The sequence below is a fragment of the Inquilinus sp. 2KB_23 genome, from assembly GCF_052115705.1.
In the GTDB taxonomy this organism is placed as follows: Bacteria; Pseudomonadota; Alphaproteobacteria; order DSM-16000; family Inquilinaceae; genus Inquilinus; species Inquilinus ginsengisoli_A.
This window is the reverse complement of record NZ_JBFRHF010000017.1, coordinates 55,416-111,041: the sequence shown is the minus strand read 5'-3', so window position 1 is coordinate 111,041 and position 55,626 is coordinate 55,416. Positions and strand designations below refer to the sequence as shown.

The 55,626-nt window shown below is 70.3% G+C and carries 54 protein-coding genes and 1 riboswitch (1 of these 55 cut by a window edge); of the genes, 33 read left to right on the top strand and 21 right to left on the bottom strand.

The features are described from left to right. Nucleotides 1–315: 315 nt before the first annotated feature. Together AB4112_RS21710 and AB4112_RS21705 are read left to right on the top strand one after the other, a co-directional pair. Complete coding sequence (locus AB4112_RS21710; RefSeq protein WP_309801134.1) at nt 316–447, top strand: hypothetical protein; 132 nt, start codon at nt 316–318, stop codon at nt 445–447. Continuing rightward, nucleotides 444–638 (top strand): hypothetical protein, encoded by a 195-nt coding sequence (locus tag AB4112_RS21705; RefSeq protein ID WP_309801135.1) that lies wholly within the window; start codon nt 444–446, stop codon nt 636–638. The genes AB4112_RS21710 and AB4112_RS21705 overlap by 4 nt, the downstream gene beginning before the upstream one ends. A gap of 3 nt (nt 639–641) precedes the next feature. Here AB4112_RS21705 and AB4112_RS21700 read toward each other — a convergent pair whose 3' ends face one another. Together AB4112_RS21700 and ygfZ are read right to left on the bottom strand one after the other, a co-directional pair. Beyond that, the gene (locus AB4112_RS21700) at nt 642–1,472 is read right to left on the bottom strand and encodes a c-type cytochrome (RefSeq protein WP_441722974.1); all 831 of its coding nucleotides are present in this window, start codon (nt 1,470–1,472) and stop codon (nt 642–644) included. 89 nt (nt 1,473–1,561) lie between these two features. Further along, nucleotides 1,562–2,443, bottom strand: a complete 882-nt coding sequence (gene ygfZ, locus AB4112_RS21695; RefSeq protein WP_441722972.1) for a CAF17-like 4Fe-4S cluster assembly/insertion protein YgfZ — start codon at nt 2,441–2,443, stop codon at nt 1,562–1,564. A 226-nt stretch (nt 2,444–2,669) separates the two neighbouring features. Between ygfZ and AB4112_RS21690 the strand changes: the two genes are divergently transcribed. The 4 genes from AB4112_RS21690 to AB4112_RS21675 are packed head-to-tail and all read left to right on the top strand — an operon-like array spanning nt 2,670 to nt 4,487. Further along, nucleotides 2,670–3,083: an EF-hand domain-containing protein gene (locus AB4112_RS21690; protein WP_309801142.1), complete on the top strand. Its 414-nt coding sequence runs from the start codon at nt 2,670–2,672 to the stop codon at nt 3,081–3,083. A gap of 3 nt (nt 3,084–3,086) precedes the next feature. Continuing rightward, the gene (locus tag AB4112_RS21685; RefSeq protein WP_309801143.1) at nt 3,087–3,647 is read left to right on the top strand and encodes an RNA polymerase sigma factor; all 561 of its coding nucleotides are present in this window, start codon (nt 3,087–3,089) and stop codon (nt 3,645–3,647) included. A gap of 1 nt (nt 3,648) precedes the next feature. Beyond that, nucleotides 3,649–4,062 carry a hypothetical protein gene (locus tag AB4112_RS21680; protein ID WP_309801145.1) on the top strand — a complete coding sequence of 138 codons (414 nt, stop codon included), beginning with the start codon at nt 3,649–3,651 and terminating at the stop codon, nt 4,060–4,062. Continuing rightward, the gene (locus AB4112_RS21675; protein ID WP_309801148.1) at nt 4,059–4,487 is read left to right on the top strand and encodes a periplasmic heavy metal sensor; all 429 of its coding nucleotides are present in this window, start codon (nt 4,059–4,061) and stop codon (nt 4,485–4,487) included. The genes AB4112_RS21680 and AB4112_RS21675 overlap by 4 nt, the downstream gene beginning before the upstream one ends. Before the next feature lie 22 nt (nt 4,488–4,509). Here AB4112_RS21675 and AB4112_RS21670 read toward each other — a convergent pair whose 3' ends face one another. From AB4112_RS21670 to AB4112_RS21660, 3 genes are all read right to left on the bottom strand, one after another. Then, a complete protein-coding gene (locus AB4112_RS21670; protein ID WP_441722969.1) occupies nt 4,510–6,219 on the bottom strand; it encodes a DUF1176 domain-containing protein in 1,710 nt (569 codons plus the stop codon). Nucleotides 6,220–6,282: 63 nt separating this feature from the next. Further along, nucleotides 6,283–7,302: a DUF4424 domain-containing protein gene (locus AB4112_RS21665; protein WP_441722967.1), complete on the bottom strand. Its 1,020-nt coding sequence runs from the start codon at nt 7,300–7,302 to the stop codon at nt 6,283–6,285. Further along, complete coding sequence (locus AB4112_RS21660; RefSeq protein WP_309801157.1) at nt 7,299–8,261, bottom strand: LysR family transcriptional regulator; 963 nt, start codon at nt 8,259–8,261, stop codon at nt 7,299–7,301. Before AB4112_RS21660 ends, AB4112_RS21665 begins: the two co-directional genes overlap by 4 nt. Before the next feature lie 138 nt (nt 8,262–8,399). Between AB4112_RS21660 and AB4112_RS21655 the strand changes: the two genes are divergently transcribed. After that, nucleotides 8,400–9,857: an MFS transporter gene (locus tag AB4112_RS21655; RefSeq protein ID WP_309801159.1), complete on the top strand. Its 1,458-nt coding sequence runs from the start codon at nt 8,400–8,402 to the stop codon at nt 9,855–9,857. A 1-nt stretch (nt 9,858) separates the two neighbouring features. Here the strand turns inward: AB4112_RS21655 and AB4112_RS21650 are convergent, their stop codons facing one another. Both AB4112_RS21650 and AB4112_RS21645 read right to left on the bottom strand, forming a co-directional pair. After that, the gene (locus AB4112_RS21650; protein WP_309801162.1) at nt 9,859–11,814 is read right to left on the bottom strand and encodes a DUF5054 domain-containing protein; all 1,956 of its coding nucleotides are present in this window, start codon (nt 11,812–11,814) and stop codon (nt 9,859–9,861) included. Nucleotides 11,815–11,840: 26 nt separating this feature from the next. Beyond that, a complete protein-coding gene (locus AB4112_RS21645) occupies nt 11,841–12,890 on the bottom strand; it encodes a LacI family DNA-binding transcriptional regulator (protein WP_441722964.1) in 1,050 nt (349 codons plus the stop codon). 274 nt (nt 12,891–13,164) lie between these two features. Here AB4112_RS21645 and AB4112_RS21640 point away from each other — a divergent pair, with 274 nt between their 5' ends. From AB4112_RS21640 to AB4112_RS21620, 5 genes are all read left to right on the top strand, one after another. Next, on the top strand, nt 13,165–14,523 hold the full coding sequence (locus AB4112_RS21640; RefSeq protein ID WP_309801166.1) for an extracellular solute-binding protein: 1,359 nt from the start codon (nt 13,165–13,167) through the stop codon (nt 14,521–14,523). 139 nt (nt 14,524–14,662) lie between these two features. Next, nucleotides 14,663–15,577 carry a carbohydrate ABC transporter permease gene (locus tag AB4112_RS21635; protein WP_309801167.1) on the top strand — a complete coding sequence of 305 codons (915 nt, stop codon included), beginning with the start codon at nt 14,663–14,665 and terminating at the stop codon, nt 15,575–15,577. 1 nt (nt 15,578) lies between these two features. Then, complete coding sequence (locus AB4112_RS21630; RefSeq protein ID WP_309801169.1) at nt 15,579–16,403, top strand: carbohydrate ABC transporter permease; 825 nt, start codon at nt 15,579–15,581, stop codon at nt 16,401–16,403. Between the two features lie 16 nt (nt 16,404–16,419). Continuing rightward, on the top strand, nt 16,420–17,532 hold the full coding sequence (locus AB4112_RS21625) for an ABC transporter ATP-binding protein (protein ID WP_309801171.1): 1,113 nt from the start codon (nt 16,420–16,422) through the stop codon (nt 17,530–17,532). Beyond that, nucleotides 17,529–18,974 (top strand): CehA/McbA family metallohydrolase, encoded by a 1,446-nt coding sequence (locus tag AB4112_RS21620; protein WP_441722961.1) that lies wholly within the window; start codon nt 17,529–17,531, stop codon nt 18,972–18,974. The genes AB4112_RS21625 and AB4112_RS21620 overlap by 4 nt, the downstream gene beginning before the upstream one ends. A 24-nt stretch (nt 18,975–18,998) precedes the next feature. Here AB4112_RS21620 and AB4112_RS21615 read toward each other — a convergent pair whose 3' ends face one another. Further along, nucleotides 18,999–19,898, bottom strand: a complete 900-nt coding sequence (locus AB4112_RS21615; protein ID WP_441722959.1) for an AraC family transcriptional regulator N-terminal domain-containing protein — start codon at nt 19,896–19,898, stop codon at nt 18,999–19,001. A 154-nt stretch (nt 19,899–20,052) separates the two neighbouring features. On the opposite strand from AB4112_RS21615, the gene AB4112_RS21610 reads away from it, so the two are divergent. From AB4112_RS21610 to AB4112_RS21595, 4 genes are all read left to right on the top strand, one after another. Further along, on the top strand, nt 20,053–20,889 hold the full coding sequence (locus tag AB4112_RS21610) for an SDR family NAD(P)-dependent oxidoreductase (RefSeq protein ID WP_441722957.1): 837 nt from the start codon (nt 20,053–20,055) through the stop codon (nt 20,887–20,889). A gap of 80 nt (nt 20,890–20,969) precedes the next feature. Then, on the top strand, nt 20,970–22,052 hold the full coding sequence (locus AB4112_RS21605) for an aldo/keto reductase (protein ID WP_441722955.1): 1,083 nt from the start codon (nt 20,970–20,972) through the stop codon (nt 22,050–22,052). Nucleotides 22,053–22,649: 597 nt separating this feature from the next. After that, complete coding sequence (gene dksA / locus AB4112_RS21600; RefSeq protein WP_309801322.1) at nt 22,650–23,069, top strand: RNA polymerase-binding protein DksA; 420 nt, start codon at nt 22,650–22,652, stop codon at nt 23,067–23,069. A 214-nt stretch (nt 23,070–23,283) separates the two neighbouring features. Next, nucleotides 23,284–23,943 carry a hypothetical protein gene (locus AB4112_RS21595; protein ID WP_309801182.1) on the top strand — a complete coding sequence of 220 codons (660 nt, stop codon included), beginning with the start codon at nt 23,284–23,286 and terminating at the stop codon, nt 23,941–23,943. Between the two features lie 55 nt (nt 23,944–23,998). On the opposite strand, the gene AB4112_RS21590 is transcribed toward AB4112_RS21595, so the two are convergent. Further along, nucleotides 23,999–24,859 (bottom strand): AraC family transcriptional regulator, encoded by an 861-nt coding sequence (locus AB4112_RS21590; protein ID WP_441722953.1) that lies wholly within the window; start codon nt 24,857–24,859, stop codon nt 23,999–24,001. 168 nt (nt 24,860–25,027) lie between these two features. Between AB4112_RS21590 and recA the strand changes: the two genes are divergently transcribed. From recA to chrA, 8 genes are all read left to right on the top strand, one after another. Continuing rightward, nucleotides 25,028–26,104 carry a recombinase RecA gene (recA, locus tag AB4112_RS21585; RefSeq protein ID WP_441722951.1) on the top strand — a complete coding sequence of 359 codons (1,077 nt, stop codon included), beginning with the start codon at nt 25,028–25,030 and terminating at the stop codon, nt 26,102–26,104. A gap of 95 nt (nt 26,105–26,199) precedes the next feature. Further along, nucleotides 26,200–27,567: a glutamate--tRNA ligase gene (gene gltX / locus AB4112_RS21580; protein WP_441722949.1), complete on the top strand. Its 1,368-nt coding sequence runs from the start codon at nt 26,200–26,202 to the stop codon at nt 27,565–27,567. Nucleotides 27,568–27,637: 70 nt separating this feature from the next. Beyond that, complete coding sequence (locus tag AB4112_RS21575) at nt 27,638–28,471, top strand: NYN domain-containing protein (protein ID WP_441722947.1); 834 nt, start codon at nt 27,638–27,640, stop codon at nt 28,469–28,471. A gap of 109 nt (nt 28,472–28,580) precedes the next feature. Next, nucleotides 28,581–29,966, top strand: coding sequence for a cysteine--tRNA ligase (gene cysS, locus AB4112_RS21570; RefSeq protein WP_309801192.1), 1,386 nt, complete (start codon nt 28,581–28,583; stop codon nt 29,964–29,966). Between the two features lie 4 nt (nt 29,967–29,970). Then, nucleotides 29,971–31,563 (top strand): citramalate synthase, encoded by a 1,593-nt coding sequence (gene cimA, locus AB4112_RS21565; RefSeq protein ID WP_441722945.1) that lies wholly within the window; start codon nt 29,971–29,973, stop codon nt 31,561–31,563. Then, complete coding sequence (locus AB4112_RS21560) at nt 31,563–32,339, top strand: RNA methyltransferase (RefSeq protein WP_441722943.1); 777 nt, start codon at nt 31,563–31,565, stop codon at nt 32,337–32,339. Before cimA ends, AB4112_RS21560 begins: the two co-directional genes overlap by 1 nt. Nucleotides 32,340–32,415: 76 nt before the next feature. After that, nucleotides 32,416–33,288, top strand: a complete 873-nt coding sequence (locus tag AB4112_RS21555; RefSeq protein ID WP_441722941.1) for a chromate resistance protein ChrB domain-containing protein — start codon at nt 32,416–32,418, stop codon at nt 33,286–33,288. Between the two features lie 9 nt (nt 33,289–33,297). Further along, nucleotides 33,298–34,695, top strand: a complete 1,398-nt coding sequence (gene chrA / locus AB4112_RS21550; protein ID WP_441722939.1) for a chromate efflux transporter — start codon at nt 33,298–33,300, stop codon at nt 34,693–34,695. 8 nt (nt 34,696–34,703) lie between these two features. On the opposite strand, the gene AB4112_RS21545 is transcribed toward chrA, so the two are convergent. Genes AB4112_RS21545 through AB4112_RS21535 form a run of 3 tightly spaced genes read right to left on the bottom strand, consistent with a single transcriptional unit; the run spans nt 34,704 to nt 36,249 of the window. Next, the gene (locus AB4112_RS21545) at nt 34,704–35,075 is read right to left on the bottom strand and encodes a hypothetical protein (RefSeq protein ID WP_441722937.1); all 372 of its coding nucleotides are present in this window, start codon (nt 35,073–35,075) and stop codon (nt 34,704–34,706) included. A 48-nt stretch (nt 35,076–35,123) separates the two neighbouring features. Then, nucleotides 35,124–35,606, bottom strand: a complete 483-nt coding sequence (locus AB4112_RS21540; protein WP_441722935.1) for a Fur family transcriptional regulator — start codon at nt 35,604–35,606, stop codon at nt 35,124–35,126. Between the two features lie 10 nt (nt 35,607–35,616). Further along, complete coding sequence (locus tag AB4112_RS21535) at nt 35,617–36,249, bottom strand: PadR family transcriptional regulator (protein ID WP_441722933.1); 633 nt, start codon at nt 36,247–36,249, stop codon at nt 35,617–35,619. A 159-nt stretch (nt 36,250–36,408) separates the two neighbouring features. After that, a riboswitch (cobalamin riboswitch) is annotated at nt 36,409–36,641 on the top strand. 33 nt (nt 36,642–36,674) lie between these two features. Between AB4112_RS21535 and AB4112_RS21530 the strand changes: the two genes are divergently transcribed. The 4 genes from AB4112_RS21530 (at nt 36,675) to rpsD (ending at nt 40,305) form a co-directional block, all read left to right on the top strand. After that, entirely contained in the window at nt 36,675–37,724 is a 1,050-nt protein-coding gene (locus tag AB4112_RS21530; RefSeq protein ID WP_441722931.1) for an ABC transporter substrate-binding protein, read from the top strand. 7 nt (nt 37,725–37,731) lie between these two features. Then, entirely contained in the window at nt 37,732–38,772 is a 1,041-nt protein-coding gene (locus tag AB4112_RS21525; RefSeq protein ID WP_441722929.1) for a FecCD family ABC transporter permease, read from the top strand. Beyond that, the gene (locus AB4112_RS21520; protein ID WP_441722927.1) at nt 38,769–39,533 is read left to right on the top strand and encodes an ABC transporter ATP-binding protein; all 765 of its coding nucleotides are present in this window, start codon (nt 38,769–38,771) and stop codon (nt 39,531–39,533) included. Before AB4112_RS21525 ends, AB4112_RS21520 begins: the two co-directional genes overlap by 4 nt. A 157-nt stretch (nt 39,534–39,690) precedes the next feature. Continuing rightward, nucleotides 39,691–40,305 (top strand): 30S ribosomal protein S4, encoded by a 615-nt coding sequence (gene rpsD / locus AB4112_RS21515; protein WP_309801210.1) that lies wholly within the window; start codon nt 39,691–39,693, stop codon nt 40,303–40,305. 72 nt (nt 40,306–40,377) lie between these two features. On the opposite strand, the gene AB4112_RS21510 is transcribed toward rpsD, so the two are convergent. From AB4112_RS21510 to AB4112_RS21500, 3 genes are all read right to left on the bottom strand, one after another. Next, the gene (locus AB4112_RS21510) at nt 40,378–42,030 is read right to left on the bottom strand and encodes an L-lactate permease (RefSeq protein WP_441722925.1); all 1,653 of its coding nucleotides are present in this window, start codon (nt 42,028–42,030) and stop codon (nt 40,378–40,380) included. Between the two features lie 145 nt (nt 42,031–42,175). Beyond that, complete coding sequence (locus tag AB4112_RS21505; RefSeq protein ID WP_441722923.1) at nt 42,176–43,459, bottom strand: CynX/NimT family MFS transporter; 1,284 nt, start codon at nt 43,457–43,459, stop codon at nt 42,176–42,178. A gap of 165 nt (nt 43,460–43,624) precedes the next feature. Continuing rightward, on the bottom strand, nt 43,625–44,785 hold the full coding sequence (locus tag AB4112_RS21500) for a helix-turn-helix transcriptional regulator (protein WP_441722921.1): 1,161 nt from the start codon (nt 44,783–44,785) through the stop codon (nt 43,625–43,627). A gap of 128 nt (nt 44,786–44,913) precedes the next feature. Here AB4112_RS21500 and AB4112_RS21495 point away from each other — a divergent pair, with 128 nt between their 5' ends. From AB4112_RS21495 to AB4112_RS21485, 3 genes are all read left to right on the top strand, one after another. Further along, entirely contained in the window at nt 44,914–46,284 is a 1,371-nt protein-coding gene (locus AB4112_RS21495; RefSeq protein WP_441722919.1) for a calcium-binding protein, read from the top strand. A gap of 49 nt (nt 46,285–46,333) precedes the next feature. Continuing rightward, entirely contained in the window at nt 46,334–46,507 is a 174-nt protein-coding gene (locus AB4112_RS21490; protein WP_309801220.1) for a hypothetical protein, read from the top strand. A gap of 64 nt (nt 46,508–46,571) precedes the next feature. Further along, entirely contained in the window at nt 46,572–49,847 is a 3,276-nt protein-coding gene (locus AB4112_RS21485) for a hypothetical protein (protein WP_441722917.1), read from the top strand. 72 nt (nt 49,848–49,919) lie between these two features. On the opposite strand, the gene grxD is transcribed toward AB4112_RS21485, so the two are convergent. From grxD to AB4112_RS21455, 6 genes are all read right to left on the bottom strand, one after another. Then, nucleotides 49,920–50,258: a Grx4 family monothiol glutaredoxin gene (grxD, locus tag AB4112_RS21480; RefSeq protein ID WP_309801226.1), complete on the bottom strand. Its 339-nt coding sequence runs from the start codon at nt 50,256–50,258 to the stop codon at nt 49,920–49,922. A 26-nt stretch (nt 50,259–50,284) separates the two neighbouring features. After that, nucleotides 50,285–50,521, bottom strand: coding sequence for a BolA family protein (locus tag AB4112_RS21475; RefSeq protein ID WP_309801227.1), 237 nt, complete (start codon nt 50,519–50,521; stop codon nt 50,285–50,287). A 1-nt stretch (nt 50,522) separates the two neighbouring features. Further along, nucleotides 50,523–52,745: a phosphoribosylformylglycinamidine synthase subunit PurL gene (gene purL / locus AB4112_RS21470; protein WP_309801229.1), complete on the bottom strand. Its 2,223-nt coding sequence runs from the start codon at nt 52,743–52,745 to the stop codon at nt 50,523–50,525. Next, entirely contained in the window at nt 52,742–53,422 is a 681-nt protein-coding gene (gene purQ / locus AB4112_RS21465) for a phosphoribosylformylglycinamidine synthase subunit PurQ (RefSeq protein WP_309801232.1), read from the bottom strand. Before purQ ends, purL begins: the two co-directional genes overlap by 4 nt. 55 nt (nt 53,423–53,477) lie before the next feature. Continuing rightward, nucleotides 53,478–53,693: a DUF1127 domain-containing protein gene (locus tag AB4112_RS21460; RefSeq protein ID WP_309801234.1), complete on the bottom strand. Its 216-nt coding sequence runs from the start codon at nt 53,691–53,693 to the stop codon at nt 53,478–53,480. A gap of 164 nt (nt 53,694–53,857) precedes the next feature. Beyond that, entirely contained in the window at nt 53,858–54,076 is a 219-nt protein-coding gene (locus AB4112_RS21455; RefSeq protein ID WP_309801236.1) for a hypothetical protein, read from the bottom strand. 142 nt (nt 54,077–54,218) lie between these two features. Between AB4112_RS21455 and gcvA the strand changes: the two genes are divergently transcribed. Beyond that, nucleotides 54,219–55,154, top strand: coding sequence for a transcriptional regulator GcvA (gene gcvA / locus AB4112_RS21450; protein WP_309801238.1), 936 nt, complete (start codon nt 54,219–54,221; stop codon nt 55,152–55,154). A 168-nt stretch (nt 55,155–55,322) separates the two neighbouring features. After that, on the top strand, nt 55,323–55,626 hold the 5' portion of the coding sequence (locus tag AB4112_RS21445; RefSeq protein WP_309801240.1) for a YciI family protein. The gene runs 59 nt beyond the window's last position; the window shows 304 of its 363 coding nt (coding positions 1–304); the start codon lies at nt 55,323–55,325; the stop codon falls past the right edge of the window.

Below are 55,626 nucleotides of genomic sequence, written 5' to 3'. Positions count from 1 at the left end.
GGGAAGCCGGGCCCGGTTCACCTGCCATCACGCAGCGGGGCGCGGGTCGCGGAAACACTGGCCGTCTCGGTTTCGTCGGACCTGTCAAGATCCCGTGTTTTGGGGGATTGCCGGGCACCGGCCCGAACCGTGATCTTGGGGATCTGTCGCCCGGATGCGGTTTCGGCATTGCCGGAGCTTGGCCCCACCGTGGCGAGGCTGGGGCCGGTTTGCGACCGGACATGGCCCGTCGGGCCAGGAGTCCCTTGCCGGATGCTCGCGGATCGGGGGGAGCGAAGGGTGGGGACGGTTGTCGGTTTGTGGAGGGATGAGCACGTGGCTTCGATTTTAGCGGTGGCGACCAGTCTGATCGCGGTGCTGCTGTGGCGCGCCGGTCCGGGTTTCGCCCTGGTGACGGGAGGGACGGTGGCGTCGGCCGCCATCCTCCTCCTGACCATGCCGTCATGACCGGCTTTCGCCAGGCCCGTGGGAGCGAGGCGACGAGGGCCGCCACCCGCCAAGCCGTCATCCTCATCTCGCTCCTGATCGCGGTCGATGGCGGCGGCCATGCCGCCGGTGCCCAGCAGCGCATGTCCGCCCTCGGCATCCTGCGCAGCGTCGCGGCCGACACCGCCCCGTCGGGATGGAGCCGGGCGTAGGGCCTAGCGCCGCCCGGCCATGTGGCTGAGGTAGCCGATGACCAGGTCGATCTCGCGGTCGCTCAGCTGGTCCGGCGGGAAGTCCGGCATCCGGCGGTCGGGCCAGGTCCGCACCGATCCCGGGTCGCGGATCAGGGCGTGCAGCGCCGCCGGCATCAGGTATTCGGTCGGGCTCAGCGGCTGGTTCAGGTCGGGCCCGACCTCGGCGGATCCGGCGCCGTTCAGCTTGTGGCAGGTCAGGCATTGGGTGACGAACAGCGCCTGGCCGGTGCGGATCGGGTCGGTCGCCGGCAGCGCCGCGTCGACCGCCAGCTGCGGCCAGCGCGCGGCCGGGGAGGGCTGGGTCGTCAGCCTGGCCATCTGGTACGGCCATTGCTCGGCCCGGATCATCCCGACCTGGTCGCCGGTCCACACCAGGTAGAACGGGCCGGCGCTGTACGTCTTTTCGGGCAGGGACGGCCAGGGCTTGTCCGCCGGCTCCACCGCCACCCAGGCCACCGCGGTCTTCGCGTCGGTGTTGGCCAGGAGGTCTATCGGCAGTTGCGCGGCGAAGCCGTCGGACGCCACCGCCTCGATCACGCTTTCGGCCGGCAGCGCCAGCCCGTCCAGCAGCGCCGCCAGCGGCACGGCGCGATAGGTCATGGCCCGGTTGTACGAGACATCCTTGCCGACCTCGACGGTCTTGGCATCGGGCCGGGCCAGCAGCTCGGCGCGGCTGAAATGCCGGCTCGTGCCGCCGATGGTGAGGTCGAGGCCCGGATCATCGGCGACGGCCGCCGTCGCGGACAGCATCAGGCTCCAGGCAACCAGCCCGGCGAACACCAGCGAGCGCATGTCTTCCCCCTGTTTTCAGGCGCCGTGATTGGTCCACGCGCTGCAACAGGAAATCATGCCTGCCGGTGAGTCGCCAGGACTCGATGGCGTCAGGCGGCCTTCCAGGCCGGATCGGCCGGGCGGATGGTGGTGTCGCCGGCCAGCAGCGGCGTCGCACCGCCCTCCAGCGCCTCGAGCCGCAGCAGCGCCAGGCCCAGCCCGTCGCGGCTCGACCGCATCTCGCCGACCTCGCGGCCGTCGCGCAGGATCGGCGTGCCCGATGCCGGGGCCGGGCCGTCCAGCAGCACCGGCGCCAGCCGCTTCTTCAGCAGGCCGCGATACTTGGTCCGGGCGGTCAGCTCCTGGCCCATGTAGCAGCCCTTGTCCCAGGCGATGGCGTTGAGCGAATCGTAGTTCGCCTCCAGCAGCACCGTCTTCTCCAGCTCCAGGTCGCGGCTGCCGTCGGGCACGCCCAGGGTCAGGCGCAGCCGGTCCCAGGCCTCGGGCCCGGTCTCGGTCAGGCCGAGGCCAGCCAGGGTCGCCTGCGCCGTCGCCCGCGGCAGCAGGGCCCGGGCGCCGAGCGCCGCCAGCCGGGCATCGACATGGACGACGCCGTCGGCCAGCGGCCGGGCGGCGCCGGCCTCGGCCGGCAGGTCCAGCGCTGCGCGGCCGGCCTCGCCCGGGATCGCGGCCACGGCCCAGTCCTCGGTGGCCAGGGCCAGGTCGACCTTCGACCGCAGCCGGTACATCCGCAACCGCCGGAACAGGTCGGCGCCGCGCCCGGCCTCGCAATCGATCAGCCAGGCATCGCCCACGGCGACGATATGGAAGTCGTGCAGGTACTTGCCCTGCGCCGTCAGGAAGGCGGCGAACATGGCGCGGTCGGCTGCGACCTTGCGCATGTCGTTGGAGACCAGCCCCTGCAGGAAGGCGGCCCGATCCTCGCCGGTCAGGCGCAGGACATCGCGGTCGAGAAGAGTGAATTCGGCCATGGCTTCGCCCGGTTGCGGTTCGGCATCTGCCGGAAGAGGTGGGGCAGGACGCGCCCGCATGCAAGCTTCCTGATCGACAATGTTCGCTTTTTGTTCTATATGAGGTGCGTTCAGTCGCCTTCTGCGGGAATCCCGGAATGTCCGTCCTGTCGCGACGGAACCCGCGGATTGCGGCGTGAAGGGGGCACAACGGCATCGCAAGACGATGCGCAACGCTGAGAGCATCATGAAGACGAAGTGGATTGTCGGTTCCGCGCTGATCGCCCTCGTCGCCGGAACCGCGATGGCGGCGACCCAGGATGCGCCGCAGGGCGGGTGGCGCGGCGGCTGGTTCCGCCAGCTCGACACCAACAAGGACGGTAAGGTCGAACGGACCGAAGTCTTGGCCTGGGCCGAGGCGCGGTTCAAGGCGCTCGACACGGCAGGTGACGGGGTGTTGACGAAGGATCAGTATGTCGACGCGATGATTGCAAAGATCCGCCCCCGCCTCGAACAGCGCTTCGACAAGCTCGATGCCGACAAGGATGGGAAGGTGACTGCTGCCGAATTCGAGGCGCCGGCTCTGGCCCGCTTCGACCGGCGCGACACCGGCAAGACGGGTGCTTTGTCAATCGATGACCTCAAGAACCACAGCAACTGACGCGTGGCCGAGAGCGACGATGCCCTGGTGGCGGCGGTGGCGGCGGGTGACGCCGCCGCCTGCCGCCGCTTGGTCGACCGGCATCTCGGGCGCCTGCTCGCCTTCGCCCAGCGCATGCTGGGCGGCCGCGCCGACGCCGAGGATGTGGCCCAGGACGCGTTCCTGGCGCTGTGGAAGGAAGCCGGGCGCTGGCGCCCCGACGGCAGCGCGACGGTGTCCACCTGGCTCACCCGCGTCGCCTACAACCGGTCGATCGACCGGCTGCGGCGCCAGCCTTCGGTGGCGCTCGACGCGGTGCCGGAGCCTCTCGACCCCGCGCTCGGCGCCGAAGCCAGGTTGCAGCGCAGCCGGGTCTCGCGCCGGGTCGCCGACGCGCTCGCTCTATTGCCCGAGCGACAGCGCGCGGCCATCGTGCTCAGCCACTATGAAGGGCTGGGCAACCGCGAGATCGGCGAGACGCTCGGCGTCGGGGTCGAGGCGGTGGAATCGCTGTTGTCGCGCGGCCGGCGCGCCCTCCGCCAGGCATTGGCGGCGGAACGGGCCGATCTGATGGGAGATCTTTGACATGGCCGAGATGACGCTCGATCGGTTTCTCGATCTGCTCGACCGGCACGGGCCGGTGATCGATCGCTGGCCCGGCCCCGACCAGGACGGGGCGGAAGCCCTGCTGGCGCAGTCGGCGCCCGCGCGATCGGCCATGGCGGATGCCCGGGCGGTGGCGACCGCCCTCAACGACCTCAGGGTGGCCCCTCCCTCGGCGGCGCTGCTGGGCCGCATCCTCGACGCCGCGCCCCGGCCGCGACGCTGGATCAGCGAGATCCTGTCCTGGCGCCCGGCGGTGGCCTTCGCCGCCGCGTTGGTGGTCGGCGTCTGGCTCGGCGCCATGGCGCCGACGCCTGTGCAGGCCAGCGACGACGACTGGTCGACCTTCGGCTTCGCCATGGCGGATGACGTGTCGTCGCTGGGGGTGTCGCCGTGACCACACGTTCCTGGCGCTGGGCTCTGGTCGCCTCGCTGGCCCTCAACCTGCTGCTGCTCGGCGTGATGGGCAGCTGGTGGTGGCGGATCCATGAGTGGCGGTCCGGCCGCGGGGCGCTGGGCGAGATCGTGGCGACGCTGCCCGAACCCGACCGCACCGATCTCGGCCGGCTGATCGACCAGCGCCGCGAAGAGGGCAAGGCCAATTGGGAGCAGCTCGGGCGGCTGCGCGATGCGGCCAAGGAGGCACTGGCCGCCGACCCCTATGATCCGAACCGGGCGGCCGCCGCCTTCGCCGCCCTGCGCGACAAGTCCAATGACCTGCGCGAGGACAGCCAGGCCACGCTGCTGCAGGTGGTGCCGAAGCTGTCGGCGCAGCAGCGCCGCCAGCTGATCGAACGCCGCGGCGCGCTGGGGCCGATGTGATCGGGCCCGCGCCGCACCGGCCTCAGCGCGGCATCCCGGTCAGCGGCAGGTAGGCGCCGGCGACCGACCCGTTCGCGCCGCAATAGGGCGGCGAGACGGAGGGATCGCCACCGCCCGGCCGCAACTCGTCCACCGTCAGGACCGCGGCGTTACGCGACAGCGTCAGCCCCCAGCCCTCATCGACCTTAAGGGCAAGCCGGCCGCCGGATTCGGTACCGCTGCCGCTGACGTCGCACACCCAGCGGGCGGCCAGCTGCTCGACGGTCTCGATGGAGACGGACAGCCGGTTCTTCGCATCCGGCTTGATCTCGACTGTGCCGAAGCCGTTGCCCCAGGTCCCGGCCAGGCCGGTCGGCGCCCCGGTCTTCACCTTGCGCGGGAAGGCGACGCGCTGCTGCAGCCGGGTTCCGAGATCGTGGAGGCGGTCGGCCTCGACCGTGTCCCCGAACCTGTCGTCGCGCAGCATGACGAAGGTCTGCTGGTCCAGCTTCAGCACCGCCGCGGCCTTGTCGTCCAACCCGCCGCGCAGCCGGCTGTACAGCCTCGCGATCTCGGCATCGGCCTGGGACAGTTCGGCGCTGCCGCAGATCGCCACCTCGGCCGCCGCCTTGGCCTTGCTGCAGTCGAAGGACGGCCTGGCGCCGGCCGGTGCGGCGGCGGGCGCGGCCGCTGCCGCTGCCGCCTTCGGTTCCGCCACCCGCCACAGCACCGGCCAGTCGCCCGGGAAGCCGCGGCAGCTGTCCTGCATGGCGAAGGATCTGAGCTGGAAGTCCTTGCCGTCGAACACCCAGACCGCCGATTCGCCGCAGTCGCCGGGGCCCCGGCCGCGGCCGGATGACGTCAGCTCGCCCTTGGCGGGATCGTAGTCGGTGTCGATGAAGCTGCTGGACGGTTCGCCCACCGGCAGCGGCAGGACCAGCTGCCGGGCGGCCTTGGGATCCCGCACCGGCACCCGGAAGAACAGATAGCTGGACTGGTAGGCCCCTTGGATGCATTGCAGCTGCACCAGGGCCTCGGTGGCGGTCAGCGCGATGGCGTCGTCGCGCTTGTCCTCGGCGAAGCACTCGCCGGCCGACAGCGCGGCCCGCTGCGATGCGCGGGTGGCGGCCGCCAGCGTCTGGACCGCCTCGGCGGACAGGGCCACGGGGGCGGGGGCCGGGGCGTTCAGCACCGGCAGGGCAGGGGCGGCCGGAACCGTGGTGGCCGGCGCGTCACCAAGGCGGACCAGCGCGGTGGTGGTGCCGACCCGGCCCTGGGCGTCGTCCATCGCCAGCAGCGCGGCCGTGACGCCGTCGAGCGACACGGTTCCCGCACTGCCCAGCCTCAGGCCCTGCGCACCCCGCAGCGCGGCCAGCACCGCCGCGGCGCCGTCCTGGTCGCGCAGCACCAGCCGATGGTCGGTGTCGCCAGACGACGCATCCGTCCAGCGCTCGGCCGGCAGCCTGGCCCCGCCCTGCAGGGCAAGGCCGGCCGCGGCGAAGCGGCCCTCGGCCTCCAGGCTGATCTCGATCGCGCCCTGCGGCCCCGGCTCGCGCGTCACCCGCACCACGGACAGGTGGTCGGCATCGTCCTCCTTCGGGAATCCCTTGGCCTCGCAGCGGCCGCCATTGTCGCAGGCGATCTGCCAGTCCTTGAACTCCTTGTACAGCGGCGTGGAGGGCTGGGCTGCGGCCCAGGCGGGCAGGGCGGCCGCACAGGCCGCGGCCAGGGCGATCGGGACGAGATGGCGCATGGGGGTGTTCCGCTGTCGGCAGGCGGGGAATGGCGGCGGTCGGGCAGGGGGATCAGCCCTGCGTCAGTTGTCGTTCCGCGGCGTCAGGATCAGCACGTCGAGATCGGCGGTCGGGGTGAAGTTGGTCTTGCGCATCTCGAACTGGGTCGGCGAGATCTTCTTCAGCCCGTCGGCGCAGAAGGTGACGAGGTAGTCGGGCGATCCCTTGTCGACCACCAGCCGGAAATCCTTGATCGGCCCGGCCCAGTTGGCGCCGGTCTTCAGGATGTAGGAGATGCGCTGGTCGCCGAATGGCGGGTTGTCGGCCTTGGCCGCCACCCGGGCCCGCTCCATCACGGCGAGGAAGCTCTTCTCGACGCAGTATTTGCGCAGGTACTGAACGTATTCGCTGTCGGGCTCGCTGCTGGGATAGGCCAGGGCGGTGCCGACGCCGCTGCCGGTGGCGGGCTTGTAGCGGTGCTCGATCACCACCTCGCGCCCGGCGGGGAAGGTCTGCTGGAAGTGGAAGGTGGTCTTCAGCGTCCAGGACGGCGCCAGATGCCGCTCCCAGCCCTTGCCGGCGTCGTACTCGTTGACCATGGCGAGGCCGAGCTTCTCCAGCTCGTCCCATTTCTCCTTCGGCAGGCCGTCGAGACCTTCATAGGTCGGGTCCGGATACAGCGGCACGCCCAGCTGCTTCAGCAGTGCGGTCTGGTCGACGCCGTTGCCGAAGGCCTTGGCCTCGATCTGGGTGGGGACGGCCTTGCCGTCGACCTTGGTCGAGAAGTCGAGGAAGTTCTCGCTGCCCTCATGCGGAATGCTGTTCAGCCCATCGATGAAGTCGAGGGTCACGTCCGGCGTGGGGAAGGCGACCGTGACCGTCTTGTCCCGCGCCGATCTGTTGAAGAAGTGGTAGGTGACCCGGATTTCCTTGGCCGAGACGAACAGGTCCTCGGACCGCATCTCGATGTCGTCGGACTTGGTCAGCACCAGGCCGCCGACCGCGATCTCGGCCGATGAATCATTGGCCCGGGCGGGGGTGCCGGCGGCGGCGAACAGGCCGGCGGCGAGGCCGATCGAGAGGATGGCGGACTGGGCTTTCACGATCGGCTCCCGGCAGTCGTTTCTTGCGGCAATTCACGCGGGACATCGGGCTTTTCTATGGCAGGCGTTGCCGCGCCGCAAACCTCCCGCACGCACCCACGCAGCCAGCGATGCGCCGGGTCGGCGTCCAGCCGCGGATGCCACAGCAGCGAGATCGTGATGTCGGGCGGGGCGACCGGCAGCGGAAAGCTGTGCAGCCCGGCCCGCAGGTTGCCGGTATAGCGTTCAGGAACGCTGGCGATCAGGTCCGAGGCCCGCGCCAGGGCCAGGGCTTCCGAAAAGCCGCCGACGACCGTCGCGATCTCCCGCGTCAGCCCCAGGGGCTCGAGGGCGTCGTCGATCCGCCCGCGGTCGAGCCGGCGCCGCGAGACCAGGATGTGCCGGCCGGCGGCATAGCGCGCCGACGTGATCTCGCCCCGGCACAGCGGATGCCCGATCCGCACGACCCCGACGAACCGGTCGCGAAACAGCGCCTGGGCGCGCACCTCCGGCCCCGTGGTCTTGCCGACGACGCCGGTTTCCAGATCGACGCTGCCGTCGCGCAGCGGCGTGCTGTCCTTGTCCGGCTTCGCCACGAACCGCAGCCGCGCGCCCGGCGCCTGTTCGCCCAGCCGCGCGATCAGGGCCGGCCCGAAATTCTCGACGAAGCCATCCATGTTCCGGAGCGTGAAGGTCCGCACCAGCCGCGTCAGGTCCAGCGTCTCGGCCGGGCGCAGCAGGGCTTCAGCCTCCCGCACGATCGGGCCAACCCGCTCGTGCAGCTCGATCGCCCGCGGCGTCGGCACGAGGCCGCGCCCGGCCCGGACCAGCAGCGGGTCGCCCGTGGTCTCCCGCAGCCGCGCCAGCGCCCGGCTCATCGCCGACGGGCTCAGCCGCAGCCGCCGGGCCGCGCGCGCCACACTGCCCTCCGCCAGCAGGGCATCCAGGGTGACGAGCAGGTTGAGATCGGGGGTCGACATGCGTCCACCCTAGCACGCTTGGCCCATGACATGGCGTTCGGTGCACGAATGAAGTGCAACTGGTGCGCGTTCCGCCATGTCGGCCGACCCACTACCTCTCCGGCAGCTCCGTCCCCGGGGCCGCCAGAGAGGACGTTGATGTTGAAACCGATCACCGAACACCCGGCCGGGGCATCCGGCGACGCGACGTCGGCACCCTCGGTCCGCTGGGCCCTGGCCGGGCTTTCGCTCTCCATGCTGATGCCCTCGCTCGACACCAGCATCGCCAATGCCGGACTGCCGACGCTGGCGCATGCGTTCGGCGCCTCCTTCCAGGACGTCCAATGGGTTGTCCTCGCCTATCTCCTCGCCATCACCGCCCTGATCGTCAGCGTCGGGCGGCTCGGCGACATCATCGGCCGCCGCCGGCTGCTGCTGGGCGGCATCGGCCTGTTCACGGCGGCCTCGCTGCTGTGCGGCGTCGCCCCCACGCTCTGGCTGCTGGTCGCCGCCCGGGCGGTGCAGGGGCTGGGGGCGGCGATCATGATGGCCCTGATCGTGGCCTTGGTGCGCGAGACGGTGCCGCAGGAGAGGACCGGCAGCGCCATGGGGCTGCTCGGCACCATGTCCGCGATCGGCACCACCCTGGGGCCTTCGCTGGGCGGCGTCCTGATGTCCGGCTTCGGTTGGCAGACGATCTTCCTGGTCAATGTGCCCTTGGGAATCCTGAACCTCCTTCTGGCCTGGCGCACCCTGCCGCGCGACCGGCGGGCGGCGAGGGCCGACCGGCCCGGCTTCGACATGCTGGGCACGCTGCTGCTCGCCCTGACGCTCGCAGCCTATGCCCTGGCGATGACGACCGGGCACGGCCATTTCGACCGGCTCAACCTGGTCCTGCTTGCAGCCGCGGTGCTGGGCGCCGGCCTGTTCGTGCTGGCGCAGGCGAAAGCGGCATCGCCCCTGGTCCGGTTGGTGATGTTCCGCGACGCGGGCTTGAGCTCCAGCCTGGTCATGAACGTCCTGGTCGCGACTGTGATGATGGCGACGCTGGTGGTCGGGCCGTTCTACCTCTCGCGCGGCCTTGGGCTCGAAACCGCGCTGGTCGGGCTCGTGCTGTCGGTCGGCCCGGCCATCTCCGCTCTCAGCGGCGTCGTCGCCGGCCGGATCGTCGACCGGTTCGGCGCGTCCACCATGGTCGTCACCGGGCTGGTCGAAATGGCCGCGGGTGCCGCTGCCTTGACCGTGCTGCCGCAGAGCTTCGGCGTCGCGGGCTACATCGCGGCCATCGCCATCCTGACGCCGGGCTACCAGCTGTTCCAGGCGGCCAACAACACCGCCGTGATGACCGACATCCCCGCGGACCGGCGGGGCGTCGTCGCCGGCCTGCTCAGCCTGTCGCGGAATCTCGGGCTGATCACCGGCGCCTCCGTCATGGGCGCTGTGTTCGCACTGGCCGCCGCGACGGTCGACATGACCACGGCGCGCCCCGAGGCCGTGACCGCCGGCCTGCGGGTCACCTTCGCCGTCGCGGCGATCGCGATCGTCGTCGCGCTCGTCCTCGCGGTGGGCAGCCGCGCTCTGGCAACCCGGCCGGCGCTCTCCGAAGACGCATCGTGACCTACCGCGCCAGGCGCAGCCGGAAGCGGAACTGGAAGGTCCCTTCGCACCACATCGGGAAGTTGGTGCCCCATTTGTTGTTATGCAGGTTGATCCGCACGCCGCCGGAGAAGTCGGGCAGGCCGGGGGCGAAGGGCATGAAGGGCGACGCGGCCGGGGCCGCCAGCGGCGCGTCGAGCGATTCGAACCCGATCGCGGCGCCGTCGGCGCCCCGGGCCAGGATGCCGGACACTGCCTGCAGCTGGCCGCCGCCCTTGGGGGTGATGCGCTCGGCCGGCTGCCACAGGCCCATCTTGCGGAACGCCCAGCTCTCGGCCCCGGCCGGGGTGAAGCTCAGGAAGCTCGCCTCCGGCATCCGGTTCGCCGGCTTGTCGCGCAGCACCAAAGCGAGTTCGAGCTCGTCCTCCGCCGGGGCCAGCCGCAGTTCGGCCCGGCGCGGAGCGCCGAACGCGGCATGCGCCTCCTCGGGCAGGTCCAGCAACAGGGTCAGGGCGTCCCCGTCCTGCGCCAGCCCGGCGAGGCGCGGCCGCCAGATGGCGGAGCGCGCGGTCTTTGCCCGGTCCAGCCCCGGCTTGTTGTGGTCGAGCACCGCCCATTCGGTCCAGTTGGTCAGGTAGCCCTGCATATGGGCGGCGACGTCGGCTGCGTCGTAGCTCTCATAGGCATAGGCGATCAGGCTGCCGCCGATCCCGGCCAGCGTGCGGCCGTCCGGCGTGCTCACGGTCGTCACTGTCCCGCTGCCCGCATCGATGCCGACGCGCCAGTCGCCGACCGGGGCGTCGATGGTGGCCGTCGACGATGGGGTATCGCCGGCGGCCGGCTGGTTCGGCTGCAGCTCGGCCAAGGCCTTATCTGCAACCTGCCGGTCGACCGATGACAGCGGCGCGATCGCGGCGTCGAGATAGGCGCGCTGCTCGGCCCAGGAGCGTTCGGTGAAGCGGAAACGCGGGTCGCTGCGGCGGGCGGCCTCGAACTCCGGCCGGTCCCAGGCCGCCTCGTCGCGCAGGAAGGTCTTGATGTCGACGCCGCAGGTGTGTTCGGCGACCATCGCCAGCCGGCGCCCGAAATCCAGCCGGCTGTCGGTCAGGTCTTCCCCGGCGAAGCGGTCATAGACCCGCTGCAGCGCCAGGAAGCGGGCGGTCTTCTCCGGATCGGTGGCGCTGCCATGGATCCAGCTGTCGCCGATCTCGCGGTCGACCAGCGGGAAGCGCTCGCGCTGCGGCCAGATCGCCGCGGCGAAGTCGTCCAGGGTCGAGGCCCGGATCAGGTCGCCGGGCTGGGCCACCCGCAGGTCGCGGTGGCACTCGGTGGCTGCGGCGATATTCTGCGGCCCGACATTGTCCATGGTGTGGGCGAAGCTCAGCCCCTCATCCATGCCCTCGGGGAAGAAGGTGGCGCCGTAGCTGCTCTGATAGGCCACCAGCACCTCCTCGCCCGACGGCGCGCGCCAGCGGAACAGGGGCGGCACCTCGGGCAGGGTCGAGGCCGAATTGACGCCGATGTGCAGGAAGCGGATGCCGGCCTCGGCCAGCAGCGGCACGATGCCCAGCGGATGGCCCGGCACATCGGTCATCTTGGCGGCGATGGTGGTGGTGCCGAAGCGGCGGTCCAGCGCCTGGGAATAGGACAGCCCGGCCCGGAACAGGGCCGGGGACATCAGCTCGGTGTGGGTAGTGAAGGGCAGGCCGTGCCAGCGGATCAGGCCGCGCTCGATCGCCTGCTCCAGCCGCCGCACCTTGTCGCGCGGCTGGGTCTCGAGATGGTCCCAGATCAGCCAGGCGCCGGTGGTCCACACGAACATGCGCTGGGCCGGGTCCTCGGCGAAGAAGTGCTCGCCGGTGTCGATCGCCCGGGGGATGAAGACGTCGTGGTACTCGCGCCGCACCGTCTCGGCCAGATGAGTGAAGCCGATGTCGAGATGCGTCTTGAAGACGAGGTGGATCGTCCTGCCGGTCATCGTCCTGTCCATGATGGCGTAATGGGTCAACCCACTGTGCCGCGCACGACCAGCTTGGTGCGGATCGTCTCGGTCAGGGGCGGTGCGGTGCGGTGCTGCAGCCGCTGCAGGATCAGCCGCACCAGGGCGGCGACCCGCTCCTCGACGTCGATCTTGATGGTGGTCAGGTCGTAGCTGCGCCACGCCGCCTGGTCGATGTCGTCGAAGCCGACGACGCTGACCGCGTCGGGCACGCGCAGGCCCAGGCTGTGGCGCAGGGCGTCGAGCGCGCCGAAGGCGCTGACGTCGTTGGCGGCGAAGATCGCCTCGGCGCCGGGGCCGGCCCGGAACAGCTCCAGCGTGGCGTCGTAGCCGCGCTGGTAGCTGAAATCGCCCTCGATCACCGCGGCCGGCGGCAGGCCGCGCGCCGCCAGCACCTGCTGCAGCGTGCGCAGCCGCGCCACATTGGCCTGGGCCTTGGGATGGCCGGCGAGATAGGCGATGCGCCTGCGGCCGAAGCCGGACAGCAGCGCCACCGCCTGCTCGATGCCGTCGCGCTGCAGCACCCGCAGGCAGTCGAAGCGATTCATCGCCGATTCCGGCGGCGGGCCGGGGTCGGTGGCCTCGTCGGGATAGTCGACATAGACCGGCACCGCCTGATCGAAGGCGCGGTGCAACTGGTCCGGCGGCACGTTCTCGGTGAACACCACCACACTGTCGGGATTATAGGCCCGCATGTAGGACAGCAGCTTGGGATCCAGGCTGCGGTCGATCTGGGTCTTGAACAGCAGGGTGGCGAAGCCGCGGGCCTGCAGCGCCGTGGTCAGCGCGTCGATCTCAATGCTTTCCCAGGGGCTGCAGACATGCGGCACGATCACGCCGACCAGATGCGACCGCTGGGTGGCCAGGGCGCGGCCGGCCATGTTGGGGACGTAGCTCAGCTCCTCGGCGATCTGCAGCACCAGGGCCCGCTTGTCGGCCCGCAGTGGCGCCTTCGGATTGAAGGCGCGCGACACCGCGGCGCGCGACACCTGCGCCCGGTCGGCCACGATCTCGGCGATGGATTGCCCCTTCCGGGTCCCGTCCGCGCTTCCCACCTGGTCCTCTGCCGATCGATTGAAATCGCTTTCATCGAAGACTGGGGCGGAGGCCGCCGGACTGTCAAGCCGGGCCGTATGCCCCGGCCGAATTTCCCTCAGATTGGGCAATGTGAGGGCAGTGTGGGTAATCTCGAGGGGCCGAATATGGGGAATTCTCGTCTCGTCCAAGAGTGGTGGCAGCGCTGTTGACGACGGATTGAAAGCGTGTTCACTTTTGCCCAAGGCCGCGTCCCGAACCGAAGGACGCGCCCGCCATGGGAGGAGAGAGCGCATGACCGCACATCGCCTGGGACTGCTCGCCATCGGCCTCGCCGCCACCCTGTCCTGGGGTGCGCCGGCCCGGGCCGCCGACCTGTCGATCGTCTGCCGCTGCATCGATGGCGGCGTGAACGCCGAACTGGCCCGCTGGATCAAGGGCTGGGTGATTCCCGAATACGCCAAGACCTCCGCCGGAGCCGGCGACACCGTCACGCTGAAGCAGTTCGGCGGCACCGATGAGCAGCTGACCCAGCAGCTGGCGCTCGACTTCTCGACCGGGGCCGGCGCCGACATTTCCAGCTTCGACGGCTTCCTGATCCCCAGCTTCGTCGAGGGCGGGCTGCTCAAGCCGCTCGACGAGATCGCCGGATCGGAGGTCGACAGCTGGGACGGCTGGCCGCACATCTCGGCCGGCGCCCAGGCGCTGATGTCCTACCAGGGCAAGCGCTTCGGCCTGGCCGAGGGCACCGATGTCCGCGTCATCTTCTACCGCCGCGACCTGTTCGCGAAGGCCGGGCTGAAGGCCGATGGCTGGCAGCCGGCCAGCTGGGACGAGTTGCTGGCGACCGCCCGCGCCCTGAAGAAGGCCGCTCCCGACAGTTTCCCGCTGCAGATCAACGCCGGGGTCTCGATGGGCGAGGCCACGACGATGCAGGGCTACTACCCGCTGCTGCTCGGCGCCGGCGAAGCGCTGCAGGACAAGGACGGCAAATGGATCACCGCCAGCCCGGCGATCCTGGCGGCGCTGAAGCTGTACAAGACGATCTATGTCGACGAGCAGCTGGGCGACCAGCGGGCGCAGCTGCTGGCCGATGGCCGCAACCGCAGCTTCGCCAATTTCCGCGACGGCAAGACCGCGATGCTGGTCGAGGGCGACTGGTTCTACCGCTCGGTCACCGCACCCGGCAGCGAGTTTGCCGTGGCCGATCGCGACCACACCATGGGCTGGGCCAAGATCCCGGCCGAGGGCGCCGGCCGCGGGCTGGACGGGCGCGACTTCGTCACCATCTCCGGCGGCACCGGCTTCGTGCTGAACCCGAACACCGCCAATCCGAAGCAGGCCTGGGCGCTGCTGTCCTTCATGAACAGCCAGAAGGCGCTGACAGCCTATCAGGGCTTCGAGGAGCGGATCCGCATTCGCGACGACGTGCCGGTGCCGAACTCCGCCTTCCTGCAGCAGACCGCCAAGGCGCTGATGCCGATCACCACGGCGCGGCCGAACGACCCGAACTACGACAAGGTCTCGGCCGAGGCGCAGCGCATGACCGAAGCCGTGGTCTCCGGCAACGCCACGCCGGAGGAAGCGATGGCCCGCTACGGCGTGGCGGTGAAGAAGATCGTCGGCGACGCCAACACCGTCAGCAAGAGCTGAGGGTGAGGCCCCGCTTCGTAGGTTGGGTTCGCGGACGCGAACCCAACATCGGCGCCGGTTCGGGGGGATGGGTGTTGGGTTCGCCGACGCGAACCCAACCTACGCCGCCAACCCCTCCTGCGACGGGCGGGGAGACTCCATGATGAAGCGCGCCACCCTGCTGACCGCCCGCACCGGGGCGGCGTTCATGGTGCCGGCCGGGGTGCTGGTCGGGCTGTTCGTGGTGGTCCCGTTCTTCTGGATCATCGCGGTCAGCTTCACCAACCGGACGCTGCTGGGCCGCACCGCGCTGCACCCCGATTTCGTCGGGCTGCAGAACTACACCTCGCTGTTCGACAGCAGCTCGTTCTTCGCCCCCGGCGAATTCGGCGCCTCGCTGATCCTGACCATCCAGTTCGTGCTGCTGTCCGCCCTGGTCGGCCAGGCGGTGCTGGGCCTCTTGCTGGCCTGGCTGCTGCAGAACATCCCGCCGGCCCTGAAGGCCGCGGTCCAGGCGGCGGTGGTGGCGGCCTGGATCCTGCCCGAGGTGGTGATCGGCTTCGCCTGGTTCGCCTATCTCGACCGCGACGCCGGCACCCTCAACGGCGTGCTGCACACGCTCGGCCTGCCCGGCGCCGACTGGCTGCTGGACATGCCGTTCCTGGCGATCGTGGCGTTCAACACCTGGCGCGGCACCGCCTTCTCGATGATGCTGTTCTCCTCGGCCCTGCAGTCGATCCCGCCGAGCTATTTCGAGACCGCCAACGTGGTCGGCGCCTCGTCCTGGCAGAAGCTGCGCGACATCGCCCTGCCGCTGATCCGCGGGCATGTCGTCACCGACCTGATCCTGGTGACGATGTGGACCTTCAACGTGTTCACGCCCTTCCTGCTGACCGCCGGCGGCCCGTCCTTCCGCACCGAGATCCTGTCGATCTACACCTACCAGCTGGCCTTCAAGCATTTCGAATTCGGCCGCGGCGCCGCGGTCGGCGTCGTCATCATGCTGATCAACCTGGCCTTCGCCCTGGTCTATCTCGGCCTGGCGCGGCGGCGCCGGGCGGTGCGGGAGCATTGAGATGCCGCTGCGCAAGCTGGTGATCCGCATCCTGTTCTCCGGCGTGGCCGCGCTGATCGGCCTGGTCTTCGCCCTGCCGCTTCTCTGGTTCGTGCTGGCGCCGTTCAACGCCCGGGCGGAGCTCGGCCTGGCGGTGCCCGATCCGTTCACCCTGGCCAACTTCACCAAGGCCTTCGACAACGGCTTCGCCATGCGGGCCCTGCTGAACAGCCTGATCCAGAGCGTCGGCGGCGTCGCCCTGGTGACGGCCGCAGCGACGCTGGCGGCCTATGCCATGTCGCGGGCGCCGATCCCGGGCAAGGGCCCGATCACCTATCTGCTGCTGCTGTTCTCCTCCGTGGTCTCGGGCTCCGCCGCGATGGTGCCGATCTTCCTGATCGTCAGCGCCATCGGCCTGATCGACACCCACATCGCCGTCATCCTGGTCTTCGCCGGCGGCCTGCTGCCGACCGCGATGTTCATCCTGCGCGACTTCATCGACGGGCTGCCGCGCACCTATGAGGAATCGGCCCTGGTGGCCGGCGCCTCGCCGCTGCGCGCCTTCTTCGACGTCGCCCTGCCGGTGATCCGCCCCGGCGTGGTGGTGGTGGCGGTGTGGGCCTTCGTGCAGATCTGGGGCAGCTTCCTGATCCCCTTCGTCCTGCTGCGCAGCGAATCCCGGATGCCGGCCTCGCTCGCGATCTATTCCTACTACTCCGAGGCTGGCACCCCGATCGTCACCCTGCTGGCCGCCTATGCCGTAGTCTATTCGGCGCCGGTGGTGGCCCTCTACCTCTTCGTCAGCTGGAAGTTCGGGTTCCGGTTCTTCGGCGGCATCAAATCATGACAGTGCGGGAGTTCTGATGGCTTCGGTCAGCTTCGAGGGCGTGCAGAAGGCCTTCGGCACCCTCACGGTCGTGCGCGACATCAGCCTCGACATCGGCGACGGCGACTTCGTCTGCCTGCTCGGGCCGTCCGGCTGCGGCAAGACCACGACGCTGCGCATGGTGGCGGGGCTGGAACAGCCGACCGCCGGCCGCATCCTGATCGGCGGCGCCGACGTCACCCACAAGCCGCCGAAGGACCGCAACCTGTCGATGGTGTTCCAGGACTACGCGCTGTACCCCCACATGTCGCTGGGCCAGAACATCGGCTATCCCCTGAAGGTGCGCGGCGCCCCGGTGGAAGCGCGGCGCGGCCGGACCCAGGAGGTGGCCGACATCCTGCAGATCGGCCATCTGCTCGACCGGCTGCCGTCGCAGATCTCCGGCGGCCAGCAGCAGCGCGCCTCGCTGGCCCGCGCTTTGGTCCACCCGTCCCAGGTCTACCTGTTCGACGAACCGCTCTCCAACCTCGACGCCAAGCTGCGGCTGGAAGCGCGAGCCTTCCTGAACCACCTGCAGCGCGACATCGGCATGACCGCGGTCTACGTCACCCACGACCAGGCCGAGGCCATGGCGCTGGCCACCCGGATCGCGGTGATGGAGGCGGGGGAGGTGGTGCAGTACGCCCCGCCGCTGGAGGTGTATCGCCGCCCGGCCACCACCTTCGTCGCCGGCTTCGTCGGCAACCCGCCGATGAACCTGGTGCCAGCCGAGGCCACCCTGCGCGACGGCGCCGCGATCCTGGTGGCGGAGGGGCTGCAGGCGCCGCCGCTGCCGCTGTGGGACGCGCTGGCCCGGGCGATCGACCGCAACGGCCGCGTCACCCTCGGCATCCGGCCGGAGCATCTGCGCATCGCGGGCGACGAGCCGGGCTGGCGCCTGTCGGGCGGGCTGTTCGCCAATGAGGGCATGGGGCCGGAAAGCCTGGTGACCATGCTGATGTCGGGCGACCGCCGCGTCACCGCCCGGATCTTCGGCGACGACCCGATCCAGCTCGGCCGCGACGTGCGGCTCGGTTTCCGGCCCGAGGATGCGGTGATGTTCGACGCCGAGGGCCGGCGGATCCCGGGGGTAGAGGAGGGGGCGCGGTGAGCTTCGCCGGCCGGCACGACCAGGCGCTGACCGTCCGGGTGACGGCGGCGGATGCGGCGGCCGGGCCCTATCTGCCGGTGCCGGTCGAGATCCCGGCGGGCACCACCCGGATCGACGTCGCCATGGCCTATGCCAAGGCCGGCGACTGCATCATCGACCTCGGCCTGATGGATCCGCGGGCCACCGGCTTCCCCAGCCCGGCCGGCTTCCGCGGCTGGAGCGGCGGCGCCCGCGACAGCTTCTTCGTCGCCACCGACGACGCCACCCCCGGCTATGTCCCAGGCCCGATCCCGCCCGGCGCCTGGACCATCCTGCTCGGCCTGTACCGGGTGCCGTCCGGCGGTGCCGAGGTGGCGCTGTCGATCCAGCTCGACGACGCAGCGCGGCCGCTGTGGTCGCCCGAACCGGCGGCGGAGGTCGACGACCCCATCCCCGGCTGGTATCGCGGCGACCTGCACTGCCACACCCATCACAGCGACGCCAAGGGCGCGCCGGAGGTGCTGCACGAGGCGGCGCGGCGGGCCGGCCTGCGCTTCCTGGCGGTGACCGACCACAACACCACCACCCAGCGCCGCTATTTCGCGCCGAGAAGCAGCAAGGACCTGGTGTTCATCCGCGGCGAGGAGGTCACCACGGCCGAGGGCCACGCCAACGTGTTCGGCGCCGATTCCTGGATCGACTTCCGGATGACGGCGCCGGCCGATGCGCACCGGCTGGCGGCCATGGTCCACCGCGCCGGCGGGCTGCTGTCGATCAACCACGACAAGCCGCCGATCCCGTGGCGGCACGAGCTGCCGATGCTGGACTGCATGGAGGTCTGGCAGTCGCACTGGTTCACCGGCAACTGGATCTCGCTGGCGCGCTATGACGAGCGGCTGCGGGCCGGGTGGCGCATCTCGCTGATCGGCGGCAGCGACTGGCACCAGCCGGCCGCGCTGGCGCCGCCCGGGCCGCTCGGGCTCGGCCGGCCGACCACGGCGCTGTGGCTGCCGGAGCTGTCGGAGGCTGCTGTGCTGCGGGCTGTGCGGGCTGGCCGCGGCTATGTCACCGAAGGGCCGGACGGGCCGCATCTCAGCATCACCGCCGACGGCGTGCCGATGGGCGGGTCCCATCCCGGCGAGGGCAGGTGGATGGTGGAGGCGGAGATCCGCGGCGCGGCCGGCGACCGGCTGGTCTGGGTCGACGCCGGCGGCATCGTCGCCGAGCAGGAGATCCCGGAGGACCGCTGGACCGCCCGCCTGACCCTGCCGTCGCCGGACCGCTTCCTGCGTGCCGAGATCGTCGCCGAGGCCAGCCGCGACCGGCTCGAGGCCGAATTCCTGCAGGCGCTGCAGGGGTGTAGCCTGCCCGCCGGCGTCACCCGCCAGGACATCGCCACCCAGCCGCTGCGCCGGGCGCTGAGCAATCCGGTCTATGTCGACCGCGGGACCAGGCCGGGCTGACGCCAGCCTCGGATGGTTTCGCCCTCAGGTCACGCTGCGCTCCAGCGCCGGGATCTGCCGCAGCCGGGCCGCGTCCCGGCCCGGCGGGGCGCCGAACAGGCGGCGGTATTCGCGGCTGAACTGCGACGGGCTGTCATAGCCGACGCTGAAGCCCACGCTGGCGACGTCCTCGGCCGCCGCCAGCAGCCGGGCGCGGGCCTCCTGCAGCCGGATCTGCTTCTGGAACTGCAGCGGGCTCATGGTGGTCACGCCGCGGAAATGTCGGTGCAGCGACGTGGTGCTCATCCCCGCCACCCGGGCCAGATCCTCGATCCGGAAGATCTCGGCATAATGGGTGCGGATCCAGCGGATGGCCCGGCCGACCTGCGACAGGCGGCTGTCGGCCAGGCCGATCTGGCGCAGCATGGCGCCATGCCCGCCGGTCAGCAGCCGCCACAGGATCTCGCGTTCGATCATCGGGCGCAGCATGGCGGCATCCTGCGGGCGGTCCAGCAGGCGCAGCAGCCGCACACAGGCCTCGAGCAGTTCGGGCGGGGCGTGGCTGACGGCCATGGCGGGAGATTCGGCGGCGAAGCGGTCGTCGCCATCCATCTCCAGCAGCAGGGCGGCGATGGTGGCCGGATGCAGCGCCATGCCGAAGGCCAGGAACGGCTCCTCGGCGCTGGCCCGGGTGACATGGCCGGTCAACGGCAGGTCGAGCGACACCACCATGTGCTGGCCCGCGCCGTATTCGAACACCCTGCCGCCCAGCACCGTCCGCTTCGCACCCTGGACGATCACGCCGAAGGCCGGCTCCGAGATATGCTGGACGGGCTCGGTGGTGATGGGCGACGCCATCACCCGGACGCCGGGCAGGGCCGTGGCCATGCTGCCGGGGACGGCGTGGCGGGTGATCAGCGAGCGCAGTTCGGCAAGCGGTTCCATGGTCCCATTCCGCCAGCACGCCGCGCAAAGCACAAGCCGCAACCGCATGATCCGATCATGATTGGCAGGATCATGCAAGAATGCGGATGCATCGATCTACCGCCGCCGGATTGCCACATGATCCCATGAAGGCTCCGTAGCGATGGAGTCGGCGATGCCGAAAACATGGTTTGTCACGGGCGCCGGCCGCGGGCTCGGCGTCCAGATCGCGAAGGCCGCCCTGCGGGCCGGCGACCGCGTCGTGGCCTCGGGCCGCAGCCGGGCCGGCGTCAGCGACAGTCTGGGGCCGGACAGCGACCGGCTGCTGGCGGTCGAACTCGACGTCACCAGCCTGGACCAGGCGCAGGACGCCGTCGATGCGGCCGTGTCGCGGTTCGGCGGCATCGACGTGCTGGTGAACAATGCCGGATACGGCCATCTCGGCTTCTTCGAAGAGATGACCATGCAGGACGTCCGGGCCCAGTTCGCCACCAACCTGTTCGGGGTGTTCAACGTCAGCTGGGCGGCGCTGCCGGCGATGCGGTCCGCGCGCCGGGGGCGGATCTTCAACATCTCGTCGGTGGGTGGCTTCGCGGGTGGCGAGCTGGCGTCGCTGTACTGCGCCAGCAAGTTCGCCCTCGAGGGCTTCTCGGAGTCCCTGGCGAAGGAAATCGCCCCGTTCGGGCTGTTCTTGACCATCGTCGAGCCGGGCGCGTTCCGCACCGACTTCCTCTCCGGCGACTCGCTCCGCTTCGGCGACAGGACCGTGGCCGATTACGACGACCGGCGGGCCCGGCTCCACACGTCCTTCGAACAGCGCGACGGGCAGCAGCCGGGCGATCCCGAGAAGCTGGCCGACGCGCTGGTGCTGCTGTCGGGCGAGGCCGAGCCGCCGCTGCGCTTCGCCGCCGGGTCGATCGCCGTCGCCGCGGCCGAGGCCAAGCTGGCCAGCCTGCGCACCGAACTCGACCGCTGGCGGCCGCTGTCCGTCGGCACCGACTACACGACCTAGCGGCCGATCCATCCCCGCGCATCCGCGCCGGCCCGTTCTCGCGGCCGCCGGCCCCCCCTCAGCGACCGAAGAGACCCGTCATGTCACTCAATTCCTATGTCAGCCTCGGCCGCTCCGGCCTGCGCGTCAGCCCGTTCTGCCTGGGCACCATGACCTTCGGCGAGGAATGGGGCTGGGGGTCGAGCCCGGCCGAGGCCGAGGCGATCCTGACGGAATACCTCGAACGCGGCGGCAACTTCATCGACACCGCCAACATCTACACCCTTGGCCATTCCGAGAAGATCATCGGCGACTTCTTTGCCCAGCGGAAAGGCCGGCGCGACCGCGCCGTCATCGCCACCAAGTTCTTCGGCAACCTCCATCTCGGCGACCCCAATGGCGGCGGGGCCGGGCGCAAGGCGATCATGGAGCAGTGCGACCAGTCGCTGCGCCGGCTGCAGACCGACTACATCGACCTCTACTGGCTGCACAACTGGGATCGCACGGCGCCGATCGAGGAGACGCTGCGGGCGATGGACGACCTGGTGGCGGCCGGCAAGGTCCGCTATCTCGGCATCTCCGACGTGCCGGCCTGGAAGGTGGCCCAGGCCCAGGCCATCGCCCAGTTCCGCGGCTGGGCGCCGCTGATCGCGCTGCAGATCGAATACTCCCTGCTGCAGCGCACGGTCGAAGGCGAGCTGACGCCGATGGCGCAGGAGCTGGGCCTGGGCGTGATGCCGTGGAGCCCCTTGAAGGGCGGCTGGCTGTCGGGCAAGTACAGCCGCGAGAACGCCGGCACCGTGACCTCCGACCGGGCGGCCCTGGTCGGCATGCCGGCCGAGCGCGACCATCTCATCATCGACGCGGTCAAGGCCGTGGCCGCGGAGCAGGAGGCCAGCCCGGCGGCGGTGGCGCTGGCCTGGGTGCAGGGACGGCCGGGCGTGGCCTCGACTCTGATCGGGGCGCGGCGGATCGACCAGCTGCAGGCCAACATCGCGGCCCTCGACATCACGCTGACCGACGCCCAGGTCGCGGCGCTGGACGAGGCCTCGAAGCCCAGCCTGGCGTTCCCGGCCGACATCAACCGGCTGCTGGCGCCGAATCTGGCCTTTGCCGGGGCGAAGGTCGACGGCCTGCAGACCACGGCCTATCCGCTGCTGACCCGGACCGCGACCCGTTACTGACGAGGCCTGCGCCCGGGCTTGCCGGGCGGCCCAATACCGGAATTCCCTGGATCTCGATGGGATCGGCTGCGCCGTGGTGATCTTCTTCGGCCGGTCGATCCGGCTGCCGGAGAAGTAGGCCGGAGCTGCCGGCAGCCGCCGTTCCACCGAGCGCACATCTCGGCGAACGGCCTCTACGGCAGGCGTCTGTGATCCGCGCCGATCCTCGATCGGGCGCTGAAACCACGCCTCTTCCCATGCGGAAACCGACGCCTTCGCCGGCGCCTTTCGCGCCGTGCATGGCGGATCGGATTTCCGCCACACTCTGATCCCCTTGCGTTCCTGCCCCGTTCGGCGGTATCAGGGCGCCGCATGCCGCAATGCGACCATCGGTCCGAATTCCGACCGCAGGCCGCCGCGGCGCCCCGATGCGGCGGAGCGAAGCGGCATCCGGGGGCAACGGATTTTGTGTGGTCGTTCAAAGTCGTGGAAAATCAGCGGGTTATAGAATTCGATCCGCGCATCGTTTCGATTGTTTCCGACCTAGCGTCTCCCTATACTCCGCGCCGCCCAGGCCCGGAGAAGGCCGGCACGTCAGACAGTGAGTGGTTGTTTGCGATGACAGCGATGCTTCTGCCTCCGGATTATCATCCGTCGGATGACGAAGACTTCATGAATCCGATGATGCTGGAGTACTTCCGGCGAAAGCTTCTGAAGTGGCGGGCCGAGCTCCTCGCCGAATCCAACGCGACCCTGAGCAGCCTGCAGGATGGCGGCATCCAGGAGCCGGATCTGACCGATCGGGCCTCCGCCGAGACCGACCGCTCGCTCGAGCTCAGGACCCGCGACCGCGAGCGCAAGCTCCTGTCCAAGATCGATTCGGCGATGCGCCGGATCGAGGACGGCAGCTACGGCTTCTGCGAGGAGACGGGCGAGCCGATCGGCGTCAAGCGGCTGGAGGCGCGCCCGACGGCGACCTTGAGCCTCGAGGCGCAGGAGCGCCACGAGCGGCTGGAGCGTACCCACCGCGACGATTGATCCGCACACGGCGCCGAAAGGCGCCGTTCTCGTCTTCGCCGTCTCCGGAGGGCCGTTTCCGGTCTTCGCGGTCGAAACGCGCGTTCGCACCTCCGCCTCGGCCCCGGCTCGTGCTAAGGTGCCGGCGGGGCATTCAGATCGAGGGTTTTCGATGTATCGTGGCGCAGCGCTTATCGCCGCTCTTCTCGCTGTCTCGGCCTGCGGGATCGATCCGGTGAGTCCGAAGGAGACCCGCGTCGACTATGCGGGTTTCATCAACAGTGCGGATCAGGCCGCCATCTACGCCAATTCGCAATGCGCCAAGATCAACCGCCTGGCCGTGTTCAAGGCCGAGGACGTGATCGATGGCCGGAAGGGCGCGACCTTCCAGTGCCTGGCGGTACCGAAATGCTATCCGGCCGAAGCGTCGGCGCCCGGCCAGCCGGTCGGCCTGACGCCCGGGGCCGCGATGCCCGTCTCCGCGCCGGGCGCCGCGACTCCGGCGGCGCGGAACGCGCCCTATGTGGTCCCGGCCACCGCTGCTTCGCGGTTCCCCGGCGGGGTCGTGGCAATGGCGCCGGTCTCCGGCCACCGCGACCGCCGTGCCACGCGCCGGGCCAGCGGGCCTGCCGACAACGCGGCGGACGACAACACCTACATTCCCTACGCCGCCGTCCCGGTGGCCGCGGGCGCGCCGCCGCAGCGGGTGCCGGCCTTCGCGACGATCGGCGTCCCCACCGGCCCCAACCCGGTCTCGGTCCCGGAGGAATCCGCCGGCCCGCGACCGGTCGGCTCCTTCGCCTCCACCGCGGCCGGCACCTGGCAGCAGGCGGTGACCTGCAAGCCGAACGACACCCTGCCGCTCGCCACCGACCGGCTGCTCGACCTGTACTGAGGCCCGTTCCGGCCCAGGGCGCCATCCGGCGTCCCGGGCCGCATTTTTTCCAGCCTCAGCCCTCCGGCATCGACCGGATCGGCAGGTGGATGTCGGTAACGAGCTCCGCGGCCGGAGTCGTGCGCGGGTCGTTCAGGTACTCCTCGAAGATCGGCGCTTCCGCCGGCTCGGCGCCGCTGGTCGGCAGCCAGGTCCGGTACAGCCAGGCGTAGGACCGCTCCAGCTCGGCATAGGGGCCGGTGTGCCGCAGCACGGCATAGGGGCCGCCGGCGACGGTCAGGATGGCGACGCCGTCCTCCGCCGCGATGCCCTCGGGCACCTCCAGGCAGGCATCGGCGCGCAGGTCGGCGGCGGCGACCGCCCCCGGGTCGTCGTGGTAGAGGCCCAGGCTGCGGGTGGCCTGCCCCAGCAGCTGGCGGGCGCGGGCCCAGGCCACCAGGGTGTCGAAGCTGCGGCCGATCTCCAGATAGGGGCCGGTGTGCCGCACGGCGGCGACTCGGATCGGCGCCAGGGTGCGGCAGGTCACGTCGGGCATGATGGTATCTCCTTCGGTTGGGGCGAAGGGGAACGACCGGCGCGTGTCGCGATAGGCGCCCGGCGGCAGGCCATAGGCGCCGGCGAAGGCGCGGCTGAAGGCGGCGGTGCTGCCGTAGCCGGCGCGGCGGGCGACCGTCGCCATCGCCGTCTCGGCTTCCAGCAGGGTGCCCGCCGCGCGGTGCAGCCGCAGCCGCCGCACCGTATCGGCCACCGTCTCGCCCAGCAGGTACCGGTAGGCCCGGTGGAAATGGTAAGGCGAGAAGCAGGCGACCGCCGCCAGCCGGTCGAGATCGATCGGGTCGTCGAGATGGTCGGCGATGTGGTCGATCACCCGCTGGATGCGGGCAAGGTGGCGGTCGAGCGTGGCGTCCTTCGGCATCGATTCGTTCTCCCGGTCCCAGTGCTAGCCCGGTACGCCTTGATCCTGCTTGCGAAGTTCCGGTTGCGGAAGGGGGCTGTACAAGGCGTATTGCTCGGCGTGAACAAAACGTGTACAAGGACTGCATTGACGTGGCCGCGGCGCCATGCAACTGGAAAGGGACAGGTGATGTCGATCCCGACTCTCCGTGTTGTGGAAAGAGCCCCGATGGACAAGACCAAGGCGCTTGAAGCCGCCCTGACCCAGATCGAACGCGCCTTCGGCAAGGGGTCGGTGATGAAGCTCGGGGCACGGCCCCAGGTCGAGGCCGAGGTGATCTCGAGCGGCTCGCTGGGCCTCGACATCGCGCTCGGCATCGGCGGGCTGCCGAAGGGCCGGATCATCGAGATCTACGGCCCGGAAAGCTCGGGCAAGACCACCCTGGCGCTGCACGTCGTGGCCGAGGCGCAGAAGGCCGGCGGCACCTGCGCCTATGTCGACGCGGAACATGCGCTGGACCCCGGCTATGCCCGCAAGCTGGGCGTCAACATCGACGAGCTGCTGATCTCGCAGCCCGATGCCGGCGAACAGGCGCTGGAGATCACCGACACGCTGGTCCGCTCCGGCGCGATCGACGTGATCGTGATCGACTCGGTCGCCGCGCTGGTGCCGCGGGCCGAGCTCGAGGGCGAGATGGGCGACAGCCAGCCCGGCCTGCAGGCGCGGCTGATGAGCCAGGCGATGCGCAAGCTCACCGGCTCGATCTCGCGCTCCAACACCCTGGTCGTCTTCATCAACCAGATCCGGCTGAAGATCGGCGTGATGTTCGGCAACCCGGAGACGACGACCGGCGGCAACGCGCTGAAGTTCTACTCCTCGGTCCGGCTCGACATCCGCCGCATCGGCGCGATCAAGGACCGCGAGACCGTCACCGGCAACCAGACCCGGGTCAAGGTGGTGAAGAACAAGATGGCGCCGCCGTTCCGCGTCGTCGAATTCGACATCATGTACGGCGAAGGCATCTCGAAGACCGGCGAACTGCTCGACCTCGGCGTCCAGGCCGGGGTGGTCGAGAAGTCGGGCGCCTGGTTCTCCCATGACGGCCAGCGCATCGGCCAGGGCCGCGAGAACGCCAAGGTCTTCCTGCGCGACAATCCCGAGGTGGCGAAGACGGTCGAGGCCAAGATCCGCGGCAATGCCGGGCTGGTCTCCGACAAGATGATGGCGACGGGCGGCCCCGACGAGGGCGACGCTGCCGAGGAGTGATCCGCGCCGGGTTGCTCCCGACGGATTTGCGACAGAGAAGGCCCGGGTTTCCGGGCCTTTTCCGTTGCCGCGCGGATCGTGCTATGTCCCAGCCCATGATTGCTCTGCCTGCGACCGACCCGACCCCGATCGTCACCCGCTTCGCCCCCAGCCCGACCGGCCTGCTGCATGTCGGCAATGTCCGCACCGCCCTGGTCTGCTGGCTCGCCGCCCGCGCCTCGGGCGGCCGCTTCCTGCTGCGGCTCGACGACACCGACACCGAACGGGGCAGCGCCGAATTCGCCGCGGCGATCGAGCAGGACCTGCTCTGGCTCGGCCTCGGCTGGGACGGCTTCTCGCGCCAGTCCGACCGCACCGGCCGCTATCAGGCGGCGCTCGACCGGCTCAAGCAGTCCGGCCGGCTCTACCCCTGCTACGAGACGGCGGAGGAGCTGGAGCTCAAGCGCAAGAGCCTGCTGGCCCGCGGCCTGCCGCCGCTCTACGACCGCGCCGCTTTGGCCCTGACCGACGCCGACCGCGCCCGGCTGGAGGCCGAGGGCCACCGGCCGCATTGGCGCTTCCGGATGGCGGATGGGCCGGTCGAATGGCAGGACAAGGTCCGCGGCCGGGTCCATTTCGAGGGCCGCGACATCTCCGACCCCGTGCTGGTGCGCGAGGATGGACGGGCGCTCTACCACATCGGCTCGGTGGTCGACGACGCCGAGATGGGCATTACCCTGGTGGTGCGCGGCGAGGACCATGTCGCCAACACCGCGATGCACATCCAGTTGGCCGAGGCGCTGGGCGCCGTTCCGCCCAGCTATGCCCACACCTCGCTGATCGCCGACGCCGAGGGCCACGGCCTGTCCAAGCGCCTCGGCAGCCTGTCGCTGCGCAGCCTGCGCGGCGAGGGCATCGAGCCGATGGCGGTGGCCAGCCTGCTGGCCAAGCTCGGCACCTCCGACCCGATCGAGCCGCGGCTGTCGCTCGACCAGCTGGCGGCGGAATTCGACTTCGCCAAATTCTCCCGCACCACCCCGCGCTTCGACCCGGCCGAGCTGCAGCGCCTCAACAGCCGCATCCTGCACGAGACGCCCTATGCGGCGGTGCGCGACCGGCTCGCCGCCCTCGGTCTCGGCGCGGTGGACGAGGCGGCCTGGGCGGTTCTGCGCCCGAACCTGCAGCGCCTGGACGATGCCGCCGGCTGGTGGCGGGTGGTGACCGGGCCGGTCGGGCCGGTCGTCGCCGACGCCGCGCTGCTCGAGGCCGCGGCCGCGGTGCTGCCGCCGGAGCCCTGGGGCGACGCCACCTGGGGCGAATGGACCGCGGCGGTGCGCGACCGCACCGGGATCAAGGGCAAGCCGCTGTTCCTGACCTTGCGCCTGGCGCTGACCGGGCTCGACCACGGCCCCGAACTGCGCGGCCTGCTGCCGCTGATCGGGCGGGAGCGGGTGGCGGCGCGGCTGGCCGGCCGCGCGGCATGACGTCCCGGCATACCAAATCTTAACCCGGCCCCCCTTGGCGGCACCCCGCCGGCCGGGTTAAGAAGCGATCATGACCGACGAGACTTCGCCTGCCCAAGAGACCCCGGCGCTGCCGGTGGCCGCGGTCTTCCTCGATGTCGCCTCGCTCGCCGCTGACGAGCCGGAGGGCCTTGCCCGCATCCTCGGCGCGCTCGACACCGTCTGCCGCCCGGCCCGGCGCATCGCCTATGCCGATTGGGCGGCCTTGCCGGATCTGCGCAGCGTCGCCCACCGCCACGGCTTCGACCAGGTCCAGACCACCGAGACCGAGCCGGGCCGCGACGCCGCCGCGCTGCGCCTGGTGGTCGACGCCCTGGAGGTCGTGCTGATCGACGGCGATGTCGGCACCGTCGTGCTGGTGACCGGCAGCGCCGCGCTGCTGCCGCTGGTGCGCAGCCTGCGCCGCCACGGCCGGCAGGTGATCGGCATCGGTCCGGCCCGCCGCACCGACCCGCTGTTCCAGGCGGAATGCGACCGCTTCGTCGATTGCGCGCTCCTCGGCCGCCCGATTCCCGCCGCAATACCGGCCCGGCTCTCGGCCACGCTCCCGATGGCTCCCCGCCCGGCCGCGGCCACCCGCCGGCCCGAACCAGCCCCGGCTCTGCGCCCGGAGCCTGCACCGACTCCGCGCTTGGCCGAGCCGGCGCCGCGGCTGCGCGTCGGCCCGCCCGCCGTCGCGAAGCCCGGCCGCCTCGGCCCGGCTATGGCGACTGAGGCGCCGCGCCAGCCCGCCCAGGCCCGCGCCCACCGCCCGTCGCTGACCGCCCAGTTCGACGAGCCGGAGGCCGGCCCCGCCGGGCCGCCGCTGATGGCCGGCGCGCCGGTGGTGCCGCAGCGCAAGGGCTGGTTCGGCAAGCGTCRCTGACCGGGCTGCCTTGCGGCCGGAACCTTGGACGCCACGGGCCTGATCTGGTAATCGTCGCGGTCCCGACCGACCGGCCGGACCGCAAGCCAGACCAGTAGGATTCCGACCCGTGGCGCTCACCCTGCACAACACGCTCAGCCGGACGAAGGAAGCCTTCGTCCCGATCGACCCGAGCCATGTGCGCATGTATGTCTGCGGCCCCACGGTCTATGACTACGCCCATATCGGCAACGCCCGGCCGATCGTGGTGTTCGACGTGCTGTACCGGCTGCTGCGGTCGCAGTATCCGCGGGTGACGTACGTCCGCAACATCACCGACATCGACGACAAGATCATCGAGCGGGCGAAGGCCAACGGCGAGACCATCGGCGCGCTGACCCAGCGCACCGGCGAGGTCTTCGCCGAGGACATGGCCGCCCTGGGCGCCCGGGTGCCGGACATCCAGCCGCGCGCCACCGAGCATATCCCTCAGATGGTCGACATGATCGGCACCCTGGTTGCCAAGGGCAATGCCTACGCCGCCGAGGGCCACGTGCTGTTCAACGTGCCGTCGATGCCGGATTACGGCCAGCTGTCGCGCCGCAACCGCGACGAGCAGATCGACGGCGCCCGGGTGGATGTCGCGCCCTACAAGCGGGATCCGGCCGATTTCGTGCTGTGGAAGCCATCGGCCGACGACCAGCCGGGGTGGGACAGCCCCTGGGGCCGCGGCCGGCCGGGCTGGCATATCGAGTGCTCGGCCATGGCGGCCGCCCATCTCGGCGACATCTTCGACATCCATGCCGGCGGCATCGACCTGGTGTTCCCGCACCACGAGAACGAGATCGCGCAGAGCCGCTGCGCCCACGGCACCCCAGCCATGGCGCGCTACTGGCTGCACAACGGCTTCCTGATGGCCGAAGGCGAGAAGATGTCGAAATCGCTCGGCAACTTCTACACGCCGCGCGAGCTGCTGGAAGAGTTCCCCGGCGAGGCGCTGCGCTACACCCTGCTATCCGGCCATTACCGCCAGCCCTTCGACTTCACCAAGGAGGGCGTGCGGCAGGCGCGGGCGGCGCTGGACCGGCTGTACGGCGCCCTGCGCGGCGCCGGGGCGGTGGCGGCGATCGAGCCGAAGGATGCGCCGCACCTGGTGCGCAGCGCGCTGGAGGACGACCTCAACACCTCGCAGGCCCTGGCCGCGCTGCACGATCTGGCGGGGGCGCTGAACAAGACCACCGATCCGGTGCTGCAGGCCCGGCTGAAGGGCGAGATCCTGGCCGGCGGCGCGCTGCTGGGCCTGCTGGAGCAGGACCCGGAGGACTGGTTCCGCTGGCAGCCCAAGGCCGGGGCGGGCCTGACCGATGCCGAGATCGAGACGCTGATCGCCGACCGGCGGGCGGCGCGGGCGGCCAAGAACTTCGCCGAGGCCGACCGCATCCGCGACCAGCTGGTCGCGGCCGGCGTCGCGCTCGAAGACAAGCCGGACCGCACCTTGTGGCGCCGGGAATGGTGAGGCGATGAGCGAGCGGCTCTACCTGTTCGACACCACGCTGCGCGACGGGGCGCAGACCCAGGGCGTGGACTTCTCGGTCGCCGACAAGATCGCCATCGCCCGGCGGCTGGACGCGCTGGGCATCGACTATGTCGAGGGCGGCTGGCCGGGCGCGAACCCGACCGACGACGCGCTGTTCGCGGCGCCGCCGAAGATGAACCACGCCCTGTTCACCGCCTTCGGCATGACCCGGCGGCCGGGGCGCAGCGCCGCCAACGACCCTGGCCTGTCGGCGCTCTTGAACAGCGGCGTGCCGGCGATCTCGATCGTCGGCAAGACCTGGGATTTCCATGTCGACATCGCACTGGGCATCCCGCGCGAGGAGAACATCGAGCTGATCCGCGACAGCGTCGCCGAGGTGGTCGGGCGCGGCCGCGAGCTCGGCTTCGACTGCGAGCATTTCTTCGACGGCTACAAGGCCAACCCGGACTACGCCCTGGCCTGCGCCAAGGCGGCGTTCGAGGCCGGCGCGCGCTGGGTGGTGCTGTGCGACACCAATGGCGGCACCCTGCCGCATGAGGTGAGCGAGATCGTCACCGCCGTGGCCCGCCACATCCCGGGCGACCGGCTGGGCATCCACACCCATGACGACACCGGCAACGCCGTGGCCAACACCCTGGCGGCGGTGCGGGCGGGGGTGCGCCAGGTCCAGGGCACGCTGAACGGCCTGGGCGAGCGCTGCGGCAACGCCAACCTGATCACCCTGATCCCGACCCTGGCCCTGAAGATGGGCTTCGAGACCGGGGTGACCGAGGCCGGGCTGGCCTCGCTGACCGAGCTCAGCCACTGGTTCGACGAGCGGCTGGACCGCGCGCCGCAGACCAGCGCGCCCTATGTCGGCGGCCGCGCCTTCGCCCATAAGGGTGGGCTGCACGCCTCGGCCATCGCCAAGGATCCGCGCTCCTACGAGCACATGGCGCCGGAGCGGGTGGGCAACCGCCGGCACCTCGTGGTCTCCGACCAGGCCGGGCGGTCGAACATCCTGGCGCGCTTCGCCGAGATCGGCGTCGCCATCGACCCCAAGGACCGCAATGTCGAGCGGCTGGTCGACCTGGTGAAGCAGCGCGAGTTCGAGGGCTATTCCTACGACACCGCCGCCGCCAGCTTCGAGCTGCTGGCCCGGCGCATGCTGGGCCAGGTGCCGTCCTTCTTCACCATGGAGCGCTTCACCGTGGTCGATGAGCGGCGCTTCAACGCCCGCGGCGAGATCGTCCAGGAATCCGAGGCCACGGTGCTGGTCCGGGTCGGCGACAGGACCCTGCACGAGGTCTCCTTCGGCAACGGCCCGGTCAACGCGCTCGACAACGCCATGCGCAAGGCGCTGGAGCCGGCCTATCCCGCGCTGAAGCCGCTGCGCCTGGTCGACTTCAAGGTCCGCATCCTCCGCTCCAACGACGGCACCGGGGCCATGCCGCGGGTGATGATCGAGACCGAGGATTCGGACGGCAGCCGCTGGTCGACCATCGGGGTCTCGACCAACATCATCGACGCGTCCTTCGAGGCGCTGGGCGACAGCTTCACCACCAAGCTGCTGCGCTCCGGCGCCGCCCCGATCTGATGGCCGGCACCGACCAGACCCAGACGCCGCGCACCGGCGGCCCGGCGATCATCCTGATCGAGCCGCAGATGGGCGAGAACATCGGCACCGCGGCGCGGGCGATGCTGAATTGCGGCCTGACCGACCTGCGCCTGGTGCGGCCGCGCGACGGTTGGCCGAACCCCAGGGCGGTGCCGACCGCCTCCGGCGCCGACGCCGTGCTGGACCAGGTCCGGGTGTTCGAGCGGACCGAGGATGCGATCGCCGGCCTCACCGCCGTCTACGCCACCACGGCGCGGCTGCGCGACCAGCTGAAGCCGGTGGTGACGCCGCGCCGGGCGGCGGAGGAGATGCGGGCGCATCACGCCGTGGGCGCGAATTGCGGCATTCTGTTCGGGCCGGAGCGGGCCGGCATGACCAATGACGACGTCGCCCTGGCCGACGCTGTGGTCAACGTGCCGCTGAACCCGGCCTTCTCCTCGCTGAACCTGGCCCAGGCCGTGTTGCTGGTGTCCTACGAATGGTTCACCGCCGGCGACGCGACGCCGGAACGGCAGCTGTCCTATGAGGACGACACCCCGCCGGCGACCAAGGACCAACTGGTCAACATGTTCGAGCATCTCGAACAGGCGCTCGACGCCCGCGGCTTCTTCCGGGTGCCGGAAAAGCGGCCGAGCATGCAGCGCAACATCCGCGCCTTCCTGCAGCGGGCCCAGCTGTCGACCCAAGAGGTGCGGACGCTGCACGGCATCATCGTCGCCTTGTCCGGCCTGCGGAAGGAATCGGGCGGGGAGTAGGGCGCGCCCCGTCTGACGTTGCACAGGCGCGGCCTTCTGCGTATCCTGATGGCAAGGGGTTATTCGCGATTGCCCCGTGAGGCGACAGCCTGAATATCGCGTCCATGCTCCCGACACGGGACGGACGCTCATGCCATCGAACACTGAAATCACCGTTTCTCAGCTTTCCCGCCTCATCGGCATGCCGAAGGCGCCGATGATCGTCGACGTGCGCACGGACGAGGACTACGACGCCGACACGCGGCTTCTGCCCACCGCCATCCGCCGCGATTTCAAGGCTGTCCCGGCGTGGGCCTCCGGGTTCGCCCATCGGCACGTCGTGGTCGTCTGCCAGCGCGGCCAGAAGCTCAGCCAGGGGGTCGCGGCCTGGCTGCGCCACGAGGGCGCCGAGGCGGAGTCGCTGGAAGGCGGTTTCGAGGCCTGGCGCGATGCCGGCGGGCTTCTGGTCTCCGTCGACAAGCTGCCGCCGCGCGATGCCTCGGGCCGGACGGTCTGGGTGACGCGCGCCCGGCCGAAGGTCGATCGCATCGCCTGCCCCTGGCTGATCCGCCGCTTCGTCGATCCGGACGCCGTCTTCCTGTTCGTGGCGCCCGCCGAGGTGCCCCTGGTGGCGGACCGGTTCGGCGCGACGCCCTTCGACATCGACGGCGTGTTCTGGAGCCATCGCGGCGAGACCTGCACCTTCGACACGATGGTCGGGGAGTTCGGGCTGCGGGCCGAGGCCCTGGATCGTCTGGCCGCGATCGTGCGGGCTGCCGACACCGCCCGGCTCGACCTCGTGCCCCAGGCCGCCGGCTTCCTGGCGGCCGCCCTCGGCCTGTCGCGGATGTTCCGCGACGATCTGGAGCAGCTGGACGCCAGCATGGTGCTCTACGATGCCTTGTATCGCTGGTGCAGGGACGCGACCGAGGAAACCCACAACTGGCCCTCCACCACCAAGCCGGCGTGAGGGCGGATCATGTCCACGATTTCGACAGCGGCCTCCGGATCCTCGGAGGCCGCCCGGCCCAGTTTCGGCGAGGCGCTGAAGGTCTGGGCCAGGATCGGTCTTCTCAGCTTCGGGGGGCCGGCCGGCCAGATCGCGCTGATGCACCGGATGCTGGTGGATGAGCGGCGCTGGATCGGCGAGCAGCGGTTCCTGCATGCGCTGAACTATTGCATGCTGCTGCCGGGACCGGAGGCGCAGCAGCTGGCGATCTACATCGGCTGGCTGCTGCACCGGACGGTGGGCGGGCTGGTGGCCGGCATCCTGTTCGTGCTGCCGGGCGCGTTCGTGATGCTCGGCCTCAGCATCCTCTATGCCTGCTTCCGGCAGGTGCCTGTGGTCGACGCCATCTTCTTCGGTGTGAAGGCCGCGGTCCTGGCCGTGGTCATAGAGGCTGTGATCCGCATCGGCCGCCGGGCGCTCAAAAATCGCGCGATGATCGCCATCGCAGCGGCGGCCTTCGTCGGCATCTATGCGCTAAGGATACCCTTTCCGATCATCGTGCTCGCGGCCGGCATCATCGGCTGGATCGGCAGCAGGCATGCGCCGGCATCCTTCACCGGCGCCGGTCACAAGGCCGGTGCAGCGGGGCCAGCCTTTGTCGGTGTGGTCGACGCGATGTTCGAGCGCGGCGAACTGACCCATGCCGAGCCGTCCTGGTCCCGCGCCGTTCGGGTGCTGGCGATCTGGCTGCCCCTCTGGTTGGGGCCGGTCGTGCTGCTGTGGGCGTTCACAGGCTCAGCCAGCGTGTGGACCCAGATCGGCGGCTTCTTCAGCACGATGGCCGTGATCACTTTCGGCGGCGCCTATGCCGTGCTGGCCTATGTCGCCCAGGCGGCCGTCGACACGTTCGGCTGGCTCGGGCCGGGGGAGATGGCCGACGGTCTCGGCCTGGCCGAGACGACGCCGGGGCCCCTCATCATGGTGCTCCAGTTCGTCGGCTTTCTCGCGGCGTTCCGAGACCCCGGCGGGTTGAACCCGATCGTCGCCGGCGGCCTCGGCGCCCTTCTCACCACATGGGTCACCTTCGCCCCATGCTTCATGTGGATCTTCCTCGGTGCGCCCTATGTCGAGACGCTGCGCGGCAACCGCGCCGTCTCTGCGGCGTTGTCGGCCATCACCGCTGCCGTGGTCGGGGTCATCCTCAACCTGGCCCTGTGGTTCGCGCTGCATGTGATGTTCCGCGCGGTGGTGACGGTCGAGGTACTCGGCGTCGGCCCCGACCTGCCCGTCCTCTCGTCTCTGGACTGGCGGGCCGCCTGTCTGGCCGGGGCCTCGATGGTTGCCATGCTGCACTTCAGGGTCGGCATGATCCCGACGCTGATCGGCAGCGCAGCCGCCGGGGCCGCGCTCTTGTGGCTGACGGCGTGAGGAGGAATTCAGGCCAGCAGCGAGGCCAGGGCGGTGAGGCCGATCCCGGTCAGGAACGGCCAGCCGAGATGGCGGCCGCGGCTGGAGATGGCGGTGAACGCCCCGATGGCGGTGAAGGCTGCGCCGGTCGCGGCCGCCGCCCACCAGCGCACCGCCACCGGGTCCAGCACCAGCGCCAGCAGGATCACGGCGATGACCGCCCAGGCGATGCTGGTGATGTGCCAGGCGAAGCGCAGCACGAACCGGGCCAGGCGGTTGGCCAGGATGCCGTCGCGGCGGGTCAGCAGCGGGCCGATCAGCCGCCTTTCGCCCGCCACCGAATGCACGGCGGCGGTGACGATCAGCAGCAGCGCTGCGAGAAGAAGCAGGCCGTCCGCCATGCGGCGACTCCCTGTCCGATGTGATGCCGCCCGGCGGCCGTGCCGGGCCTAGAACCGGTCGAGCAGACTGGGGACCCGGGCCGTCTGCGGCCATGCTTCGGCCAGCGGTGCCTCGGGATGCAGCCGCTCGACCGCCAGATCGACGCGGGCGCGGATCAGGCGGTAGCCGAACTGCCGCAGCACGTCGGCCAGCGCCGCGCGCAGCTGGACGTCGCCCAGGGTCAATCGCTCCGGCGGGGCCGCGGCGGCGACCGGCCCATAGGCCGGATGCCGGACGGGCTCGCTCCACCAGCCGGCGATGCCGACCCGGCGCAGCGCCGCCAGGAAGCGGTAGACCGTGGCCAGGCTGATCCGCGGATCCAGCCGCCGCGCCCGGCCCAGGATCTCCTGGGCGTCGAGCGCGCGCTCGGCCTCGGCCAGCACCCCCAGCAGGATGCGGCGCGGCCGGGTCGGCCGCAGCCCGGCATCGCGCAGCCGGGCCTCGGCCGGGGCCGACAGGGTCGTCAGGGAAAGGGCAGGGGCGGGGCTCATGCCGCCGCCCTCAGCCGCGCCGGATCTCGGCCGCGGCGCGGGCCAGGATCTCGACGATCTGGGTCTCGGCCTCGGCATCGCCGTCGATCTTGTGGCCGGCGACCTCGCGCAAATTGTCCAGCGCCGCATGGACCAGCGCCGGCAGCCGGCTGGACCGCTCGCGGTCGCCGCCGAACGCCCGGTTCACCCGGGCCATCTTCTCGCCGATGGCGAACAGGCGGCCCAGGATGGCATCGACGATCGACCGGTTCTCCTCGATATAGGCCCGGCCTTCGGGGGTGATGGTGTACAGCTTCTTGGTGCCCTCGGTCTCGACCGTGACGTAGCCGGCCTCCTCGAGATAGGTCAGCGTCGGGTACACCACGCCGGGGCTCGGGCTGTACCAGCCGGCGGTCTTCTCCTCGATCAGCTTGATGATCTCGTAGCCGTGGCGCGGCTGCTCCGCGATCAGAGTCAGCGCCACCAGGCGCAGGTCGCCATGCGCCAGCATCCGCCCGGCGCGCATCATGTCGCCGCCGCCGAAGCCGCGGCCGCCGCCTTCGCCGCCGCCGTGATGGCCGAACATCCGGCGGCCACGGCCCCCGGCCCACATCCCGTCGCCGCATTCGCCGCGCTGGCCACGATGGCCTCTCATTCCGAACATCGAAACTCTCCTTTAGACTTCGATATATCGGAAGATAGGTCTCTTCGAGATGGGTTTCAAGATATATCTAAAGATGTGTCTTCGGACCCTGCCTGCAAGAACCGCAGGGGCCGGGCAGCCTTGGCGTCCAGCGTCCATTGACCGCGCCGCGACGGGGGCGATACACATCGCCCCGACGGTTCCCGCACGGGATCAAAAGGGAACACGGTGACGCGCATCCGCGCGGAGTCCGTGGCTGCCCCCGCAACTGTCAGCGGATCGCCGAACGTCCTCGTGACGCCTCTCCGACGAGGCGCCATGCCACTGCTGGGTCCGAAGCCGGATCCGGTGGGAAGGCAGACGCGAAGCCAAGATCTGCGAGCCAGGAGACCTGCCGTCGCAGCGCAATCCGTTTCCCGGGCGGGGTGGCCCGGGCAGGAGGCATCATGACGGCCGTTCCCCACCGTACCTTCCGTTCGCTCATCCCGGCCGCGGCCGTCGCCGCCGGCCTGGTCCTGTTCGGCCTGGCGCCCGCCGCCTCGGCCGGGCCGACGCACTACCCGTTGACCATCAGCAACTGCGGCGTCGACGTCACCTTCGCCAAGGCGCCGCAGCGGGCGGTGTCGATCGGGCAGAGCAGCACCGAGATCCTGCTGTCGCTCGGCCTCGCCGACCGCATCGTCGGCACCGCCGTGTGGTTCGGCCCGGTGCTCAAGGGCTACGAGGCGGCCAACGACAAGATCAAGCGCCTGGCCGACAACGACCCCAGCTTCGAATCCGTGGTGGGGCAGGAGCCCGACCTGGTGACCGCCCAGTATGAATGGCATGTCGGGCCCAACGGGTCGGTGGGCAAGCGCGAGCAGTTCGCCGAACTGGGCATCCCCACCTACGTCGCGCCGGCCGACTGCGTCGGGAAGGACAATTCCGGCGGCGGGGACGGCGTGCGCAAGCGGCTGTTCAGCATGGATCTGGTCTATCGGGAGATCCACGACCTGGCCGCGATCTTCGACGTCGGCGACCGCGGCGACGCGCTGGTCGCCCGGCTGAAGCAGCGCGAGGCCGCCGCCATCGCCGAGGTTGCCGGCATCAAGGGCAGCAACGTGCCGGTGGTGTTCTGGTTCTCCAGCAAGGAGGTCCAGGGCGATGCCTTCATGGCCGGCAAGAACGGCGTGCCCGCCTACATCATGCAGACGCTCGGCGCCCGCAACATCGTCACCACGGAAGAGGAATGGCCGTCGGTGAGCTGGGAGCAGGTCGCCGCCTCCAACCCCGCCATCATCGTGATCGCGGAGATGAGCCGCCGCCGCTACGCCGCCGACGACCCGGCGGTGAAGCTGAACTTCCTGGCGACCGATCCGGTGGTCAGCAAGCTGCCGGCGGTGCGCGATAGGCACTTCGTCATGATGAACGTCCAGGCGATGGAGGCGTCGATCCGCGCGGTCGACGGCATCGAGGCGCTGGCGAACGGCATCAAGGCCTTCGGGCTGGCGAAGTGATCCGGGCGTGATCCGGGGGCCGATCCTCGGCGGTGGCTGGGGCCTGCGGGCCCTGGCCACGGTCCTCGCCGTGGCCGTGCTGGTCGCGGCCATCGGCGTCGCCGTGTCGATCGGCGAGATGGCGATTCCGCTGGCCATCACCTTCCAGGCGCTGGGCAACCGGCTGCTGGGCATGGGCTTCGCGCTCAGCCCGATCCAGGAAGGCGTAATCTGGGACTACCGGCTCAGCCGCGCCGTGGTGGCGGCCTGCAGCGGCGCGGCGCTGGCGCTGTCGGGCGCCATCCTGCAGGCGCTGCTGCGCAACCCGCTGGCGGAACCCTATGTCCTCGGCATCTCCGCCGGGGCGTCGACCGGCGCCGTCGCGGTGATGATCGCGGGATTCGGCGGCGGTGCCATCTCGCTCTCCGGCGGCGCCTTCATCGGCGCGGTGCTGGCCTTCGCCCTGGTGTCGCTGCTGGCGGCCGGGGCCGGGGGCGGCACCGACCGCATCATCCTGGCGGGGGTCGCCGGGTCGCAGCTGTTCAACGCCCTGACCTCCTATATCGTCACCACCTCGGCCAACGCCGAACAGGCGCGCGGCGTGATGTTCTGGCTGCTCGGCAGCCTCGGCGGCGTGCGCTGGCCGGACGCCCATGTCGCGGCGCCGGTCGCCCTGGCCGGCTTCGCCATCTGCATCCTGCACGCCCGGGCGCTCGACGCCTTCACCTTCGGGGCCGATGCCGCGGCGTCGCTCGGCATCGCCGTGACCCGGGTGCGGCTGGTGCTATTCGGGGCCACCGCGGCGATGACCGCGACCATGGTCAGCATCGTCGGGTCGATCGGCTTCGTCGGGCTGGTCATCCCGCATGCGGCGCGCTTCCTGGTCGGGCCCGGCCATATCAGGCTGCTGCCGGCCTCGGCGATGATCGGCGCCATCTTCATGGTGCTGGCCGACATCGTCTCGCGCATCATCATCCCGCAGCAGATCCTGCCGATCGGCGTGGTCACCGCCCTGTTCGGCGCCCCGGCCTTCGCCATCATCCTCTACCGGGCGAGGCGGACGGCATGACCATCGCCACCCATGACGTGCGCTGGGCCGCCGGCGGCCGGATGATCGTCGATGGCGTCACCCTCGCGGCGGAGCCCGGCCGGATGCTGGGGCTGCTGGGGCCGAACGGCGCCGGCAAGTCGACCCTGCTGCGCCTGATCTGCCGCCTGCGCCGGGTGGCCAGCGGCGTGGTCACGCTGGGCGGGGCCGACATCGCCGACCTGCCGCGCGCCGCCATCGCCCGCCGCGTCGCCCTGGTTGAGCAGCAGGCGGCGACCGACGCCCAGGTCACCGTGCTCGACGTCGTCCGCCTCGGCCGCACCCCGCATCGCGGCCCGCTGTCGCCCTGGACCGCACAGGACGACGCGGCGGTGGAGGATTCGCTGCTGCGCATGGGCATGGCCGGCAAGCGCGGCCAGCTGTGGCACACCCTGTCGGGCGGTGAACGCCAGCGGGCGCAGATCGCCCGGGCCCTGGCGCAGACCCCGACCGAGCTCTTGCTGGACGAGCCGACCAACCATCTCGACGTGCAGCACCAGCTCGAGATCCTGGCGCTGGTCGGGCGGCTGCCGGCGACCAGCATCGTGGCGCTGCACGACCTCAACCTGGCGGCGATGTTCTGCGACGCGGTGGCGCTGCTGCGGGACGGGCGGGTGGTCTGCGCCGGCGCGCCGGAGGAGATCCTGACCGAGGCGACGATCCGCGACGTGTTCGGCGTGCGCGCCCATGTCGAGGTTTCGCCGCATCACGGCCGGCCCCATATTCACTACCTCCCGGGCTAGCGGTGGCCCGGCACGCGCCTCCAGGCTTGACAATCGGTCCGGAATGGGCTTTTTCACCGCTTCCATTCCTGGGAACGTGGGTCCGGTGCGTGAGCCGGCGCCCCGCCTTGCCGTCGGCAGGGCCTACCGGGACAATATCGAGAGAAGGAATGCGCGCGTGAGCAAGCGCCAGAATTCGAAGCACAAGATCGACCGCCGCCTTGGCGTCAACCTCTGGGGCCGTCCGAAGAGCCCCCTGAACAACCGCGAATACGGCCCGGGCCAGCATGGCCAGCGGCGCAAGAAGCCGACCGATTTCGGCACGCAGCTGATGTCCAAGCAGAAGCTGAAGGGCTACTACGGCAACATCGGCGAGAAGCAGTTCCGCCGCCTGTTCGACGAGGCCGTGCGCCGCAAGGGCGACACCGGCGAGAACCTGATCGGCCTGCTCGAGCGCCGCCTCGACACCGTGGTCTACCGCCTGAAGTTCGTGCCCACCGTGTTCGCGGCGCGCCAGATCGTCAACCACGGCCACATCCTGGTCAACGGCAAGCGCGTCAACATTCCGTCCTACCAGGTCAAGGAAGGCGACGTCATCGAGGTCAAGGAGAAGTCGCGCGAGCTGCCGGTCGTGCTCGGCGCCGTGTCCTCATCCGAGCGTGACGTGCCCGACTACCTCGAGGTCGATCACGGCTCCATGAAGGGCAAGCTGATCCGCAGCCCGGCCCTGGCCGACGTGCCGTATCCGGTCCAGATGGAACCGAACCTGGTGGTCGAGTTCTACAGCCGCTGATTTCAGCCGGCTGACCGACGGGAAAAGGGGCGCCTCCGGGCGCCCCTTTTTGTTTGTGCATGCGGCGGGCGGTCAGCCGCTGCCGGGGACCATCAGGGTCAGCGGCCACAGATAGGCCTGGCCCAGCACCAGCAGGCCGACCAGCAGCGCCAGCGCGATGGAGTGGAAGAAGACGTAGCGCAGGATGTCGCTCTCATGCCCGTACCAGCGGGTGGCGGTCGAGGCGACGACGATGCTCTGCATGTCGATCATCTTGCCCATGACGCCGCCGGAGCTGTTGGCCGCCGCCATCAGCACCGGGTTGAGGCCCAGCTGCTGCGACGTCACCTTCTGCAGCCCGCCGAACAGCACGTTGGACGAGGTGTCGGACCCGGTCAGGGCGACGCCCAGCCAGCCCAGCAGCGTGCCGAACACCGGGTACAGCACCCCGGTGGCGGCGAAGGCGAGGCCCAGCGTGGTGTCGGTGCCGGAGTAGCGGGTGACGAAGCCCAGCGCCAGCATGCAGGCGATGGTCATCAGCGAGAAGCGCACCACCCACAGGGTGCGCCCGTACATGCGGATGAGGCCGAGCGGGGAGTAGCCCATGACGAAGCCGGCGATCACCGCGGCGACAAAGATGCCGGACCCGGTGGCCGACAGCCAGTTCAGCAGGTAGATCGCCTTCTCCGCCGTGGGCGCCGTCACCACCGGCGGCACCTTCTGCACCAGCTCGTTCAGCCCGGCGACCGGCAGGGCGACCATCGACAGGCCGTCCAGCGCCGCCTTGACCTGCGGCAAGCCCCACAGGAAGACGCAGGCGCTGAGGATCACCCAGGGCAGCCAGGCGCGCACCACCGCGCCGCCCGAGGGGCTGCCATGGGCCTGCGCCTCGGCCTCGGCCGTGCCGCCGCCCGGGCCGGTGCCCAGCCACAGCTGCCGGGGATGCCAAGCCTTCAGGAACAGGGCCAAGAGGCCCATCGACACGATCGAGGCGACGACGTCGACCAGCCAGGGCCCGTGGTAGTTCGAGACCAGGAACTGCGGCACGGCGAAGGCCACGCCGGCGACCAGCAGCGCCGGCCAGACGCCGAGCATGCCGCGGAAGCCGGCGAAGGCCCAGATCAGCCAGAACGGCACGATGATCGAGAACACCGGCAGCTGCCGCCCGACCATGGCGCTGAGCTGTAGCAGGTCGAGGCCGGTGACCGCGGCCAGCGCGATCAGCGGCGTGCCCAGCGCGCCGAAGGCCACCGGCGCGGTGTTGGCGATCAGCGACAGGCCGGAGGCGGCGAGCGGCGCGAAGCCCAGGCCGATCAGCATCGCCCCGGTCACCGCGACGGGGGTGCCGAAGCCGGCCGCGCCCTCGAAGAAGGCGCCGAAGGAGAAGGCCACCAGCACCAGCTGCAGCCGGCGGTCGCGGGTGATGCCGGCGATCGAGTCCTTGAGGACCTCGAACTCGCCCTTCTCCTTGGTCAGCTGATACAGGAAGATCACGTTGAGAATGATCCACCCGATCGGCAACAGCCCGTAGGCGGCGCCGTAGACGGCGGCCATCCCTGCCATCTGCGCCGGCATGCCGAAGCCGATGATGGCGACGGCGAGGGAGGCGATGAGGCCGAGCACCGCGGCCAGGTGCGCCTTGACCCGGAACAGCCCGATGCTGCCGAGCAGGACGACGATGGGAATGGCGGCCACCAGCGTCGACGCCGCCATGCTGCCGAAGGGATTATAGACCTGCGACCACATCGCCCTCTCCCCCTTGTCCGACCTTTTGTTGCGGAAAGGCTGCGGGCGATGCGGATGTGTTGTCAAATCATCCCTGACTTTGGGCCGGATGGCTGCCTTTCTTCCTAGGACTGGGTTCGGGGGCCGAACGCCGCCGGCCGTCGAATCAGCGCGATGAGACAGTGGCGGCGACCTGGCGGGCCCGGCCGGCGCCGATGCCGGCGGCGCCGGCGACGAGGCCGATGCCCAGCACCAGCAGGCCCGGCGCGGTCCAGCCGCCGGTCCAGTCGTGCAGCAGGCCGATCAACAGCGGCCCGCCCGAGGCCAGGGTGTAGCCGACGCCCTGGGACATCGACGACAGATGGGCCGCGACATGGGCGTCGCGGCTGCGCAGCACCACCAGGGTCAGCGCCACGGCGAAGGCGGCGCCCTGGCCGATGCCCAGCACCACGACCCAGAGCCAGACCGTGCCCAGCGGCGCGAAGATGCAGCCCCAGAAGCCGGCGACCGAGAACACCATGCACAGCAGCGCCGCCAGCCGCTGGTCGCGGCCGCGCGTCGCCAGCGACGGCGCCACCAGGGCGGCGGCGACCTGCACCATGATCGAGACCGACACCATGATGCCGGCGGCGACGCCCTCGACGCCGCGGTCGCGCAGGATCGGGGCCAGCCAGCCGAAGACGCTGTAGGCCAGCGAGGATTGCAGCCCCATGAACAGCGTCACCTGCCACGCCAGCGGGTCGGTCCACAGGCCGCGCACGGTGACGCCGGCGTGGCCGGCCTGGCCCTGGCGGGGCGGGATCTGGGTCAGCCACACCGCCGCGGCGATCACCGCCGGAATGGTCCAGAAGGCCAGGGCCACGGCCCAGGATCCGCCGGCGGCCCGGGCGATCGGCAAAGTGGCGCCGGCGGCCACGGCGGCGCCGGCGCACAGCGCCATGGTGTAGACGCCGGTCATCAGCGCCGCCTTGTCCGGGAAGTCGCGCTTGACGATGCCCGGCAGCAGCACGTTGGTGACGCCGATGCCGGCGCCGGCCAGGATGGCGCCAACCAGCAGCGCGGCGGGGGTGCCCAGGCCGCGCAGCGCGGTGCCCAGGGCCAGCACCAGCAGCAGCGCCAGCACCGCCCGCTCGGTGCCCAGGCGCCGGGCGATCCGCGGCGCCAGCATGCCGAACAGGCCGAGGCAGACGACCGGGACGGTGGTCAGCAGGCTGGCGCCGCCGGCGGACAGGCCGGTGTCGGCGATGATCTCCTTCAGCACCGGCCCCAGGCTGGACAGCGCCGGGCGCAGGTTGATCGCGATCAGCACCAGGCTGACCACCAGCAGCAGCCCGGCCTTCAGGCGGGTGGGCGCCGGCAGGTCGTCGATCTCGGCGTCGATCAGCAGATCATCGGACAGGTCGTGGGGGGCCGCGCCGGGGGCGTTCCGATGCTGCTCGGCTATCGACAAGGCGGGCCTCCTGATCGCGCGAATGATTGCCGCCTCCCGCGGGACGGGAAGCGGTGCGCTTGAACGCCATTCTGGACCGAAGTGGAAGCTGGCCGCGCCGTCCACCTCGTCATGCCAGGGTCCTTGTCCCGGCATGACCGCGGGCCCCCGGCGGGGTGCGGCCGCTCAGTCGTCGCGCATCGACGGCAGGCCGCATTGCAGCAGCAGGCGAACCAGTTCCGCCTGCCGGGCGGTGCCGGTCTTCTCGAAGATGCGGGCGAGATGGGTCCGGGCCGTGCTGCCCGCGATCGCCAGGCGTTCGGCCACGGCGGGCAGCCCATCGCCCCGGCTGATCTCGACCGCGACCGCGGCCTCCGCCGCGGTCAGGTCGAACAACTGCCGCAAGACGGCGGGGGCGGGGCCATCGGTCCGGTCGGGGTCGACGACGAAGACCGTCACCCGCGGCACCGGGCCGAGGCGCCGCTCCGCCGCAACCTCGCGGATCGGGATCACGGTCAGGATCAGCGGCTGGGCGCCGGACGGGCGCGAGAGGCGCAGCCGGATGCCGGCGCCGGCGGCGCGGGCCGCGGCGTCGATCCCGGCCGTGGCGTCGCCGGCCGCGGCGGCCGTGGCGATGGCGTGATGCAGGCGGCGGGTCTGGTCCGGCAGCGCCGCCATCAGGCCGGTCGGCCCGGAGAACAGGCCGTCGGCCTGGGCGATGATCGCCTCGGCCCGCTGGTTGAGGCGGATCGGCCGCGCCGCGGCATCGACCAGGATCACGCCGAGATCGACATGGTCGAGCGCGGCGCCGGCATAGGCGGCGCGGAGATCGGCGCTGTCGAGGCGTTTGCGCAGGTCGAGGGCGCGGGCGAGATGGGGCACCATCGCCTGCAGCGCCGCGACGTCGCCATCGGCGAAATCCTCCGCCCCCAGCACGCGGCGGACGGCGACGTAGCTGCTGTGGGCCGGCGTCCGCTCGACCAGCGCCACCGCGCCGTAGAAGTCGCCGTTCGGCCGCACCACCTCGTTGTAGAACTCCGACCGCACGAAGTCGTGCTCGGTCTTCAGGGCCAGGCTGCGCACCACCTGGCCGAGCGGCAGCCCCGCTGCCCAGGGGGCCATCCGGCGGGCGCCGGGCGCCGACATGCGGGCGAGATGGGCGGGATCCCACTGCCAGCCGACCATCAGCTCGGCCCGCTGCTGCGGCCGGTTCTCGACCAGCAGCGACCCGCGCGGGGCGTTGGCGGCGGCGGCGATGGCCGCGATCGCGCCGGGCCAGGCGTCGGGAGACACCGCGGCGTCGTAGATCCGCTGCACCGCTCCAAGGATTGCGTCCGCCCGATCCATCCGCGCCCCGCCGCAAGAGCCGATTGCGCCCGTTCCGAACAAACCTAGCAAAATGCGCGCTTTCCGGACAGCTCGCGTCATCCGTTCGGCCGCGGCGACCGAAGCCACTGCCAGCAGGGGGAAGAGTCATGGCGACCGTTCCGAGCACCACCCTCGACCTGGACTGGGACCTGACCCGCGCCGCGGGCGCCCTGTCCGGCGAGATCGAGGATTTCGACACCGGGGCCTGGATCCGGCTGTCCGTGACCGCGGGCGTCAACTACCAGATCTATGGCGACACCGATACGCTCCACGGCGGTGAGCCGAGGCTGGAGGTCTGCAATGCGGCCGGCACCGTGCTGGCCGCCCTGGACGGCACGCAGCGGGCTGCGCCGCCGCTGTCCTACACGGCGGGTTTCACCGGCACCGTCTATCTCCATGTGGACAGTTTTCCCGCGCAGTTCGACGTCTTCGTCACCACCCTTCCCGGGACGGCCGCGTCGTTGACCGACGCCAACGACATCTACACCGGCACGGCGAACCAGCGGATCGCCGGCTGGATCGGCCACGACACCATCCAGATCGGCGCCGGGATCGACGCCCTGGGCGGGCCGGGCGACGACCACCTGATCGGAAACGCCGTGGCCAACCGGATCTTCGGCGCCCTGGGCGACGATCGGGTGGAGGCCGGCGCCGGCGACGATGTGGTGTGGGGCGGCGAAGGGGTGGATGTCATCCGCGGCGAGGCCGGCAACGACCTGGTCTATGGTGGTGCCGGTGGCGACGGCATCGACGGCGGGTCGGGCAACGACCGGGTCTTCGGCGGCGACGGGGCGGATCTGGTCTTCGATACCGGCGGCGACGACATCCTGTCCGGGGATGCGGGCAACGACTGGATCGTCGGCTTCGACGGCAACGACACCCTGCGCGGGGGCGCCGGGGCCGATCGGCTCGACGGCGGCGGCGGCTTCGACACCGCAATGTATTCCGAGGCGACGGCCGGGGTGGGGGTCAATCTCGCGGCCGAGACCGGGATCGGCGGCATCGCCCAGGGCGACACGCTCAGCGCGATCGAAGGCGTCTATGGCGGCAGCGGCAATGACGGGCTGATCGGGTCTTCGACCGACAACGTGCTGGTCGGCAACGCCGGCAACGATGTGCTGATCGGGCTCGGCGGCCGGGATGCCCTGGCCGGCGGGGCCGGGGCCGATCGCTTCACCTATGGCAGCGTAGGCCAGAGCCCGGTCGGCGGCGGCTCCGACCAGATCAGCGATTTCAGCCATGCCCAGGGCGACCGCATCGACCTGGTCTCGATCGATGCCAGGACCACAGTGGCGGGCAACCAGGTCTTCACCTTCATCGCCGCCGCGGCCTTCACCCACCATGCCGGCGAGCTGCGGGCGGTCAGCGCCGGCGGCGTCAGCTCGATCTACGGAGACGTCAACGGCGACGCCGTCGCCGACTTCCAGATCCGCGCCACCGGCACCATCGCATTGGTGGCCGCGGATTTCGTGCTGTAGCGGCCTGTCGGACTGGAACATCCCACACAGGGCGTTGGCGGTGGGGGCGATGGCCGCGATCGCGCTTGGCCGGGGGCGGGCACACCGCGTCGTCGCAGATCTGCTGCACCGCACCGAGGATTGCGTCCGCCCGATCCATCCGCTCTTCCGCCGAGAGTCCCGGCCAAGAGGAATCCGCAAAAATGCGCGCTATCCGGACAGCGCGCATCATCCGTTCGGCTGATGTCGCGCACCTTGTTTTGCCGCAGGTTGGATGGAATCTGCGATTGAACAGGAGAGGCTTCCTCATGGCTTACATACCCGGCACCGCCGGCGAGGACACCCTGAACGGCACCACCAGCGACGACACCATCGACGGCATGGCCGGCAATGATGTGCTGAACGGCGGGATCGGCAACGACACGCTTTACGGCCGCGACGGCAACGACACGCTCTATGGCGGCGACGGCGACGACTATATCAGCACCGGCATCGGGGTCGACCTTGTCGATGGCGGCATCGGCACCGACACGCTGTATGTCGACCACAGCACCACCACGGCCGGGGTCAGCTTCACYCTGAACGGCGCCGCCGGCAGCGACGGCAGCCGGGCGATCAACATGGAGTTGATGACCTACTTTGCCGGGTCGGGCAACGACACCATCACCGGTGCCGCAGGGGCCGACACGATCTACGGCTATGCCGGCACCGACGCCCTGAATGGGGTGGGCGGCAACGACAACCTCCATGGCGGCGACGGCACGGACACGCTGACCGGCGGSGAYGGCAACGACGGCCTCTATGGCGAGGACGGCAACGACATCCTCCGCGGCGGYCTCGGCACCGACACCATGTATGGGGGCGTCGGGGACGACCGGATCGAGACCGGGGGTGGGGGCAACGACTACGGCTCCGGCGGCGACGGCAACGACACCCTGGTCGGGTCGGCCGACACCGAGACCCTCTATGGCGACGCCGGCAACGACGTCATCCTCGGGGTGGCGGGCAATGACAACCTCTATGGCGGCGACGGCAACGACACGATCCTGGGCGGCGACGGCGACGACTACATCAGCACCGGCATCGGGGTCGACCTTGTCGATGGCGGCATCGGCACCGACACGCTGTATGTCGACCACAGCACCACCACGGCCGGGGTCAGCTTCACCCTGAACGGCGCCGCCGGCAGCGACGGCAGCCGGGCGATCAACATGGAGCTGATGACCTACTTTGCCGGGTCGGGCAACGACACCATCACCGGCGCCGCAGGGGCCGACACGATCTATGGCTATGCCGGCACCGACGCCCTGAATGGGGTGGGCGGCAACGACAACCTCCATGGCGGCGACGGCACGGACACGCTGACCGGCGGGGACGGCAACGACGGCCTCTATGGCGAGAACGACAACGACATCCTCCGCGGCGGCCTCGGCACCGACACCATGTATGGGGGCACCGGGGACGACCGGATCGATACCGACGGCGGCGGCAGCGATTATGGCTCCGGCGGCGACGGCAACGATCTCCTGGTCGGGTCGGCCGACGCCGAGACCCTCTATGGCGACGCCGGCAACGACGTCATCCTCGGGGTGGGGGGCAATGACAACCTCTATGGCGGCGACGGCAACGACACGATCCTGGGCGGCGACGGCGACGACTACATCAGCACCGGCATCGGGGTCGACCTTGTCGATGGCGGCATCGGCACCGACACGCTGTATGTCGACCACAGCACCACCACGGCCGGGGTCAGCTTCACTCTGAACGGCGCCGCCGGCAGCGACGGCAGCCGGGCGATCAACATGGAGTTGATGACCTACTTTGCCGGGTCGGGCAACGACACCATCACCGGCGCCGCAGGGGCCGACACGATCTACGGCTATGCCGGCACCGATGCCCTGAATGGGGCGGGCGGCAACGACAACCTCCATGGCGGCGACGGCACGGACACGCTGACCGGCGGGGACGGCAATGACGGCCTCTATGGCGAGAACGGCAACGACATCCTCCGCGGCGGCCTCGGCACCGACACCATGTATGGGGGCGTCGGGGACGACCGGATCGATACCGACGGCGGCGGCAGCGATTATGGCTCCGGCGGCGACGGCAACGATCTCCTGGTCGGGTCGGCCGACGCCGAGACCCTCTATGGCGACGCCGGCAACGACGCCATCCTCGGGGCGGCGGGCAATGACAACCTCTATGGCGGCGACGGCAACGACACGATCCTGGGCGGTGCCGGGGCTGACTGGCTGGACGGCGGCACCGGAATCGACACCGTCAACTATGCCGGCAGCACCGCCGGCGTGTCCGTCGACCTCGCGGCCGGCACGGGGTCGGGCGGCGACGCGTCCGGCGACCACATCGCCGCGATCGAAGTCGTCATCGGCTCGGCCTTCGCCGACAGCCTGGCCGGAAGCGCTGCCGCAGACAGCCTCAATGGCGGCGATGGCAACGACATCCTCACGGGTGGGGCCGGAGCGGACGTTCTCAATGGCGGTGCCGGCAGCGACACCGCCAGCTATGCCGGCAGCACCGGTGGGGTGAGTGTCAGCCTGGCCACCGGGCTGGGTGTGGGGTTCGAGGCCCAGGGCGACAGGTTGACCGGGATCGAAAACCTGATCGGCGGTCTCGGCAATGACGGGCTGCTCGGTGATGGCAACGCCAATGTGCTGACCGGCAATGCCGGCAACGACACCATCGACGGCGGGGCCGGCAACGACATCATCAATGGCGGGGCCGGGGCCGATACGCTCAATGGCGGCGCCGGCATCGACACCGTCAGCTATGCCGGCAGCACCACCGGCGTGACCATCAACCTCGCGGTCGGCACGGGATCGGGCGGCGACGCGACCGGCGACCACATCACCGGGTTCGAAGCCGTCATCGGGTCAGGCTACGCCGACACCCTGACCGGAGGCGCCGCCGCAGCCAGCCTCTATGGCGGCGATGGCAACGACACCCTCAATGGCGGGTCCGGGGCCGATACGCTCAATGGCGGCGCCGGCACCGACACCGCCAGCTATGCCGGCAGCACCACCGGCGTGACCATCGACCTCGCGACCGGCACGGGATCGGGCGGCGGTGCGACCGGCGACCATTTCGTCTCGATCGAACAGGTCATCGGTTCGGCCTTCAATGACAGCCTGGCCGGAAGCGCTGGCAACGACAGCCTCAATGGCGGCGCCGGCAACGACATCTTAATCGGCGGCCTGGGTGGGGACCTTCTCACAGGGGGCATCGGCGCCGACCGCTTCGTCTTCAACTCCCTCGGCCCTGCCCCCTTCACCAATCCCAACTCCATTTGGGATTTCACGGGTGCCGATGGCGACAAAATCGACCTGTCGGCGATCGATGCCAACAGCCACGTGGCCGGCAACCAAGCCTTCACCTGGATCGGTTATCTCTCTTCGCTTATTGGATTTTCCGGCAGCGGTGGCGAGCTGGGCTATTTCAAAGACGTCCCCGACGCAGAAAAGACGACCGGCTATGTCATGGGTGACATTGACGGCGACAAGGTCGCCGACTTCCGGATCGATGTGCTCTTCATCAAACAGCTGGATGGCAGCGACTTCGTGCTGTAGCCGAAACGACAATGCCCGCCCCGGAAGGGGCGGGCATTTGCCTGGCTGGATCGATAGCCGTAGCGCCGGGCGTCAGCCCTGGGCGGCGACCGCGACGCCCTTGGCCTCGAGCAGGTCCTGCAGCTCGCCGGACTGGAACATCTCGCGCACGATGTCGCAGCCGCCGACGAACTCGCCCTTGACGTAGACCTGCGGGATGGTCGGCCAGTTCGAGTATTCCTTGACGCCCTGGCGCAGGCCGGGGTCGGTCAGGATGTCGATGCCCTTGAACGGCACGCCGATATGGGTCAGCACCTGCACCACCGCGGCGGAGAAACCGCACTGCGGGAACACGGGCGTGCCCTTCATGTAGACGACGACGTCGTTGCTGGCGATGTCGTTGCGGATGCGCTCGAAGACGGGATTGTCCATGGGAACTCGCTCTCGTCGGGGAGGGGTCAGGCTTCGGCGGCGGTGGTGTGCAGCATCAGGGCGTGCAGCTCGTTGCCCATCCGGCCGCCGAGGGCCTGATAGACCATCTGATGCTGCTGCACGCGGCTTTTGCCGGTGAAGGCGGCGCTGGTGACGTAGGCGGCATAATGGTCGCCGTCGCCGCGCAGATCCTCGATCCGCACCTCGGCGCCGGGCAGGCCATCCTTGATCAGGCGGACGATCTCCGCCGGTTCCATTGCCATCTCACGCTTCTCCAGCCGGAACGGTATTGGTCATGTATCCGGGCAGCCACGCCTCGTTGACGCGGCGCAGCCTGTCAACCGATATGGCAACGCCGTCACCGCGCTTCAACACGTCGCCGCCGGTGCCGCCGATGATTTGCGCCGGGACGCCCGCCGCCCGGGCGCGGGCCAGCAGCGCCTCGCCGTCGGTGGCGGTCACGAGGTAGCGGCCCTGGTCCTCGCCGAACAGCAGCCCGGCCTCGGCCGGCAGCTCGACCGTGGCGCCGATCCGGCCGGTCATCGCCATCTCGGCGACGGCGACGTAGAGGCCGCCATCGGCCAGGTCGTGGCAGGCGGTGACGGTGCCGTCCTGGATCAGGGCCCGCACCAGGTCCCCGTTGCGGCGTTCGGCCGCCAGGTCGACCGGCGGCGGTGCGCCGTCCTCGCGGCCATGGATCTCGCGGGCATAGAGCGAGGTGCCGACATGTCCCTGGGTTTCGCCAATCAGGACAATGGCTTCGCCGGCGGCCTTGAACCCGGCCTTGACGTGGCGCCCGCCGGCCTGGATCAGGCCGACGCCGCCGATCGCCGGAGTCGGCAGGATGCCTTCGCCGGAGGTTTCGTTGTAGAGCGAGACATTGCCGGAAACGACTGGGAAATCAAGTGCCTGGCAGGCGGCGATCATGCCCTGGATGCAGCCGACGAACTGACCCATGATCCGCGGCTTCTGGGGGTTGCCGAAGTTCATGTTGTCGGTGATCGCCAGCGGCGTAGCCCCTGTGGCGGTGAGATTCCGCCAGGCTTCGGCCACGGCCTGGGCGCCGCCCCGCTCGGGGTCGGCCAGGCAGTAGCGCGGGGTGCAGTCGGTGGTGATGGCCAAGAGCTTGCCGGTGCCGTGCACCCGCACCAGCGCGGCATCGGCCTCGCCGGACAGGGCGACGGTGTCGGCGCCGACCCGGCTGTCATACTGCTCCCAGATCCAGCGCTTGGAAGCCAGGTCGGGGCAGGCCAGCATCCGCTCCAGCACCGCCTCTGGCGCCTCCGGCAGCGGCAGGGCCGCGGCGGCGATCTCCGGCTGCGGCGGCGTCGGTTCCCACGGCCGGGCGTAGTTCGGAGAGGCGTCGACCAGCTCCGCCACCGGCATGTCGGCCCAGGTGCGGCCATACATCTTCAGCACCATGCGGCCGGTGTCGGTGACCCGGCCGATCACGGCGAAATCCAGCTCCCATTTGCGGAAGATCGCCTCGGCCTCGGCCTCGCGGCCGGGCTTGAGGACCATCAGCATCCGCTCCTGGCTCTCCGACAGCATGATCTCGTACGGGACCATGTTGGTCTCGCGCTGCGGCACATGGTCGAGATCCAGCTCGATGCCGCAGCCGCCCTTGCTCGCCATCTCGACCGAGGAGGAGGTCAGGCCGGCCGCGCCCATGTCCTGGATCGCGACGATGGCGTCGGTCGCCATCAGCTCCAGGCAGGCCTCGATCAGCAGCTTCTCGGTGAAGGGGTCGCCGACCTGCACGGTCGGGCGCTTCTCGTCCGAGGCGTCGTCGAATTCGGCCGAGGCCATGGTGGCGCCGTGGATACCGTCGCGCCCGGTCTTGGAGCCGACATAGACCACCGGGTTGCCGATGCCGCCAGCCGCCGAATAGAAGATCTTGTCGGTGTTGGCCACGCCCACGGTCATGGCGTTGACCAGGATGTTGCCGTTGTAGGAGGCGTGGAAATTGGTCTCGCCGCCCACCGTCGGCACGCCGACGCAGTTGCCGTAGCCGCCGATGCCGGACACGACGCCGGCGACGAGGTGCCGGGTCTTCGGATGGTCCGGGCTGCCGAAGCGCAGCGCGTTCATGTTGGCCACCGGCCGCGCGCCCATGGTGAAGACGTCGCGCAGGATGCCGCCGACGCCGGTCGCAGCACCCTGATAGGGCTCGATGAAGCTCGGGTGGTTGTGGCTTTCCATCTTGAAGATGGCGGCCTGGCCGTCGCCGATGTCGATCACGCCGGCATTCTCGCCGGGGCCGCAGATCACCCAGGGCGCGGTGGTCGGCAGCTGCTTGAGCCAGCGGCGCGAGGATTTGTAGGAGCAGTGCTCCGACCACATCACCGAGAAGATGCCCAGCTCGGTCAGCGTCGGCATCCGGCCCATGATGGTCTGGGTCAGGGCGAATTCGTCGGCGGTCAGGCCGAATTCGGCCGCCAGCGCCTGCGTGACCTCGGGCTCGGGGGGAAGCTGAGCGGTGGTCATGACAGGATCTGCACCAGGCCTTCGAACAGGGCGCGGCCGTCGGTGTTGCCGTGTTCCGGCTCCGATGCACGCTCGGGATGGGGCATCATGCCGAGCACCCGCCGGTTCTCGGACAGGATGCCGGCGATGTCGTTCAGGCTGCCGTTCGGGTTGCCGCGGCCGTCCTGGTCCGCGATGTAGCGGAAGGCGACGCGGTCCTCGTCCTCCAACCGCTTCAGCGTGTCCGGGTCGGCGAAATAGCAGCCGTCATGATGCTGGATCGGAATCCGCACCGTCTGCCCGGCATTGTAGCCGCGGGTGAACGGGCTGTTCGAGGTCTCGACCCGCATCGACACGGTGCGCGACACGAAGGTCAGGCCGGCGTTGCGCATCAGCGCGCCTGGCAGCAGCCCCGCCTCGGTCAGGATCTGGAAGCCGTTGCAGATGCCCACGGTGGGCACGCCCTTGGCCACGGCCGCGCGGATCGCGCCCATGATCGGCGACTGTGCCGCCATGGCGCCGGAGCGGAGGTAGTCCCCGTAGGAGAACCCTCCCGGGATGGCGATCAGGTCGGTCGGCGGCAGCTCGGTGTCGCGGTGCCAGACCATGTGGGTCGGCCGTCCGGTCGCGTGGGAGAGTGCCACGGCGAGGTCTCGGTCGGCGTTCGATCCCGGGAAGACGATGACGGCGGCTTGCATGGCCGGGATTTAGCGGTCCGGCCGGGCCTTGGCAAGGGTGCTTGGGTCTGTCCTGTCATGCGCGCCAGAACGGCTTCTCGCCTTCTGCCTGCACGTCGTCGCGGGACAGGCCGATGTCGTTCAGCAGATGGCTGTCCAGCGTCTGCAGCCGGCGCCGGGTGCGGTCCCGGACTGACCACAGGGTCAGGGTGGACAGGAGTCGGCCGAGGCCGCCGCGCTGGCGTTCGGTCGAACTGGTCCGCGGGGTGCGGTCGGCAACAATCATGGTCATGGTCGCGTCCTTCTGTGTCGGTGACTGAACCGGACCTTACCGCCGCCGGGGCTCGCTTGGATGTGATGGCGGATACACCCCGTGATTCCCGGCCTTCGGATGGGAAAATGGCCGGATCCGCGGTGACGGATCCGGCCCGAGGCACCGCAGGGGGGCGGAGCGGATCAGAGGCGGAGGATCAGGTCGCGCGGGTCGGTCGAGGCATTCGGCCGGTCGACGCCGACGTCGCGCAACATGTGGTCGTCCAGCGAGCCGAGCGGCAGGCGGCGGGTGCTGCGGCCGGTCAGGGAGGCCTTGAGCAGGGTCCACAGCCCGACACGGCCGTTCGGCAGCCCAGCAGCGCGATGCTGGATGACAGGGCGGGAGGCGGTGGCGGTGGTCATGGCATTTCCCTTTCCGGCGGGGACGAATTCAGGGGCGTCGGGAACACTCCCAAGATCGGATTCTGGAGAACAAACCACAAACAGGATATTCTCGTGGCCGGGACAAGAGAATCTATCGACCGGGTTTCGACAGGGGGAAACGATGCGCCGACGCCTGCCGCCGCTGAACGGTATCCGCGCCTTCGAGGCCTCGGCACGGCACGAGAGCTTCACCCGCGCGGCCGAGGAGCTGGCGGTCACCCAGGCCGCGGTCAGCCAGCAGGTGCGCCGGCTGGAGGACTGGCTGGGGGCCAAGCTATTCGACCGCACCGAAGGCGGGCTGGAGCTGACCGAGACCGGCCGCGGCTACCTGCCGGTGCTGCGCGACGCCTTCGACGCCATCGCCGAGGCCACGGCGCGGATCCGGCCGCCGCCGCATTCCGGCATCCTGACCGTCTCGGCGATCCCGTCCTTCATCCGCAAATGGCTGGTGACGCGGATCCCGTCCTTCAACGAGCAGCAGCCCGAGATCGACGTCAACCTCGACGCCGAATCCCGGCTGATCGACTTCAGCCGCGACACGGTCGACTGCGCCATCCGCTTCGGCAGCGGCGCCTGGGACGGGGTGGTGGCGGAAAAGCTGTTCTCCGAGGACACCTTCCCGGTGTGCAGCCCGGACCTGGCGGCGGCCGGCCTGTCGGCGCTGGACGATTTGCGCCGCTTCCGCCTGCTGCACGACGAGACGCTGGTGCAGTGGAAGCAGTGGCTGCGGGCGGCGGGGATGGAGGATCTCGGCTGGGTCCGCGGGCCCCGGACGCAAGATTCGGCGCTGCTGATCCAGATGGCGATCGAAGGGCACGGGGTGGCGCTGGCGCAGCGGGTGCTGGTGATGGACGACCTGCGCGCCGGCCGGCTGGTGCGGCCGTTCGAGCTGTCGCTGCCGCGGGACCATCTGAAGAGCGACTACGCCTACTATTTCGTGGCGCCGCCGGCCGCGCTGAACCGGCCGCTGGTGCGGGCGTTCCGCGACTGGCTGTTCGCCGCGGCCGCCGAGGCCGAGGCGCAGCCACAGCAGCCGATGGAGCTGCCGGCGGCGTAGGGACCGGAGCGTCGATCGGGCTTCGATCCCTGGGCATCGTCTTTTTTCTCCTGGGCGCGATTTTTTTTCGCAAGGCCTGTCGATCCAGGTGAGGCTGGTTCGTCGACTTGAATAGCGAGACGGTGCAGCGGCGATGGCGTCCGCGGCTCGCCCCAGGAGGAGATCCAGATGCGCTTCATGTCGATCATCACCACCGCCAGCACCGAGCCGCCGACGCCGGAGCTGATCGAGGCCATGAACACCCTCGCCAACCGCGAGCTCCAGACCGGCCGCATGCTCGATGGCGGCCAGCTGATGCCGATCGAGACCGGCGCGCGGGTCAGTCTCACGGGCGGGCAGCTCAGCGTCCTCGACGGCCCGTTCGTGGAGGCCAAGGAGGTCATCGGCGGCTACGTCATCTTCGAGTTCAGGACCAAGGAGGAGGCGGTGGCCTCGGCGGTGGAGTTCCTGCAGCTGCACAAGGACTTCATGC

Excerpts from the sequence above, each read along its gene's own strand:
- AB4112_RS21545 (WP_441722937.1), bottom strand. The coding sequence starts at position 35,075 with ATGGCGGACGGCCTGCTTCTTCTCGCAGCGCTGCTGCTGATCGTCACC.
- AB4112_RS21700 (WP_441722974.1), bottom strand. The coding sequence starts at position 1,472 with ATGCGCTCGCTGGTGTTCGCCGGGCTGGTTGCCTGGAGCCTGATGCTG.
- grxD (WP_309801226.1), bottom strand. The coding sequence starts at position 50,258 with ATGGACAATCCCGTCTTCGAGCGCATCCGCAACGACATCGCCAGCAAC.
- AB4112_RS21590 (WP_441722953.1), bottom strand. The coding sequence starts at position 24,859 with ATGCCGAAGGACGCCACGCTCGACCGCCACCTTGCCCGCATCCAGCGG.
- AB4112_RS21705 (WP_309801135.1), top strand. The coding sequence starts at position 444 with ATGACCGGCTTTCGCCAGGCCCGTGGGAGCGAGGCGACGAGGGCCGCC.
- cimA (WP_441722945.1), top strand. The coding sequence starts at position 29,971 with ATGAGCGAGCGGCTCTACCTGTTCGACACCACGCTGCGCGACGGGGCG.
- AB4112_RS21460 (WP_309801234.1), bottom strand. The coding sequence starts at position 53,693 with ATGACCATGATTGTTGCCGACCGCACCCCGCGGACCAGTTCGACCGAA.
- AB4112_RS21670 (WP_441722969.1), bottom strand. The coding sequence starts at position 6,219 with ATGCGCCATCTCGTCCCGATCGCCCTGGCCGCGGCCTGTGCGGCCGCC.
- AB4112_RS21520 (WP_441722927.1), top strand. The coding sequence starts at position 38,769 with ATGACCATCGCCACCCATGACGTGCGCTGGGCCGCCGGCGGCCGGATG.
- AB4112_RS21540 (WP_441722935.1), bottom strand. The coding sequence starts at position 35,606 with ATGAGCCCCGCCCCTGCCCTTTCCCTGACGACCCTGTCGGCCCCGGCC.
- AB4112_RS21610 (WP_441722957.1), top strand. The coding sequence starts at position 20,053 with ATGCCGAAAACATGGTTTGTCACGGGCGCCGGCCGCGGGCTCGGCGTC.
- AB4112_RS21530 (WP_441722931.1), top strand. The coding sequence starts at position 36,675 with ATGACGGCCGTTCCCCACCGTACCTTCCGTTCGCTCATCCCGGCCGCG.
- AB4112_RS21605 (WP_441722955.1), top strand. The coding sequence starts at position 20,970 with ATGTCACTCAATTCCTATGTCAGCCTCGGCCGCTCCGGCCTGCGCGTC.
- AB4112_RS21615 (WP_441722959.1), bottom strand. The coding sequence starts at position 19,898 with ATGGAACCGCTTGCCGAACTGCGCTCGCTGATCACCCGCCACGCCGTC.
- gcvA (WP_309801238.1), top strand. The coding sequence starts at position 54,219 with ATGCGCCGACGCCTGCCGCCGCTGAACGGTATCCGCGCCTTCGAGGCC.
- AB4112_RS21640 (WP_309801166.1), top strand. The coding sequence starts at position 13,165 with ATGACCGCACATCGCCTGGGACTGCTCGCCATCGGCCTCGCCGCCACC.
- AB4112_RS21635 (WP_309801167.1), top strand. The coding sequence starts at position 14,663 with ATGATGAAGCGCGCCACCCTGCTGACCGCCCGCACCGGGGCGGCGTTC.
- AB4112_RS21690 (WP_309801142.1), top strand. The coding sequence starts at position 2,670 with ATGAAGACGAAGTGGATTGTCGGTTCCGCGCTGATCGCCCTCGTCGCC.
- ygfZ (WP_441722972.1), bottom strand. The coding sequence starts at position 2,443 with ATGGCCGAATTCACTCTTCTCGACCGCGATGTCCTGCGCCTGACCGGC.
- AB4112_RS21655 (WP_309801159.1), top strand. The coding sequence starts at position 8,400 with ATGTTGAAACCGATCACCGAACACCCGGCCGGGGCATCCGGCGACGCG.
- gltX (WP_441722949.1), top strand. The coding sequence starts at position 26,200 with ATGATTGCTCTGCCTGCGACCGACCCGACCCCGATCGTCACCCGCTTC.
- AB4112_RS21680 (WP_309801145.1), top strand. The coding sequence starts at position 3,649 with ATGGCCGAGATGACGCTCGATCGGTTTCTCGATCTGCTCGACCGGCAC.
- AB4112_RS21455 (WP_309801236.1), bottom strand. The coding sequence starts at position 54,076 with ATGACCACCGCCACCGCCTCCCGCCCTGTCATCCAGCATCGCGCTGCT.
- purL (WP_309801229.1), bottom strand. The coding sequence starts at position 52,745 with ATGACCACCGCTCAGCTTCCCCCCGAGCCCGAGGTCACGCAGGCGCTG.
- AB4112_RS21535 (WP_441722933.1), bottom strand. The coding sequence starts at position 36,249 with ATGTTCGGAATGAGAGGCCATCGTGGCCAGCGCGGCGAATGCGGCGAC.
- dksA (WP_309801322.1), top strand. The coding sequence starts at position 22,650 with ATGACAGCGATGCTTCTGCCTCCGGATTATCATCCGTCGGATGACGAA.
- AB4112_RS21500 (WP_441722921.1), bottom strand. The coding sequence starts at position 44,785 with ATGGATCGGGCGGACGCAATCCTTGGAGCGGTGCAGCGGATCTACGAC.
- AB4112_RS21510 (WP_441722925.1), bottom strand. The coding sequence starts at position 42,030 with ATGTGGTCGCAGGTCTATAATCCCTTCGGCAGCATGGCGGCGTCGACG.
- recA (WP_441722951.1), top strand. The coding sequence starts at position 25,028 with ATGTCGATCCCGACTCTCCGTGTTGTGGAAAGAGCCCCGATGGACAAG.
- AB4112_RS21625 (WP_309801171.1), top strand. The coding sequence starts at position 16,420 with ATGGCTTCGGTCAGCTTCGAGGGCGTGCAGAAGGCCTTCGGCACCCTC.
- AB4112_RS21630 (WP_309801169.1), top strand. The coding sequence starts at position 15,579 with ATGCCGCTGCGCAAGCTGGTGATCCGCATCCTGTTCTCCGGCGTGGCC.
- AB4112_RS21560 (WP_441722943.1), top strand. The coding sequence starts at position 31,563 with ATGGCCGGCACCGACCAGACCCAGACGCCGCGCACCGGCGGCCCGGCG.
- AB4112_RS21490 (WP_309801220.1), top strand. The coding sequence starts at position 46,334 with ATGGCCGCGATCGCGCTTGGCCGGGGGCGGGCACACCGCGTCGTCGCA.
- chrA (WP_441722939.1), top strand. The coding sequence starts at position 33,298 with ATGTCCACGATTTCGACAGCGGCCTCCGGATCCTCGGAGGCCGCCCGG.
- AB4112_RS21650 (WP_309801162.1), bottom strand. The coding sequence starts at position 11,814 with ATGACCGGCAGGACGATCCACCTCGTCTTCAAGACGCATCTCGACATC.
- AB4112_RS21475 (WP_309801227.1), bottom strand. The coding sequence starts at position 50,521 with ATGGCAATGGAACCGGCGGAGATCGTCCGCCTGATCAAGGATGGCCTG.
- AB4112_RS21660 (WP_309801157.1), bottom strand. The coding sequence starts at position 8,261 with ATGTCGACCCCCGATCTCAACCTGCTCGTCACCCTGGATGCCCTGCTG.
- purQ (WP_309801232.1), bottom strand. The coding sequence starts at position 53,422 with ATGCAAGCCGCCGTCATCGTCTTCCCGGGATCGAACGCCGACCGAGAC.
- AB4112_RS21495 (WP_441722919.1), top strand. The coding sequence starts at position 44,914 with ATGGCGACCGTTCCGAGCACCACCCTCGACCTGGACTGGGACCTGACC.